The sequence below is a fragment of the Streptomyces sp. NPDC001858 genome, from assembly GCF_053594615.1.
This window is the reverse complement of sequence record NZ_JBSFEV010000008.1, coordinates 1-55623: the sequence shown is the minus strand read 5'-3', so window position 1 is coordinate 55623 and position 55623 is coordinate 1. Positions and strand designations below refer to the sequence as shown.

64 protein-coding genes and 1 pseudogene (1 of these 65 only partly in view) are annotated in these 55623 nt (G+C 71.3%); 43 read left to right on the top strand and 22 right to left on the bottom strand.

Translation table 11 applies throughout. The annotated features are described in order from the left end of the window. From ACWCPF_RS13900 to ACWCPF_RS13860, 9 genes are all read left to right on the top strand, one after another. Nucleotides 1-83 carry the 3' portion of a WhiB family transcriptional regulator gene (locus ACWCPF_RS13900; RefSeq protein WP_451045229.1) on the top strand. It extends 574 nt beyond the left edge of the window, so the window shows 83 of its 657 coding nt (coding positions 575-657); its start codon lies off the left edge, out of view; its stop codon occupies nucleotides 81-83. Beyond that, complete coding sequence (locus tag ACWCPF_RS13895) at nucleotides 80-1696, top strand: hypothetical protein (RefSeq protein ID WP_451045228.1); 1617 nt, start codon at nucleotides 80-82, stop codon at nucleotides 1694-1696. The genes ACWCPF_RS13900 and ACWCPF_RS13895 overlap by 4 nt, the downstream gene beginning before the upstream one ends. Then, on the top strand, nucleotides 1693-1884 hold the full coding sequence (locus ACWCPF_RS13890) for a hypothetical protein (RefSeq protein WP_451045227.1): 192 nt from the start codon (nucleotides 1693-1695) through the stop codon (nucleotides 1882-1884). The genes ACWCPF_RS13895 and ACWCPF_RS13890 overlap by 4 nt, the downstream gene beginning before the upstream one ends. A gap of 82 nt (nucleotides 1885-1966) precedes the next feature. Continuing rightward, a complete protein-coding gene (locus ACWCPF_RS13885) occupies nucleotides 1967-2203 on the top strand; it encodes a hypothetical protein (protein WP_451045226.1) in 237 nt (78 codons plus the stop codon). After that, entirely contained in the window at nucleotides 2200-2826 is a 627-nt protein-coding gene (locus tag ACWCPF_RS13880) for a plasmid mobilization protein (RefSeq protein WP_451045225.1), read from the top strand. Before ACWCPF_RS13885 ends, ACWCPF_RS13880 begins: the two co-directional genes overlap by 4 nt. After that, nucleotides 2823-4565 carry a relaxase/mobilization nuclease domain-containing protein gene (locus ACWCPF_RS13875; RefSeq protein WP_451045224.1) on the top strand — a complete coding sequence of 581 codons (1743 nt, stop codon included), beginning with the start codon at nucleotides 2823-2825 and terminating at the stop codon, nucleotides 4563-4565. Before ACWCPF_RS13880 ends, ACWCPF_RS13875 begins: the two co-directional genes overlap by 4 nt. A gap of 402 nt (nucleotides 4566-4967) precedes the next feature. After that, nucleotides 4968-5360, top strand: coding sequence for a hypothetical protein (locus ACWCPF_RS13870; protein ID WP_451045223.1), 393 nt, complete (start codon nucleotides 4968-4970; stop codon nucleotides 5358-5360). A gap of 83 nt (nucleotides 5361-5443) precedes the next feature. Then, nucleotides 5444-6130 carry a hypothetical protein gene (locus ACWCPF_RS13865; protein ID WP_451045222.1) on the top strand — a complete coding sequence of 229 codons (687 nt, stop codon included), beginning with the start codon at nucleotides 5444-5446 and terminating at the stop codon, nucleotides 6128-6130. A gap of 289 nt (nucleotides 6131-6419) precedes the next feature. Beyond that, nucleotides 6420-6959 (top strand): GNAT family N-acetyltransferase, encoded by a 540-nt coding sequence (locus tag ACWCPF_RS13860; protein ID WP_451045221.1) that lies wholly within the window; start codon nucleotides 6420-6422, stop codon nucleotides 6957-6959. 22 nt (nucleotides 6960-6981) lie between these two features. Here the strand turns inward: ACWCPF_RS13860 and ACWCPF_RS13855 are convergent, their stop codons facing one another. Both ACWCPF_RS13855 and ACWCPF_RS13850 read right to left on the bottom strand, forming a co-directional pair. Then, on the bottom strand, nucleotides 6982-8103 hold the full coding sequence (locus ACWCPF_RS13855) for an IS630 family transposase (protein ID WP_451045220.1): 1122 nt from the start codon (nucleotides 8101-8103) through the stop codon (nucleotides 6982-6984). Between the two features lie 83 nt (nucleotides 8104-8186). Next, nucleotides 8187-9008, bottom strand: coding sequence for a DUF317 domain-containing protein (locus ACWCPF_RS13850; RefSeq protein ID WP_451045219.1), 822 nt, complete (start codon nucleotides 9006-9008; stop codon nucleotides 8187-8189). Between the two features lie 155 nt (nucleotides 9009-9163). On the opposite strand from ACWCPF_RS13850, the gene ACWCPF_RS13845 reads away from it, so the two are divergent. Together ACWCPF_RS13845 and ACWCPF_RS13840 are read left to right on the top strand one after the other, a co-directional pair. Then, entirely contained in the window at nucleotides 9164-9514 is a 351-nt protein-coding gene (locus ACWCPF_RS13845; protein ID WP_451045218.1) for a hypothetical protein, read from the top strand. Between the two features lie 53 nt (nucleotides 9515-9567). Next, nucleotides 9568-10499, top strand: a protein-coding gene (locus tag ACWCPF_RS13840; protein WP_451045446.1) for an IS5 family transposase whose coding sequence is annotated in 2 segments (ribosomal slippage) — nucleotides 9568-9960 and nucleotides 9963-10499 — 930 coding nt in all. Because the reading frame shifts where the segments join, the coding sequence is not laid out codon by codon here. Nucleotides 10500-10514: 15 nt separating this feature from the next. Here the strand turns inward: ACWCPF_RS13840 and ACWCPF_RS13835 are convergent. Then, the gene (locus ACWCPF_RS13835; RefSeq protein WP_451045217.1) at nucleotides 10515-10805 is read right to left on the bottom strand and encodes a hypothetical protein; all 291 of its coding nucleotides are present in this window, start codon (nucleotides 10803-10805) and stop codon (nucleotides 10515-10517) included. 107 nt (nucleotides 10806-10912) lie between these two features. After that, a complete protein-coding gene (locus tag ACWCPF_RS13830) occupies nucleotides 10913-11098 on the bottom strand; it encodes a DUF317 domain-containing protein (protein WP_451045216.1) in 186 nt (61 codons plus the stop codon). A 351-nt stretch (nucleotides 11099-11449) separates the two neighbouring features. Between ACWCPF_RS13830 and ACWCPF_RS13825 the strand changes: the two genes are divergently transcribed. Then, a complete protein-coding gene (locus ACWCPF_RS13825) occupies nucleotides 11450-12697 on the top strand; it encodes a hypothetical protein (RefSeq protein WP_451045215.1) in 1248 nt (415 codons plus the stop codon). A gap of 410 nt (nucleotides 12698-13107) precedes the next feature. Here the strand turns inward: ACWCPF_RS13825 and ACWCPF_RS13820 are convergent, their stop codons facing one another. Next, nucleotides 13108-13758, bottom strand: a complete 651-nt coding sequence (locus ACWCPF_RS13820; protein WP_451045214.1) for a Scr1 family TA system antitoxin-like transcriptional regulator — start codon at nucleotides 13756-13758, stop codon at nucleotides 13108-13110. A gap of 1053 nt (nucleotides 13759-14811) precedes the next feature. Between ACWCPF_RS13820 and ACWCPF_RS13815 the strand changes: the two genes are divergently transcribed. Further along, nucleotides 14812-15459: a hypothetical protein gene (locus tag ACWCPF_RS13815; RefSeq protein ID WP_451045213.1), complete on the top strand. Its 648-nt coding sequence runs from the start codon at nucleotides 14812-14814 to the stop codon at nucleotides 15457-15459. A gap of 52 nt (nucleotides 15460-15511) precedes the next feature. On the opposite strand, the gene ACWCPF_RS13810 is transcribed toward ACWCPF_RS13815, so the two are convergent. Then, nucleotides 15512-16030, bottom strand: a complete 519-nt coding sequence (locus ACWCPF_RS13810; RefSeq protein ID WP_451045212.1) for a hypothetical protein — start codon at nucleotides 16028-16030, stop codon at nucleotides 15512-15514. A 390-nt stretch (nucleotides 16031-16420) separates the two neighbouring features. Between ACWCPF_RS13810 and ACWCPF_RS13805 the strand changes: the two genes are divergently transcribed. Beyond that, on the top strand, nucleotides 16421-16924 hold the full coding sequence (locus tag ACWCPF_RS13805) for a DUF6233 domain-containing protein (protein WP_451045211.1): 504 nt from the start codon (nucleotides 16421-16423) through the stop codon (nucleotides 16922-16924). Between the two features lie 361 nt (nucleotides 16925-17285). Here ACWCPF_RS13805 and ACWCPF_RS13800 read toward each other — a convergent pair whose 3' ends face one another. From ACWCPF_RS13800 to ACWCPF_RS13725, 16 genes are all read right to left on the bottom strand, one after another. Further along, complete coding sequence (locus tag ACWCPF_RS13800) at nucleotides 17286-17789, bottom strand: hypothetical protein (protein ID WP_451045210.1); 504 nt, start codon at nucleotides 17787-17789, stop codon at nucleotides 17286-17288. A 334-nt stretch (nucleotides 17790-18123) separates the two neighbouring features. Beyond that, nucleotides 18124-19131, bottom strand: a complete 1008-nt coding sequence (locus ACWCPF_RS13795; RefSeq protein WP_451045209.1) for a SpaA isopeptide-forming pilin-related protein — start codon at nucleotides 19129-19131, stop codon at nucleotides 18124-18126. A 33-nt stretch (nucleotides 19132-19164) separates the two neighbouring features. Next, the gene (locus ACWCPF_RS13790) at nucleotides 19165-19803 is read right to left on the bottom strand and encodes a DUF317 domain-containing protein (RefSeq protein ID WP_451045445.1); all 639 of its coding nucleotides are present in this window, start codon (nucleotides 19801-19803) and stop codon (nucleotides 19165-19167) included. A gap of 228 nt (nucleotides 19804-20031) precedes the next feature. After that, the gene (locus ACWCPF_RS13785; RefSeq protein WP_451045208.1) at nucleotides 20032-20520 is read right to left on the bottom strand and encodes a hypothetical protein; all 489 of its coding nucleotides are present in this window, start codon (nucleotides 20518-20520) and stop codon (nucleotides 20032-20034) included. A gap of 30 nt (nucleotides 20521-20550) precedes the next feature. Then, complete coding sequence (locus tag ACWCPF_RS13780; RefSeq protein WP_451045207.1) at nucleotides 20551-21420, bottom strand: DUF317 domain-containing protein; 870 nt, start codon at nucleotides 21418-21420, stop codon at nucleotides 20551-20553. Then, entirely contained in the window at nucleotides 21417-22646 is a 1230-nt protein-coding gene (locus tag ACWCPF_RS13775) for an ATP-grasp domain-containing protein (RefSeq protein ID WP_451045206.1), read from the bottom strand. Before ACWCPF_RS13775 ends, ACWCPF_RS13780 begins: the two co-directional genes overlap by 4 nt. Nucleotides 22647-22755: 109 nt before the next feature. Then, a complete protein-coding gene (locus ACWCPF_RS13770; protein WP_451045205.1) occupies nucleotides 22756-23943 on the bottom strand; it encodes an MFS transporter in 1188 nt (395 codons plus the stop codon). Nucleotides 23944-23987: 44 nt separating this feature from the next. Beyond that, entirely contained in the window at nucleotides 23988-24506 is a 519-nt protein-coding gene (locus ACWCPF_RS13765; RefSeq protein ID WP_451045204.1) for a regulator, read from the bottom strand. After that, nucleotides 24503-25348 (bottom strand): winged helix-turn-helix transcriptional regulator, encoded by an 846-nt coding sequence (locus ACWCPF_RS13760; RefSeq protein ID WP_451045203.1) that lies wholly within the window; start codon nucleotides 25346-25348, stop codon nucleotides 24503-24505. Before ACWCPF_RS13760 ends, ACWCPF_RS13765 begins: the two co-directional genes overlap by 4 nt. A gap of 41 nt (nucleotides 25349-25389) precedes the next feature. Continuing rightward, nucleotides 25390-25803, bottom strand: coding sequence for a hypothetical protein (locus ACWCPF_RS13755; RefSeq protein WP_451045202.1), 414 nt, complete (start codon nucleotides 25801-25803; stop codon nucleotides 25390-25392). A gap of 10 nt (nucleotides 25804-25813) precedes the next feature. After that, the gene (locus ACWCPF_RS13750) at nucleotides 25814-26257 is read right to left on the bottom strand and encodes a hypothetical protein (RefSeq protein ID WP_451045201.1); all 444 of its coding nucleotides are present in this window, start codon (nucleotides 26255-26257) and stop codon (nucleotides 25814-25816) included. Beyond that, nucleotides 26254-26736 (bottom strand): hypothetical protein, encoded by a 483-nt coding sequence (locus ACWCPF_RS13745; RefSeq protein WP_451045200.1) that lies wholly within the window; start codon nucleotides 26734-26736, stop codon nucleotides 26254-26256. The genes ACWCPF_RS13750 and ACWCPF_RS13745 overlap by 4 nt, the downstream gene beginning before the upstream one ends. Before the next feature lie 360 nt (nucleotides 26737-27096). Next, complete coding sequence (locus ACWCPF_RS13740; protein WP_451045199.1) at nucleotides 27097-27846, bottom strand: hypothetical protein; 750 nt, start codon at nucleotides 27844-27846, stop codon at nucleotides 27097-27099. Between the two features lie 259 nt (nucleotides 27847-28105). Continuing rightward, on the bottom strand, nucleotides 28106-28591 hold the full coding sequence (locus tag ACWCPF_RS13735) for a hypothetical protein (RefSeq protein WP_451045198.1): 486 nt from the start codon (nucleotides 28589-28591) through the stop codon (nucleotides 28106-28108). After that, nucleotides 28588-29133 carry a DUF4913 domain-containing protein gene (locus ACWCPF_RS13730; protein ID WP_451045444.1) on the bottom strand — a complete coding sequence of 182 codons (546 nt, stop codon included), beginning with the start codon at nucleotides 29131-29133 and terminating at the stop codon, nucleotides 28588-28590. Before ACWCPF_RS13730 ends, ACWCPF_RS13735 begins: the two co-directional genes overlap by 4 nt. Nucleotides 29134-29367: 234 nt before the next feature. After that, nucleotides 29368-30123, bottom strand: a complete 756-nt coding sequence (locus ACWCPF_RS13725) for a DNA-methyltransferase (protein WP_451045197.1) — start codon at nucleotides 30121-30123, stop codon at nucleotides 29368-29370. Between the two features lie 516 nt (nucleotides 30124-30639). Between ACWCPF_RS13725 and ACWCPF_RS13720 the strand changes: the two genes are divergently transcribed. The 29 genes and pseudogenes from ACWCPF_RS13720 to ACWCPF_RS13580 all read left to right on the top strand — a co-directional run bounded on the left by ACWCPF_RS13720 (nucleotide 30640) and on the right by ACWCPF_RS13580 (nucleotide 55224). Next, entirely contained in the window at nucleotides 30640-31743 is a 1104-nt protein-coding gene (locus ACWCPF_RS13720) for a C40 family peptidase (protein ID WP_451045196.1), read from the top strand. Nucleotides 31744-31874: 131 nt separating this feature from the next. After that, entirely contained in the window at nucleotides 31875-32189 is a 315-nt protein-coding gene (locus ACWCPF_RS13715) for a DUF6112 family protein (RefSeq protein WP_451045195.1), read from the top strand. Next, complete coding sequence (locus ACWCPF_RS13710) at nucleotides 32189-32881, top strand: hypothetical protein (RefSeq protein WP_451045194.1); 693 nt, start codon at nucleotides 32189-32191, stop codon at nucleotides 32879-32881. The genes ACWCPF_RS13715 and ACWCPF_RS13710 overlap by 1 nt, the downstream gene beginning before the upstream one ends. A gap of 34 nt (nucleotides 32882-32915) precedes the next feature. Next, a complete protein-coding gene (locus ACWCPF_RS13705; RefSeq protein ID WP_451045193.1) occupies nucleotides 32916-34292 on the top strand; it encodes an SCO6881 family protein in 1377 nt (458 codons plus the stop codon). Between the two features lie 82 nt (nucleotides 34293-34374). Continuing rightward, the gene (locus ACWCPF_RS13700; protein WP_451045192.1) at nucleotides 34375-35847 is read left to right on the top strand and encodes an SCO6880 family protein; all 1473 of its coding nucleotides are present in this window, start codon (nucleotides 34375-34377) and stop codon (nucleotides 35845-35847) included. 23 nt (nucleotides 35848-35870) lie between these two features. Then, nucleotides 35871-36461 (top strand): hypothetical protein, encoded by a 591-nt coding sequence (locus ACWCPF_RS13695; RefSeq protein ID WP_451045191.1) that lies wholly within the window; start codon nucleotides 35871-35873, stop codon nucleotides 36459-36461. A 30-nt stretch (nucleotides 36462-36491) separates the two neighbouring features. Beyond that, nucleotides 36492-36938 (top strand): DUF6238 family protein, encoded by a 447-nt coding sequence (locus tag ACWCPF_RS13690; RefSeq protein WP_451045190.1) that lies wholly within the window; start codon nucleotides 36492-36494, stop codon nucleotides 36936-36938. Nucleotides 36939-36966: 28 nt separating this feature from the next. Then, nucleotides 36967-38481, top strand: a complete 1515-nt coding sequence (locus ACWCPF_RS13685) for an ATP-binding protein (protein WP_451045189.1) — start codon at nucleotides 36967-36969, stop codon at nucleotides 38479-38481. A gap of 15 nt (nucleotides 38482-38496) precedes the next feature. Beyond that, the gene (locus tag ACWCPF_RS13680; RefSeq protein ID WP_451045188.1) at nucleotides 38497-39066 is read left to right on the top strand and encodes a hypothetical protein; all 570 of its coding nucleotides are present in this window, start codon (nucleotides 38497-38499) and stop codon (nucleotides 39064-39066) included. A gap of 441 nt (nucleotides 39067-39507) precedes the next feature. Beyond that, nucleotides 39508-40299, top strand: coding sequence for a ParB/RepB/Spo0J family partition protein (locus ACWCPF_RS13675; protein WP_451045187.1), 792 nt, complete (start codon nucleotides 39508-39510; stop codon nucleotides 40297-40299). Beyond that, a complete protein-coding gene (locus ACWCPF_RS13670; protein WP_451045186.1) occupies nucleotides 40296-40538 on the top strand; it encodes a hypothetical protein in 243 nt (80 codons plus the stop codon). The genes ACWCPF_RS13675 and ACWCPF_RS13670 overlap by 4 nt, the downstream gene beginning before the upstream one ends. 7 nt (nucleotides 40539-40545) lie before the next feature. Next, the gene (locus tag ACWCPF_RS13665; protein WP_451045185.1) at nucleotides 40546-40800 is read left to right on the top strand and encodes a hypothetical protein; all 255 of its coding nucleotides are present in this window, start codon (nucleotides 40546-40548) and stop codon (nucleotides 40798-40800) included. A gap of 135 nt (nucleotides 40801-40935) precedes the next feature. Beyond that, nucleotides 40936-41156 (top strand): annotated as a pseudogene (locus tag ACWCPF_RS13660) (hypothetical protein); the annotation flags it as partial. A 212-nt stretch (nucleotides 41157-41368) separates the two neighbouring features. Continuing rightward, nucleotides 41369-42157, top strand: coding sequence for a hypothetical protein (locus tag ACWCPF_RS13655; protein WP_451045184.1), 789 nt, complete (start codon nucleotides 41369-41371; stop codon nucleotides 42155-42157). Nucleotides 42158-42187: 30 nt separating this feature from the next. Further along, nucleotides 42188-42715: a hypothetical protein gene (locus ACWCPF_RS13650; protein WP_451045183.1), complete on the top strand. Its 528-nt coding sequence runs from the start codon at nucleotides 42188-42190 to the stop codon at nucleotides 42713-42715. Nucleotides 42716-42918: 203 nt separating this feature from the next. Continuing rightward, on the top strand, nucleotides 42919-43446 hold the full coding sequence (locus ACWCPF_RS13645; RefSeq protein WP_451045182.1) for a hypothetical protein: 528 nt from the start codon (nucleotides 42919-42921) through the stop codon (nucleotides 43444-43446). A 20-nt stretch (nucleotides 43447-43466) separates the two neighbouring features. Beyond that, entirely contained in the window at nucleotides 43467-44642 is a 1176-nt protein-coding gene (locus tag ACWCPF_RS13640; RefSeq protein ID WP_451045181.1) for a hypothetical protein, read from the top strand. A 454-nt stretch (nucleotides 44643-45096) separates the two neighbouring features. Next, a complete protein-coding gene (locus tag ACWCPF_RS13635; protein ID WP_451045443.1) occupies nucleotides 45097-45435 on the top strand; it encodes a hypothetical protein in 339 nt (112 codons plus the stop codon). Nucleotides 45436-45445: 10 nt separating this feature from the next. Then, the gene (locus ACWCPF_RS13630) at nucleotides 45446-46387 is read left to right on the top strand and encodes a hypothetical protein (RefSeq protein ID WP_451045180.1); all 942 of its coding nucleotides are present in this window, start codon (nucleotides 45446-45448) and stop codon (nucleotides 46385-46387) included. Between the two features lie 514 nt (nucleotides 46388-46901). After that, entirely contained in the window at nucleotides 46902-47123 is a 222-nt protein-coding gene (locus ACWCPF_RS13625; protein WP_016572176.1) for a hypothetical protein, read from the top strand. A gap of 194 nt (nucleotides 47124-47317) precedes the next feature. Further along, nucleotides 47318-48460: an AAA family ATPase gene (locus ACWCPF_RS13620; protein WP_451045442.1), complete on the top strand. Its 1143-nt coding sequence runs from the start codon at nucleotides 47318-47320 to the stop codon at nucleotides 48458-48460. Next, the gene (locus tag ACWCPF_RS13615) at nucleotides 48457-50256 is read left to right on the top strand and encodes a hypothetical protein (RefSeq protein ID WP_451045179.1); all 1800 of its coding nucleotides are present in this window, start codon (nucleotides 48457-48459) and stop codon (nucleotides 50254-50256) included. The genes ACWCPF_RS13620 and ACWCPF_RS13615 overlap by 4 nt, the downstream gene beginning before the upstream one ends. Nucleotides 50257-50458: 202 nt before the next feature. After that, entirely contained in the window at nucleotides 50459-50956 is a 498-nt protein-coding gene (locus ACWCPF_RS13610) for a hypothetical protein (RefSeq protein WP_451045441.1), read from the top strand. A gap of 102 nt (nucleotides 50957-51058) precedes the next feature. Next, on the top strand, nucleotides 51059-51496 hold the full coding sequence (locus ACWCPF_RS13605; protein WP_451045178.1) for a hypothetical protein: 438 nt from the start codon (nucleotides 51059-51061) through the stop codon (nucleotides 51494-51496). Between the two features lie 180 nt (nucleotides 51497-51676). Further along, nucleotides 51677-52330: a hypothetical protein gene (locus tag ACWCPF_RS13600; protein WP_451045177.1), complete on the top strand. Its 654-nt coding sequence runs from the start codon at nucleotides 51677-51679 to the stop codon at nucleotides 52328-52330. 23 nt (nucleotides 52331-52353) lie between these two features. Beyond that, nucleotides 52354-53112, top strand: a complete 759-nt coding sequence (locus ACWCPF_RS13595; RefSeq protein ID WP_451045176.1) for a hypothetical protein — start codon at nucleotides 52354-52356, stop codon at nucleotides 53110-53112. Further along, a complete protein-coding gene (locus ACWCPF_RS13590; protein ID WP_451045175.1) occupies nucleotides 53109-53768 on the top strand; it encodes a hypothetical protein in 660 nt (219 codons plus the stop codon). Before ACWCPF_RS13595 ends, ACWCPF_RS13590 begins: the two co-directional genes overlap by 4 nt. 275 nt (nucleotides 53769-54043) lie before the next feature. Beyond that, on the top strand, nucleotides 54044-54424 hold the full coding sequence (locus ACWCPF_RS13585) for a hypothetical protein (RefSeq protein WP_451045174.1): 381 nt from the start codon (nucleotides 54044-54046) through the stop codon (nucleotides 54422-54424). Further along, nucleotides 54421-55224 carry a DUF317 domain-containing protein gene (locus ACWCPF_RS13580; protein WP_451045173.1) on the top strand — a complete coding sequence of 268 codons (804 nt, stop codon included), beginning with the start codon at nucleotides 54421-54423 and terminating at the stop codon, nucleotides 55222-55224. The genes ACWCPF_RS13585 and ACWCPF_RS13580 overlap by 4 nt, the downstream gene beginning before the upstream one ends. Nucleotides 55225-55623: the final 399 nt, after the last annotated feature.

Here is a 55623-nt window from a genome sequence, read left to right as displayed (position 1 = left end):
CCTCCACGCCCGAACCCCAGCAGCCGGTGTCGACGCTCGCGAAGCCCGACCCGGCCCGCACCCCTCTCGGAAAGGCAGCATGACCCGCCCCATCGCCGTGTCTCTCGGCAGCGTCCCCGACGTCGCCTTCCTCCTGGCCATCGGTGTCCCCGTCACGGCCGTGGCGATGGCGCTGACCGCCTGGGCACTCCGCCACCGGCGGACGCACCCGCAGAAACGTCTCGGCGGTGCGGCGGTCAAGGTCGCCGCGCTCGCCGCGCTCGGCTGCACCGCCTACAGCGCGGACACCAGCTGGCGGTTCGCCGCCGACTACCTCGACATGGCCGGCACCGCCGAGCGCATCGGCATGTTCGCCGCCGCCGAACTCGCCCTCTTCGCCACCGCCCTCATGGCACGGCAGAACCTGGCGACCCAGGGCGCGCCCGGCCTGCCGGGCATCCTGGTGTGGGCCATCACGACAGTGCAGGTCATCCCCGCCTACGCCGAGAGCGGCCCCGTCGGCGGCACCGTCCGCGCCTTCGTCGGGCCGGTCATGGCGGCGATGCTGTGGCACCTCGCCATGGGCATCGAACTGCGCCTGCGCACCCCCGGCGCCGCGTCCCACGGTCTGATCGCCACGCTCGGCCGTGAGGCGCGCGAGCGGCTGCTGTCCCGCCTGGGGATCGCCGTCCGGGATCGCGACGCCGCGCAGATCACCCGCGACCGGGCCACCGACCGCGTCGTCTCGCTCGCCGCCCGCCTCGCCGAACGCACCCCCGAACAGCAGCAGAACCGACGCGGACGCCGGCTCACACGTCGGCTGTCGAAGGCCATCGGCCGGGCCGCGGTCGGTACGGACTCCGCCCAGCGCGACAAGCTGCTCGGCCAGCTCGCCGCCCGCCGGCACGCGCTCACGCTCGTCACGGTCCCCCTGCCCTCCCCCTGGTCCCCGCACCCCGCCGGGACGACGACGGTGACGGTCCCCGCACCGACTGGCCGAAACACCGCGTCGCCCATGGACGGTCCCGACACGGTCCCGCAGTCTCTCGGGGACCGCGGAGCGGGGTTCGGGGACCGTGACACGGGGACCGACACCACCGGGGACCAGGCCGAGGGGACCGAGGCGGGGACCGACACCACCGGGGACCGGACCGACGGGACCGAGGCGGTCGGACCAGAGCCCTCGCAGCCGCTCGCAGGGTGCGCGGGGACCGGCCTCACCGAAGCCGAAGTGCCTGCTCAGAGGACCCGACTGGACCGGGGACCGGACGGCCACGAGTCGGGGACCGACACCACCGGGGACCGGGGACCGAACACCCCCAACACGGGGACCGACACCACCGGGGACCGGGGACCGAACACCCCCAACACGGGGACCGACACCACCGGGGACCGGGGACACAAGGTGCCGGCACGCCGGCAGTCCCCCACGAAGGCCAAGGGCAGGGCAAAGCGCGGCGGCCGGCCGCGCAGCCCGAGGAAGCAGCGCCCGCCGCGGGAACCGGGGCAGTCCGTGGACCAGCTCGTCCAGCAGGTACGCCCTCACGTACCGGCCCTGCTCTCACGGGACGGCAACGAGCGCGTCACCCGGGTCCAGCTGAGGGAGATCCTGCGCCGCGAAGACCTCAAGGGCGTCCGAAACGACCGCATCAGCCTCGTCCTTCAGCAACTGCGGACCGAGGCCGACAACGCACCGACCAGGAGTACCACCCGATGAAGACCTGCCAGCAGTTCGCCAGCCTCCGCCACGAGTACGAGCGGGAGATCGGCTACCTGCACGCCCACTCCGAACTGCATGCCGGCACTGCGGCGGCGAGGTCCAGCGCGACGCAGGCCAAGTCGACCAAAGCCCGGATGGCCCGGGCGCTCAGCGGCCACGTCGGACGTTGCCCCGAATGCGGCTAACCCGCAAAGCCGCAGGTCAAAGCACTACGGATTGCGGTGGCCCGGCTATGGGCCGAGCCACCGCCCAGACCGGGAGGCACCGGTGATTCCCCATCCCAACCGCCCGCCCACGTCCGCTGACGCCAGCGCCGGCGCCTGGGCGGAGGTCCTGGTCCGCCGAGGGCTTCTGCACGCCGCCGTGCTCGTCCCGACCGGCCAGTGGCTCGTCCAGCACACGGCCGGCGGACCTGTCCAAGTCCTCGCCGGCCCGTCCGAAATCGTCGGACTGGCCGCCGCCGTCCAGCACCGCATCCGCTCCACGAGGCCCGATACCCGGTGACGAACCCGAACACGAACCGCACCGCCCCGGAACCTGCTCCCGACTCCAACTCGGTCTCAAGGCGAGCAAGTTGGGGCGGAAGCGTAGCTTCCGCCAACCCCGCCCCCGAGGGGGCGGGGCAGGACCCGCACCGGGGGGCGCAGGTCCTTCCGGCTTCGACCGAGGGCGGGTCGGAGCCGGGGCAGGAGGAGCAGCAGACCGACCGCCGCGCACGCCGACAGCGTGCTCCTCGCGCCCGCCAGCGCCCGCGTCAGCCGCCCGAGAAGAAGCGCCTGCACCAGCCCAACACCCGTTTCAACGAAGAAGAGTTCGCCCTGATCAAGTCCGCCGCCGAGCGATGCAATCTGTCCGTCGCCGGGTTCCTCGCCCGCTCCGCGCTCGCCGCCGCCCGCGACCTCGGCCGCACCAGCGCCGAGATCGCCGACGAACGCGAAGTGATCACCGCCCTGTTCGACAGCCGGCGTCGGCTCGGCTGGGCCGGCAGCAACCTCAACCAGGCAGTCAAGGCACTCAACTCCGGTGCGGACGCCCCCCAGCTCGAAGCAGCCGTCGCCGCCGTACGGCGGGCCGCCGACACCGCCCACGAAGCCGCCGCACGGCTGATCGAGCGCCGCAGCTCATGATCCCCAGCGTCAACTCCTCCGGCTCCCGCACCATCGGACTCCTCGCCTACCTCTACGGCCCCGGCAAGCACGAGGAACACACCGACCCCCACCTCGTCGCCTCCTTCGACAGCATGTCCCCCGACCCCGGCCGCGACCCGAACGCCACCCTCAAAGACCTCCAGCAGCTCCTCGACCAGCCCGTGACGGCCCTCGCCGAGCACGCCCGCCCGGCCAAACACGTATGGCACACCTCCGTCCGCGCCGACCCCGGCGACCGGATCCTGTCCGACGAGGAGTGGGCCGACATCGCCCGCCGCATCGTCGCCGCCACCGGCATCGACCCCGGCAAAGGACAGCCCGGCTGCCGCTGGGCCGCCGTACGGCACGCCGACGACCACATCCACATCGTCGCCACCCTCGTCACCGAGGACGGCCACCGCCCCGACGACTACCGTTCCGGCACCCGCGCCCAGGCAGAAGCCCGCCTCATCGAAAAGGAACTCGGTCTGCACGAGGTCGCGCCCGGCGACGGAACGGCCGCGCAGCGGCCCACCAGCGCCGAACGCCACAAAGCCGAGCGCCAGGGACGCGAGCGCACCGCCCGCGAGGAACTGCGCGAGACGGTACGGCGCGCCATGGCCGGCGCGGGCAGCGAGGAGGAGTTCTTCGACCGGCTCGCCGGCGCCGGCCTCCTGATCCGTCAGCGCGCCGCGCCCTCCGGGGACCTCCTCGGATACAAGGTCGCCCTGCCCGACGACCGGAACAAGGACGGCGAGCCGGTGTTCTATCCCGGTGCGCGCCTCGCCCCCGACCTCTCGCTGCCCCGCATCCGGGAGCGTTGGTCCGCCGATGCCCAGGACAACCCGGCCCCCCGGCAGGAAGATGCAGTCCGCACGGGACCGGGCACACCGGCCGCTGCCCGCCGCAGGACCGCTTCGGCAGCGTGGCAGGCCGTGCTGGTCGTCGAGACCGGCAGCGACGCGGTCGCCGCCGCCCACATCGCTGCCGCCGGCGAGGTCCTGGACGCCCTCGCGAAGACGTCCGCAGCCCACACCCGCCGCGAACTGCGTGACGCGGCAACGGCCTTCGAGCGGGCCTCGCGCTCCCACGTCCGCGCCGTCCGCGGACACGACCGCGACCTGCGGCAGGCCGCCCGCGACCTCGTCCACGGCGGCCCCGCCCTCGGCCGCGGCGAGGACGGCGCGAGCACCGCGATGGCGATCGACATGCTGTTCTTCCTCATCACCGCGACCATGCACTGGCACGCGAAGAAGGGACACGCACAGCAGGCAGCCGCCGCCCGACAAGCCGCCGAGCATCTGCGCGCCGCCTACGAAGAAGCCGCCGCCCAGCCCCTCGGCGTGCTCTACCAGCGCGGCCGACGCCTGAACCAGCCGATGCTCCAACGGCAGACGAGGGTGCTGCGCGAGGCACTGCCGACGCTGGCCGAACAAATCCTCGCCGAACCCGGCTGGTACGCCCTGGCCGCGACCATCGTGGAAGCCGAGGCCGCCGGCCACGACCCGGCCGCGCTCCTGTCCGACGCGGTGGAGCGCCGCGAACTCGACACCGCGACCTCGGTGAGCGATGTACTGGTGTGGCGGATACGGCGGATGGCCGACCTGCCCGCGGACAGTTCGGGGCTGCCCGACATCGGTACGACGACGCACTCGTCGACAACGCACAGGGCAGCGTCCCGGCCTTCCGCACCTGGCCGGCGCCGGGGCGGGGCGGAGACATCCGGCAAGACCCGGTAGGTCCTGGGAAGGCAGGGCTGCGGTCTCAGCGCATGGACGAAAGCAGGGACACAAGACCGTCTCGCACGCGACCCACAGCACGGCCGGTCGCCACGCGGCCCTCCGGCGAGGTTCAGAACCGCCCTGCCGTTCGCGGGCGCCGCGCACACGACGGAAGGGAATGACGCAGGTGCGGCAAGTCACGCCGCTAGGGGCCGCGAAGTTCAGCCGTACCGGGGAAAACCTCCCCTTGCTCCCTGGAGACACACGTGCCGCAACCAACTCGTCATTCCTGGCTCGGGGATGGAAGGAAATGCTCTCTGGCCTGCACGAACGCCAGTGTTGACTTGGTGAATTGAAACCGCCGAAGGGCGTAGGGCACGCTCATGAAGCGAGCAGGACGAGGCAGGGGAGGACGTCAGGGTGTTTCACCGGATACGCCGCCGGGTCAAGGGGCCCAGCCAGGAGCAGGCCGAACGGGACCGTGAATGCAGCGAGCCGGCCTCCGTGGTGGATGACCTCCTTCCGCCGGAGCTGCGGGTGCCCAGCCACGACCAGGTCGAAGGCACGATGATGCCGTGGAAGCAGCCGCTCGTCCTCGACGGCGAGTTGGCCGCCTGCGCCGAATGCGGTGTGTACCGGGACTGGCTCATCCTCTCCACCCGCGGTCAGATCTGGATGCGCTGCCGGGCCGGCCACCAGCAGCAGCAGCAGCAGGAGACCCGCCTCGACACCGCCTGGTTCAACCGGAACTGCGGGCCGGTAAACACGACGCACGCCACGTTCGAGGACTGCCTGCGCCACCTCGGGCACTGATCCCCCACTCCTACGACCCCACCGGGCCCGCGGGCCCTCACTGACCACCCGTCGCCCAGCACCAAGGGGATGTCAGTTCCGTCATGCGCGTTCGCGTCGCCGCCACCGCCCTCGGCATCACCGCCGCCCTCCTCGCCGTGCCCGCCTGCTCCACCGGCACCGGGCCCAACGCCGCTCCCTCAATCCGTACCGGGAAGCCGGCCGACGACGCGCCGAAGGCCTCTCCGCTGTCGTCGACCGCACTGGAGACACGCCTGCTCGACGAGAGCGATCTCGGCAGCGACTACCTGCGCAAGCCCGAGCGCCCAGCCCAGCACGAGCACGTCACCGTCGTCGGCTGCCCGGAACTGAGCGAGCTGGGCGGCGACACCACAACCGGTGGCACGCTCACCTTCCCCCGCAAGGCGAAGACGGCCTTCACCTACGGCGGCAGTTCCTCGGAGATCTCCGAGGAGCTGTACAGCGACAGCGCGGACAAGCTGTCCGGCGCCGTCGGCCGGATCTTCGACGCGATGACCGGATGCCCGGCCTATCAGGTCGTCGCGGGCGGCACGCGTGTGGACATGGCCTCCCAGAAGCTGCCCGCGCCCCACGGGCTGGGCGACGAGCAGTGGAGCCAGCTCCTGACGTTCTCCGCCGGGGGGCGCAGCACCGTGGTGAAGCAGACCGCGATCCGTGACGGCGCTCTGCTGGTGATCGTTTCCGGCTCCCCGGCCCTCGTCGACCGCCACCTCGGCAAGGCCGTCGCCAAGGCAACCGCATCCAGCTGACGGCCCCCGACGCGCATCTGCCCCCGAGTGCTCGGGGGCAGCTGTGCGTCCGGCGCAGGTACGGTCCAGGCCCTAGTAGCAGAAAAGCCCGGCCCTCCTTGGAGGAGGAGCCGGGCTGAGCGCGTCGGGTGGCTGAACGGGATGCTAGTGCTTTGGCCGGGAAGGTTCGCCGGGGCGGTGGTCGCTTCGTCAGTCTTGGTGCCAGCCGTGCATTCTCCTTTTGAGCGGCGGTAGCAGTCCCGAAGAAAATGGATTGTCTTGGGGACAGTGTTCACGTTGGCTGGGCAGCATGGCTGAACTGCGTACCGATCGCCTCGTGCTCCGTCGATGGCAAGACTCCGACCTTGAACCGTGGGCGGCGATGAATACTGATCCCGAGGTTCGGGAGCACTTGGGCGACCTGCGCACCCGTGAACAGAGCGATGCCTCCGTGGCGCAGTTCCAGGCCGAGTTCGACCAGCGAGGCTACGGATGGTGGGCAGTTCAATTGCAGGCCACGGGCGAGTTCATCGGCTTCGCGGGCTTGGACCAGGTGGATGATGGCATGCCGTTCACGGGGGTTGAGATCGGTTGGAGGCTCGCGCGCTCGGCCTGGGGCCGTGGTTACGCCACCGAGGCCGCCCTGGCTGGCCTGGCCTTCGGCTTCGAAACGCTTGAACTCCCCGAGATCCTCGCAGTGACGACTGCTACCAACCTTCGTTCCCAAGCAGTGATGCGCCGGATCGGCATGACCTGCGACCCGGCTGACGATTTCGACGACCCCACCGCGCCCGAAGGGCCACTGCGTCCGAACGTGCTGTACCGAATCGCGCGTGGTGTGAGGGGCTGACGCTCTCAGGCGATCGGCTTGGTCAGGCCGCGGCGGGGAGCGGGCGTCCGCCCCAGCGGATGCCCTTCTCGCTGCGGATGCGGGCGCGTTCGCGACGCTGCGCCGCGAGGATGTCGGGGTGGCGGGCGTTGGTGTTGCGCCAGCGCAGGTAGGCGTGCAGGGTTCGGGTCTGCACGCTGTGGTTGCGGTGGTTGGAGTTGGCGATCGTGAACTGCCGCAGTGGCCCGAAATGGGCTTCGATCGGGTTGGCCCAGGAGGCGTAGGTCGGGGTGAAGCACAGCTCGACGCGGTTCTTCTTCGCCCAGCGACGGATCTTGTCGCCCTTGTGGGCGGACAGGTTGTCCAGGATGACGTAGATCGGGGCGCCGTCCGGGCGCGCGGCCCGGATCGACCTCAGTGCGGCCAGGGTGTTCAACGCACTTTTCTTGCGGCGGTTGACGCCCCACAGCCGGTCGTCGCCGACGGAATAGCAGCCGTGGAAGTACCGCACTCCGTGGGTGCGTTGGTAGGTCGCGGGATGCCGCTCGGGATGGCCGGCAGGAGCCCAGCCGGCTCCGGCGGCGGGGCGGATGCCGAGTGGCCCGAACTCGTCGAACGCGAACACGCGGTCCGGGAAGCGTCCCAGCACCTCCTCTATGCGGTTCAGCTTGGCGTCGCGCTCGGGGTCGGGCGACTCCTTCCAGGTCTTGGTGCGTTGGAAGGTGATGCCGCGGCGGGCAAGCAGGCACCGTAATGCCTCGCGGCCGATCCGGATCACACGGCCGTGCACTTTCCTCAGGTAGGCGGCGAGTTTGCGGATGGACCAGCGGGTGAAGGGCTGGCCGAGCTTGGTCGGGCGGGTGGTGGCCGTCCGGACGACGAAGTCCTCGTCGTCAGGGCTGAGCAGGCGGGGACGGCCTCCCGCCCACCGAGGGTCCAGGCAGGCCAGACCGATCTCGTTGAACCGGTGGATCACATCGCGGACGGTGTCCTCATCTGCCTGGACCAACTTCGCGATCACCGGGACCCGGTTTCCGCCGGCCGAGGCCAGCAGCATCATCGCGCGCCGGTATCGCACCGAGCTGGTGCTGCCCCGGCGCACGATCTGCTGCAGCTTCTGCCCCTCCTGGTCGGTCAACCTGCGCACACGGACAGGCTCAGCCACCACACCCCCAACGGTCGGATCGGACGTCTCCGGACATCCAACCGCTGGAACCGCCGACCCGGCGAACCTTCCCGGTCAGAGCACTAGATGGCGGGCGCACGCAGGAGCCGCTCCTGGGTGGCCTCGGGCAGCACCCGGCGCAGGACCGGTGCGGTCGAGCTGAGGGAGGCGGCGAAGGCGGCGACGAGGTCGTGCGGGACGCCGGCGGAGAAGGATGCGGCCCACAGGCACGGGGCGCCGAGCGCGGGCTCGGCCCATGCCTGCCATCCGACGGGTCCCGCCTCGTCGGCCCCGGTGGTCAGGGCGCGCGGGTCGGCGTCCTGGATGAGGGGCGGTACCTCGCCGAGGCGGATGTGCGACGCGAACGTCGGGTCGGCCGCGGCCGTCTGGGGCTGGTCGTTGTCGCGGAACCATCCGTGTGCGGCGACGGCGTCGAGGACCTGCTCGGGGCCGACGAGCGGCACGGCGGGCTGGTCGCGGGCGTCGAGCGCGACGAGGAAGTCGGACACGGCCTCGCCGGGGACGTCGGGGGTGAAGTAGGCCGACCACTGGGCGAGCGGGCTGCTCGTGGCGGCGCGGGCGGAGACCTGCCAGGCGATGGGCAGCCCTCCCAGGTGGAACGGCTCGTCGGCCAGGCTCCACTGGGCCCAGCGCACCGTGTCGGGACTGATGTGCAGGACGGTGCTGCGCAGGACCTGGCGGTCCTCCGGCGCCTCGTGCGGCTCATGCCGTCCGCGGACGATCGTCAGGCCCGTCCACCCCAGGCCGTCGAGCGTGTCGGCGACGGCGTCGTAGAGGCGCCCGTCATCACCGGCCAGATGCCGGGGACCGACCCAGAACGCGGGCTGACTGCCGCGCGGAGTGGGCGGGTCGGGCGGGAAGTCGGGGTACAGGGGCGCCTCCAAGGGCTCGGTGCGGGTCTAAGACTTGTCCGGCCGATCATGAACGAGGGGCTGGTGTACTGCTTGGGCAGGGTGCTGTCGCAATCGCGTGGCCAAGGGCCCGCTTTCCGGGCCGATCCGGAAGTGGATCTATCCTGACCGCCTGGGGAGGGGGTGGCGTGGAGCGAGATGTTCAGCTGGTGCGGGACTTGGTGGCGGCTGAGCCCGGCTTCGAGGGCCTGTTTGACGCGCATGTCTTCAACGAGGACGGTGTCCTGCCCTACGTGTTCTTCTGGGATGTCGTTCAGGAGACCGTCGCGTCGTTCCTGGGAGGAGACAAGACGGACTGGAGAGTCACGCTGCGGTTCTTGGAGGAGCAGCTTCGACTTGATGTCCCGGAAGTGGCCCAGGTGGTTACCACCTCGTTCCTCTTCAATCTGCCATGGCCGGATCAGCCCGGACACAGCCTTGTTGACCACCTTGGTCCCGCCATGAGTGCACGGTTCGCTGCGATCCGGCCGTCCGGTTAGGACTTGTCCGGTCGAATGTGTGACTACTGCCTGTCCAAGCCGTTGCCATGATTATGGGGCGGGGTGATCTGAGTGATGCCGAGTGGGAACGGCTGCGGCCGTTTCTGCCGGTCAGCAACAGGCGTTGTGGCCGGTGGCGGGATCACCGGCAGGTGATCGACGGGATTCTGCACCGGGTGCGGACCGGTGTGCAGTGGCGTGACCTGCCCGAACGGTTCGGGCCATGGAAGACGGTCTACGAACGGCACCGACTGTGGTCGGCCGACGGAACGTGGGAGCGTCTGCTCCAGCGGGTCCAGGCCGCGGCCGACGCCGCAGGCGAGATCGACTGGGACGTCTCGGTCGACTCAACCATCGTTCGTGCGCATCAGCATGCGGCAGGTGCCCGCACCGGCCCACCGCCGGCGCCCGCTTCAAAGGGGGCCGAAGCGTCAGAACATCAGGACGAAACGCCGTGGCAGAGTCTGCACGGCCGCCTGGTGGAGGTGGTGCGGGAGGTGAGGGCCTGGGCCGCTCACGCGGCGGGTTCACCACCAAGCTCCACCTGAGCGCGGACGGTCGCTGCCGCCCGATGTCTCTGATCGTCACACCAGGTCAGCGAGCGGACTGCACCCAGTTCAGACCGGTGCTGGAGAAGATCAGAGTCCCGAAGTCGGGGCCGGGCAGGCCCCGCAAGAAGCCCGACAGCGTCGCCGCCGACAAGGCCTACAGCAACCGACCATGCCGTGAGTACCTGAGGCGCCGAGGCATCCAGCACACGATCCCGGAGAAGGCCGACAGCCAGGCTGCCCGCCTACGCAAGGGCTCACGTGGCGGGCGACCGCCCGGCTTCGACGAAGAGCGGTACAAGAAACGCAATACCGTCGAGCGGGCCATCAACCGGCTCAAGCAGCACCGGGCGGTAGCCACCCGCTACGACAAGCGCCGTTACGTCTACCTGGGCACCGCCACCGCCGCAGCACTCACCATCTGGCTCCGCACATGATCGGCCGGACAAGTCCTAGTTGCCGCCGGCACGACGGCGGGGGCGGCGCGGCGGCGCCTGAACGGAGCCCTGCCACGTCAGGGCGACGGCGACTTCGGGCGGCAAGTGGCCGAGCTGCGCGCCCTCGTCACGCCCTTCAGCGAGATAGACAACGGTGCGGCCGGTCCCATCAACTGTCTGCACGACCTGCGCCAAGCGGTGCGCCATCGGAAAGAACGGGTTCATGGCCTGGCGGACCGGAGCGCTCCGGTCACAGCCGGACAGCAGGTCGATGAGATCGCCGACGGTCATCTCCGGGGACATCACGAACAGCCTCCTGGGATACGGGGAAACGGGGAGCAGCGCAAGAGGTCGGCGACCGGCAGACAGCCGGCCGCTCACAGGGCGATGGCTACCTGCCGGCGTCCGCGCCGTCATCGGACGCGTGAGGTCTCCAGCACGCGCGCCACGGCAGCGGCGACGATGTCGGCCGGCGTCTCGGTGTCGAACGACAGGTGGTAGCCGCGCACTGTGGGCTGGCCGGCACGCAGCTGCCGCTCACGCAGCCGCAGGGCTTCGACGGTGGTGGAGAAACCGGGACCACCCGGGGCTACGGTCACGGGTCAACACCTCTCCGACCTGCGGTTTCCTACAAGGTCGTCTACGTTGACATGCCCTCACACACGTTGGCCAGTCTTTCCGCGATCTTCCCGGTCTGCCCCCGGCGAACTTGTCCTTCGTCATCCAATCCAGGCGTTTGACATCGAACCTAGCCGCTCGGCTTCTCGCCCCACAGAATCGTCACTTCAGCGGGGAGGTTGCCGATCCAGGGTGGGCCCCTCCGCGCGGTCCGTGTGTCGGCAGCGTCTACCAACCGGGCAAGCACCTGGGCCCGTTGTCAGTGCGCCATGCGACCCTCGGCCCCGTCTAAACGCTCGCCCAGCCGATGCGCCTTTGAGATGGGGGACTACATGAGTGACGACACACGGACCGCCACGCCTACGCCAGAGGACGCTATGCGCTCCGCCCGGCTGCTTGCCCGCGCCGAGGCGGCCGTCATGGCGCTCTTCACCACGCGGGCATACGAACTGGGCTGGACGGTACGCAGCGAGCCGAGCGGCATCCTGGACCACGTCACGCTGTGCTGCGACGTGGGACATACGACTCAAGTAACACCCGTGACCGCACTGCATCCCAAGCTCGGCAGCACGATCCTCCAGGCACCCGAGGGACAGGTGTTCCATCTGGAAGTGGGGATGGAACACATGGCAGTGCAGGGAAACCCGCAGCTGGCAGCCTTCTCCATGGCGCTAGAGGAGTGCGAGCACTGCACGCGGAAGCAGTGGGAAGAAGCCGCCCGTGCATCGTTCGCTGCCTACGCCATCGAGGCTGATCTCCGAATCCTGGCCGACGCCGCATCCTCCAACGGGTATTCAGCGAAGAAGGTTTGCTGCCTCCAAGGGCATGAGTTCACCATCACCGCGATGGATCCACGTACCCCTAACCGCGAGCCAGACTACGGGCTTGCATACGGCCGCACCTGGCGTGACTTCACCCTCACCGATTCCGTAGTAAAAGAACTTTGGCCTGAGCGCGCGCCGATCATCGCAACGGCTTCACCGACCCCCCTACAGAAGGGCGGCTACGGATTCATACCGGGCGCCGGCGGTGCGGACGCCCCTTGCGTTACATGTGTGCGCATCTCTCAGACGCCCAAGCTCGTTGAGTTCAGACGTCGCGCCCGCGAAGAGAACGCGATGATCCTGGATTCCATGTCAGACCGGGTTCTCCAGACCGTGCGCCTCTGCTGCGTTGCCGGGCACCTGACCTCAGTGAGCATCAACAACGGATTGAAGCGCGCATTGCTGTGCGTTCGATGCGCGGGAGCGGGTATTCGCCCCGAACCAACCGTGTACTACGTGGCGGCCGGCGAGGCCATGGTGAAGCCTGGAATTTCCTCGGGTGACGGACGAGGGCGGCTAGACACCCACCGCAGCCAGCACAGTCTGGGTCAAGTCCGAAGGCTCATAACGGACCTGCCCGTCGGCGCAGCCCTCAACGTCGAGCGGCACGTCCTGAGCGGCCTGGCTGGCCAGGGCATCAGACCGGTGATGGGCTTCGAGTTTTTCGATGCCGTGCATATTGACCGGGTGCTGGAATTGGCTGACGGGTGGTTCGCAACGAACCTGCCGAACTCCCCCTGGTCGGTGACGACCTAAGCCAGCCAAGGGAGCTTCTTGCCAGACCGACAGCGGACTAACTACGCCGTCAACGGACAGAACTTCCCTGTCCGCCGACATCGAACCCAGTCCGTGGAGTTCCTTGACACCCAACGCAGTCTTCGCAGGTCACGGCGTTGGCGAGCGCGGACAGCCTCACCGACGCCCTTGGCAATCAAGTAAGCCGCCGCAGGTCAGCGCGGGGCGGACGACTGGATTTGCTGTCCAAGGAAGGGGTGCACCTCGGCGGCCTACGTCATGGCCTGCCGCAAGGCCGAGGTGCGACATTCCCGTCCTTCGCCATCCATTCGAGGCGTTCGTCTCTCTGCGGGCTCGGGGTAGTCCTGACACGCTGCGGCGGCTGTCTTCCCCTGGTTAGGGTCGGGGGAAGACAGCCGCCGATGCGTTGATCAGAACTCTCCAGTCAGGAAGGCATGCCGGAGGGCGGCCCATTCCGCGGCGTCGAAGCACAGGGGTTCGCGGTCAGGTTTCTTCGAGTCCCGGACAGCGATGCCACCGCCGGGGAGGTCGGTGATCTGGACGCAGTTGTTCTCGCTTCCGCTGGCCGAGGGCTTGCGCCAGGTCGCGGCGGAGAGGTTGTAGGAGTACAACTCCGCCTTGAGTCCGTTCACTTGCGGGCCCCTTCTTCCATTCTCGCAATTCGTGCGAGTGAATCCTCCACCGACAGGGCCGCCGCGCGGATGCGCTCGACCGCGCCGGCAAAGAGTGGACGCGTCGTCGCCCTCAACGTAGGCCGCACCGCTGCGGTTCTCCAACAACACGACATCCGGGGTGGAGCCGGGGAAGGTCACCAGGCTGAAGCCACCCTGCAGTCCGGGGTGGGCTGTGGAGTCCAGCGGCATGACCTGGATGGTGACGTTGGGCATCTCGGCCGCCTCCAGCAGCTTGCGCAACTGCTCGCGCATCGCCGTCGGCCGGACAGCGAATCGCCGGTGGAGGGCGGCTTCGTGGATGATCGCCCAGAACTCCAACGGGCTGCCGGGCCGGGTCAGCACCGCTTGACGGGCCATCCGCACCTCGGCGAGTGCCGCGATCTCCACCGGAGTGCGAGACAGGGGGCCCGACCCGGCCATGAGCAGAACAATGCGAGTGCGACTGAGCGGTCTAGTCGGTTGTGACCGCGCTTCCGTGATGAATACGGCTGAAGGCGGATGCCAACTCTGATGAGCTGTTACGAGGTGAGGTCACACTGCTCTCTTGCCCTCTTCCCAGGCCGCAGGCAGGTCCGCCAAGGTGATTTGCTGGTGGACTGCTCCAGCGGACAAGGAGGGGCACCATGTCAGACGGGGAACCACCCGAGGTCACGTGGTCAGGCCCTGCCACGCCAGGTTCGCCTGTCGCCGCCGAAGCGACCCAGTTCGTCGCGGCACCGCTGCTCGCCGGTGCCGCGGTCGCCACGATCGGAGTGGTAGGGGCCGATGGTGCGCAATTCCGATGGCCTGGGCCATCTATGCTCGCGCTGACTATTGCAGCCACTTGCCTGCTGAATGGAATACAGCTCGCGCTACGTGCACGTCACTACCTCTATAACAGGGGAGACCTAGAGGCGTGGCGTGGAGCTCTGGGCGATGATTCACGGGCCAGACGTTTGGCGATGCGGCACAACCGTGACTTTATGGTGTGGCGGCGCATCAACAACTGGTCCGCCATCAGCTACGAAGCAGGATTGGGCATGCTGCTGCTTGGTCTGGCTGGGCTGGTAGCTCCCCCCGACCATGCATCCCTGGAACACGCGGTCTGCCGCTGGTGTGCAGTCGGAGTCGTGGTGAGCGCTCTCCCCTCACACATCGCCTTTTCAGTACACCGGTTCCGGTCGGCAGTCCCAGCACGGCCAGATGCATGAACAGGCCGGCCCGTGCACCCAATTCTGATCTTCAGAGGCCCTGATCCATGAAACCTTGGCGGACCTCATACCTGGATGCGGCGAGTTGGCGTGGCTGGCCGATCCGGGGCGGCTGGAGCCACTAGGGTCCCGGGGCGTGACGGAGATGAGGGAAAGTCCCGGGTGTTTCTGCGGGTGCGGCGAGGCCGCAGAGATGGGCAGGTGGTTCGCTCAGGGCCACGATGTCACGGCGGCTGCTGCCCTGCGCGCTTTGGAGGAACTGCGCCTGCCGCGCCAGCTGGTATCGCTGGGGTTCGGCCCGGAGCGCTCGGTGGTGCAGACGGCCATCGAGGAGGCGGGCTGGGTGCGCTGCACCAGGTGCGCCTACGTCGGTCCGTCGGCCAGCCACGCTCGGGCCGACGCCTGCACCGCCGACACATCGGCCGACGAGCAGCAGTCCCTCGCAACCGAGTTGGCAGAGCAAAAGTCCGCGACGCGGGCTGGCCCAGCCCGTCCCGGGCGGGCAGTTCCCACGGCGGCCGATACTGTGGTGCCAGTGCTGGCCGAGTCCGGAGCCGCCAAGGGCCGGCTGTTGCCCGGGGCGGATAACCCGACGTGGGAGGCGGTGCCGCTGCATCTGCGCCAGCAGCTGCGGGGGCCCGCGCAGGAGCTGGTGTCGCCCGCACGAGGGCCGCTGGCTGCACGGGAGAACCGGCCGGTGCTGAGCGCGGTCCGGGCGGCCAGCCGGATGCGGGTGACCGGCGTGCACTGGACCCTGCTGCTCACCACCGGCCGTGAGTCGTTCGGTGACCCGCGCAGCCAGCGTGCTCAGGTGCTGTACGCAGCACTGGAGCAGGTGGCGGCCCAGCACGCGGCGTCCGGACCGGCTACTGGGTCGAGCATCAAGGCGGCCAGCTGAGGCGCTCAATGGCCAGGTACGCGCTCATTCGGAGGCGACGCGGCGCCGTCTCCTAGCGGCCGACCGTGCTCCAGTCGGCGGGGGCAGGCGGCACCGAGCGGCCGGCGACGTGATCGTGGAGGCGCCGGGTCAGTTCCGGCAGGTCGGAGGCCGGGAAGCTCACCTGGAGCAGTCGGAGGTCGAACCGCGACGGAAGATCGTCCTTGAACATCGCTGCGTCCATCGGCTTGATCTTCACGTCCCACGCGTCGGGGGCTGCCCAGTGGGTCATCCGCACGTAGAACGCGTTCCGCGGGCCGGCATTGGCAACGGCCGAGAGGAAGGCGAGCCCGCTGTCCACCGGGAAGTCGATGAGCATCCAGCCACGTCGAGACTCGACCCACTCGGCCATGTGCGGCAGCTTGTCCGGCCAGGCAGCGTTGCTCTCCGCGAGGTCCTGGCAGCAGGTGAAGGTGTCGAACCCGCACTCCCAGATTGCCTGGATCGTGGGTGCGAGCTGTTCGTCGATCTCAGCGTGGCGGCTCCCCAACCGGACGAGGACGGTGGGGTGCGTACCTTCGTATGACGTCATCGCAGGATCATAGGAGTGAGCTATGACATCGAGGCATCAGCTGCCCACTGGCCACATGGCGCGCTCACCGGGCCGACTAGAGCACCCAGTCAATGCAAGGAGAAGGCCTCTCACCTGCCAGGATGCACCCAAAATCGAACACGTGATGCAATAGGCGGTATGCGTCGCTCTGCTCTCCCCGAGGACTTGGTCACCGCGCAGCGTGCCTGGGAACGGACCTATCGAAGCCTGGCCGACCCGGCCAATCAGCAGCGGACGACAGCCCTGCGCCGGCGCCTTCTGGAGCTGTCGGTCCAGGTGTGGTGGCACCCTTACTGGCAGCAAGCCGGGACCGGGCAGCGGGCAGCGCTGCGTTCCTCGGCGCGAGAGCTGGGACCAGGGACCAGGTAGGTGACCAGCTCGCACAGCGACCGGCGGGCGGTTGGGCCCTCGCCGGCCGAAATAGCGCTGACGCTGCCGGACGGGCAGACCGTGCGGGTCCGGCTCCACGCACGCCGCGAGGTCGCCGGTCCCCACCCGTGGCGTTACCTCGTGGGCGTCCCCTCCTGGATCGCGCGTCCGGACGGGGTCGAGGCGGCCGAGTACACCGTCTGGGTGACCGATCGTCAGCTGACGCCCGTTGAAGGAGTGGATCTGTCCGGCGTGCCGACCCGGCGTCTGCCCGGTCCTCCACCACAGCCGGCCCCCGGCTGGGTGGTCCGCCCCGCGCCCGGGCGCCGGGGACGGACGATCGTGCACGACGCCACATGCCGCCACGCCGCAGGCGGCGGAACGGAGCTGGGCACGCAGGAAGCGGTGGACGCCCTGATGCGAGAGGGCGCTCGGGCCTGCACCGACTGTGACGCGGCGGCTGTATTGCTCCCGGCACTCGAACTCGGCCAAGGACACGGATAGCAGAGCGATTACCGCTGCCCTCTGCCCGCTATGGAGATCCCGGAGCCCGCCGACCCTCCATACCTCGATCCCGATCGAGCGGATCCGTCACGGCCGGTCTGCGGAATCTGCCCGGCCTCCCGAAACCGCAAGAGCAGTTCATCGTCTCCAGCAGGCCCTCTTGGGAGTGTCCCTTCAGCCCTGCGAACTGGCACCGCTGCATCCTCGACGAGGGCGTTCTGACCTGTGGACACCGGAAAACGTGGAGCCCGACAAGATCGCCCCGCCTGCGAAGGCACCGCCGGACCAAGAAGGGGCACCGACCCGCCTCCGGGGTTCGCAGCCCTTCTGGAGTGCTCGCTACACGCGCCGGCGAGGCCGGTCATGAAGCACCGGTCCGCCAGGACGCCCCCAGATGAGCAAGATGCCTGCGAAGTACGCCGCGCTGCTCCTCAAGGTCCGGCGAGGCGGGAGACAGGAGGTAGACGTTGTCTCGGTAGGGACGGAAGCCCAGACGCTCCCACCCCTGGGCGATCCTGGTGTTCACGCGGTCCCACTCGGACCTGTCCGTCAGCCGTCGGCTGCTGAGGTCGGTGATGCCGGGCGAGCAGGCGATGGCCCGGCAGCCGGCCATAAGCCGGGTGATCGCCTCACAAGCGAGCACGCCCGCCAGGCCGTGCCCGCGCCATGGGGGATCCAGCGTCACTCGATCCATCACGAGCAGCGCTGAGCCGACATACTCCAGTCGTTCGCTGACTTCGTCGGTGAAGGAGCCCGTCTCGGGATCAAGGAGGGCCTGGGCGGTCTCGTACAGTTCCTCGGACACCTCCTCCATGGCCCAGAAAGCGTTGCGGCCCCGGTCTAGATGCACCCGGTAGAACGTCATAGCCCCGACCGCAGCCTGCTCACCCGTGCACGACGGGGAGTCGGGGGGGCACGCGCCCGCTGGGTCGCACCGGCTCTTGCCCGGCGGCGTGGGTACGACGGCGGTGCAGGACGGCCACGTTCCAGCGCTCCAGCGTGTCAGTCTGTGGGGTGTCCCAGAGTTCGTCGTCGTAGGAGATGCGCAGGTGGAGCTCGGAGGGATCGCCGGGGAGCGGGGAGTGCTCGATAACTGCGGCAGCCTAGCGAGGCATCCACACGGTTGAGGACGACGGAGCCCCCGGATTCCAGGCTGTGGAATCCGGGGGCTCTGTGTCACGAAGAGGGCGGGGGGCGGGTCAGCTCTCGTCGGATTCGTCGGTGGGGCTGCCCGTCCGGCCGCGGCGTGCCGTGGCGAAGGCGCCTGCGCCTGCTGCGATCAGCACTGCCGCGCCGCCAATCAGCCACGGTGTGGCGTCAGCTCCGGTGTGAGCGAGGGCGCCCGTCCGCGCCTTCGGAGTGGAATCGCTGGCCGGGGTGGAGGGGTCGGGATCCGGTGTGTCGTTGCCCGCCGCGGAAGGCGTGGCGCCTTCGCTGCCGTTGCTCGGCTTGCCCGGTGTGGAGGGGGTGTCGGTGGGCTGGTGTGTCGGCTTGTCCGAGGGGTCGGGCTTCGGGTCTGTGGCGGTCTTGGTGTTGGTGACGGTGAGGGTCACAGGGGCGCCGGGGCCCGCGGTGAACGTCTTGGCAGGCTTGTGGAGGTCGTAGCCGGCGGGGGCCTTGATCTCCTTGGCCCAGAATTGCGTCGTCCGGCTCGTCACGGGCAGTTCTGCTGAGGTCGTGCCCTTGGTGCCGGTGGTCAGGGTGAGCAGCGTCAAGGGGCCTGTGCCGATGTTCACGGTTGCGCCGGGCAGGAGCTTTCCGGTCTTGTCGTCCTTGGCCTGCAGGAGGATCTTGGCGGCCTTGAACGGGTCGGTGATCGTCAGCCGTGTGGTCGCGCCCGGGGTGACGATGACGTCCTGGTCGGCGGCGACCTCGTGGAGCGGGCTGCCGGAGGCCGTTTCCTTCAGCCGGTAGAGGCCCGGAGCGAGGTCCGGGAAGGCCAGTTTTCCCTGTTCGTCGGTCTTCCCGTGTCCGGCTTCCTGGCCGGCGGCGTCGAGCAGCAGGAACGCGGCGCCAGGGAGCGCGTCCCCGGCCGTGTCCTTGGTGATGGTCTCGACGCTTCCCGTGTCCGGGGCTGGTGTCTCGGCGGGGGTGGCAGGGGCCGAAGGGGTCGGTTCGGAGAGCTGGGCGCTTGCGGCCGGGGCCCAGATGAGGGGGCCGGTCACCGCGACGGCGACGGCGGCGGAGCGGACGAGGCGTGGGTGCACGAGGAAGAGGGCTCCTTGATCGTTCGGCGGAGGTCAGCGGGGGCGGCGGACGGCATGAGTCGCGGGCGGCAGCGCGGGGATCGGATGGCTGGGCGGCTGCTTGGCCGCAGCTGGTGCGACGTAGAGGTGACGGCGGGTGTTGAAGGGGATCTCTTTCACGGTTCGGTGCAGCGGTTCGGTGGAGATCAGCGAGGTGGTGAAGGCCGCGGCGAGGGCGGCGGGGGCGTCAGCGGAGAAGCGGGCCTGCCAGTGCGGTTCGCTGGGGTGTCCGCCCCAGGCCCGCCAGATCGGGCCGTCGGCGTCGGTGGTGTCGTACCGGTGGCGAACGCCGCCGAGGCCCTCCGGTGCAACGAAGGTCTGCGTGCCGTCCGTCTTGACGCTGTGGCTCCAGCCGCGGGTGAGGAGCGGCGTGTACACCTCGTACGCGGCTGTCGCATCCTCGAACAGTCGGTCCTGGCCGCTGCCGCGGTCTTCGAGGTACAGGTGGAGCAGCGCGGTGTGGACGGCGCGCAGGAGCTCGGCGGGGGTGGTGGCGTCGAAGGTGATCTGCCAGGTCTGGTGACCGAAGGGGACACGGTTCGCGCTCATGGTCCACGTTCCCTTGCCCCGCGTCGCGGGTTTGGGGGCGAAGCAGGTCCAAAGCCGGCCGCAGGGGCTGCTGGCGAACGCCATTGCGTCATCGTCGTCCGCAGGTTGAAGGTCCCAGCCGTCGTCGACGGGGAAGGGCCAGATCGTCTGAAGGTCTGTCTGGCCGGGACCGGCGAGGTGGCGCGGGAGGACTTTCACGGTCTGGGCGGGATCGAGATCCTTGAAGGGGTCGGGGAGCAGATCGGGCTGCACGAGGAGAGGCTCCTGGTGGATGGGGGGCGCGGGATGCGGTAGCGCGGGGAGGATGGGGGTTCAGCGGGTGCGGGCCCCGGTGGGGGGAGCCGGCTGTGCTGGAGTGCTGCGCGGGGGACGGTCGGCCGTGCGTCTGGGCGCGGTGGCGGTCCAGGCGCCGGGGAACCAGACGGCGGTGTACTGCTCGATGGCGTCGCGCAGCCCGGTGGTGACGGCTCCCTCCCACGGTGGCCGTCCCGGGCGGTGGTGGTGGTCGAAGGTGCCGTACTGCTTGGTGTTCGGCCGGGTGTTGGCCGCTTCGTCGCGGCGGTGGAAGGTGCCGTGGTCGATGAAGGCGAGCGCCACCGCGTCGATCTCGCCGCGGTCCGGGTGGACGACGGCCAGGCGCAGGCCGCCGTAGGTGTCGGCGTGGATGGTGCGGGTGAAGTCGATCCGCAGCCGTAGCGGTGCGCCGGGGACCGGGACGGCGAAGTAGGTGTCGCCCACGACGGTGTGGTCGTGGAAGGGGAGGCACAGCTCGGCGAAGAACTCAGGAGCCTGCAGGGGCAAGAGGGGTCTCCGGTCGGGATCGCTCCGGTGCTACCGGCGGGGGCCGGGCAGGGCCGGTCGGCTGCAGGTGCTCCAGCGCGGGACGCTGGCCGCGGGGAGCACGGCCGGGCGGCGGGAGGAGACGGCGCGCTGCACGTCGAGCGGGGTGGGGGCCGTCGGGCGGGGCGGGAGGATCGGGGTGAGCTGGGCCATGCCCTTGATGTAGCTGAAGGTCGCTTTGCGCCATCGGGGCAGTGGAGCCGGATCGGCGACGCACCGGGTGAGGGCGGTGAGCAGGGCGACGGGGGTGTCGGTGCTGGCCGTGGCGTACCAGGCGGGCCGGTCGAGGGACTTGCCCGCCCACAGCTGCCAGCGGGCGTCCCGCGTGGTCAGCTCGGCCTCCGGATCGAGGTCGCCGGTGGTGAATTCCATGCCGGCGAGGCCGTCCGGGGCCTGGACGGCGAAGACGCCCCAGCGCGGGCGGTCGATCTCCCAGCCCTGTTTGAGGAGCGGGACGACGGCGAGGAAGGGGTCGTGCTCGTCGGTCCCGGAGACCGGCCGGGCGAGGTAGGCGTCCGGCCCCTGCTCGTACGCCGCGGCGAGGGCGGTGGTGAACGCGGTCACGAACTCGGTGGGGACACGGTCGTTGAGACAGACGCCCCACACCGGCGGGCCGAACGGGTCCTTGTAGGCGTTGATACGCCAGAGCCCGTCGTCGTCGCCTTCGGGGAGGTATCCGAGGCGCACACGCCGGTCGGGGGCGTGTATGTAGGCGTTGCCGAGGTCATCGTGCTGGAGGTCCCAGCCGAGGTCGAGCAGCGGGGCGAAAGCGGGGTCGCCGATTCCGGTGGTGGAGGCAAGATGGCGCGGAAAGACGTAGACGTCGCCGTCGATGTCGAAGAGCGGGTCGGGCGGGGTCATCGGTCCGCCCGTGTGGTGAGGGTGATCTCGTCGGCAGCGGTGTCGAGGCGTTCGGTGACCTCGGCGGTGGTGCGGCCGGTGACGATGTAGAACCCGGCCCGGGCGGTGAACAGGTCGCCCTCGGGCGGCAGGAGGAGCTGGTCGCCGATCTCGCGGAGCCAGTGCACTTGCCGAAGCCAGGGTGTGTGGGCGGCGAACGGCTGGTTGACGTTCCGCTGGGTGAGTGTGCCGGAGGTGTCCGGGTAGAGCATGCGGATGCCTGCTGCCGCGCTGCGGGTGGGGGTGAGGTCCGGAGTCCGGCTGCAGGCGAGGTCGGCGGCGGCCTTGGGCAGGTCGATGCCGGTGGCGAGGCGGACGAGGTGGCCGATCAGGTCGCCGCCGATGCGTGCGTTGACCTCGATCAGCCGGGGCCGGCCGCCGACGAGGCGCATCTCGACGTGCTGCACGCCGTCGGTGATCCCCAGAGCCTTGACCGCAGCCGCGGCGGCCGGGGCGGCCTGGGCCAGGAGCGGGTCGGCGGCATCGACGGTGTGGCCGGTCTCGTCGAAGTACGGGGCGGGGCCCAGGTGTTTGCGGGTCACGGCGACCGCTGTGGTCACGCCGCGGTGGGTGACGCACTCGACGGAGACTTCCGGCCCGTCGAGGTACTCCTCGACCAGGACGCCGGTGTCCTCACTGCTGCGGGCCGCTCCGGCCGAGGCAAACGCGAACGCGGCGGGCAGCTCTTCGGGCCGGTCGACGCGGATCACGCCGACGCTGCCGGCGGACGCGGCGGGCTTGATGACGGCGGGATAGCCCAGCGTCATCGTCGCCTGGCCTGCCTCCCGCAGGGTCCGCGCCTTGATCGAGGCGGCCGAGGGCACGCCGTGGCGGGCGAAGAGGGTGCGGGCGGTCGCCTTGTTGCGGCAGGCCCGCATCACTTCGACGGAAGGCGAGGACAAACTGAGCGCCCTCGCCAGGCGGGCGGTGGGGACGAGGTGCCACTCGTCCCAGGTAAGCACGCCGGCGAGGTCGTGGCGCTCGGCCAGGGCCCGCCCGCCGGCGAGCAGGGCTGCGGGGTCGCTCAGGTCGACGACGGCGTGGTCGACGATGAACGGCCTCTCCCACGACGGCTCCGCGCCGGCGAGCAGGACGACGTCGTACGCGGCGGCCACCTGATCCAGGCAGTAGCCGCGAAGGGTCTCATCGCCCGGGGAAACGACGAGCACAACGGGACGAACGGACAAGAAGGGGGCCTCCGTATCGGTGGACGGCAGAACGAGAAGAAAAGGGGGGGTGTCGCAGGCGGCTCGGCGGCGGGCGTGCGGTTCTCCACAGGCTGGGGACGCAGCTGGGTCAGGTGCGCAGGGCGGGGTCCGTGCGCAGACGGGCGAACGCGCAGAACAGGCCGAGGGCCTGCAGGACGGCGCAGCCGGTGATGACGTGGCCCATCGCGTCGGGCGGGGTGAGCGCGGTCAGTACGCCGGCGATGGGGAAGGGCAGCAGCACGATGAGAATGGTCGCCGACAGGGTGCTGCCGAACTTCTCCTCTGGGATCAGGCGGGAGCGCAGGGTGCGCAGGACCACCGCCATGCCGCCGTCTGCCGCCATGAGGACTGCGACCAGGACCAGGTAGGAGACGTAGTCGGGGGCCTGGGCGGCGGCGAGACAGGCGAGCGAGGCGAGGGCCGCGCAGGCGGCGCCGACCGGCCACAGGCCCAGGCCGTCCAGCGCGAACCGGCAGAGCGTGACGCTCAGGAGCGTGGCGCCGGCGGCTGCGGACCAGACCAGGCCGACGGCGATGGTGGACTGCCCGAAGTGCTGGACGACGATCACCGGGCCGGCCGCCTGGAGCAGTCCGGTGGCCAGGTTGGACAGGGTCAGCCCGGTCACGAGCCAGCCGAGCGCGGGCAGCGAGCGGATGGTGCGCCACCCCGTGAGGAATCCGGCACCGTCCCGCCCCTTCAGCGCGCCGGCCCCGGCGGCTGGCGAAGGGGGTGTGCGCGGAGCGAGCAGCGCGGCGAGTAGCGAGACCGCGGTGATGACGGCGAGCATCGGCGAAGGGCCGGCGAACAGGAGCAGTCCGGCGAGCGCCGGGCCGGCCAGCGTGGCGGTCTGGTCGATGCCGAGCAGGACGGCCTGGACGCGGTGGGCCCGTGCACCTGACCGGCGGCCGGCGGCGGCGCCCGCGGTCTCGGCCGCGATGTAGCTGAACTCTGTGAGCACTCCGGTGGCTGCCGCGAGGACCAGGACGGTCACGGTCGCCGCGGTGCCGGCGGGGTGGAGGTGGAGGAGGACCGCGCCGGCGGCGAGGGCCACCGCGCGCCCCAGGCAGGCGAGGCGGAACACCACGGAGGCCCCGCGCCGGTCGACAACCGATCCGGCCCACCCGAAAGCCGCCAGCCTCGGAATCCACTCCAGGGCGAACGCGGCGCCCGTCAGAGCGGCCGAGCGCGTCGTGGCCAGAACCAACAGCGGGATGCCGTAGGTGGACATCGCGAACGCCAACGCGTCCGCCGTGCGCGGCACGTAGATGCTGCGCATCAGCCCGGCACTGTCGCGTGCGTGCCGGCGTGTCACCGCTGCGCTCACGCAACCGGCTCGGGCACGCGGGTGACCTGCGGACTACCGGCCAACCACTGGATCACGAGGGCGCGGAGACGGGCCAGGCCCGCCTCGGCCTCGGCGCTCGGCAAGCGCGCGGCGGACACCGGTGCGAGGCTGTCGGCACTCTCGGAGCTCTCGACCGCAAGCGAGGGTGCCAGCAGGCTGAGAACGTGGCGGACGCGGTCGCTGAACCCGCAAACCTGCGACGGCAGGGCGTGGCTTCGGGACCAGCGCGCAGCCGTGTCGTAGAGGTCGGCCAACTCGCAGCCTGTGTCGGTGAGTTCCAGGCCGGCGCCGGGCACGGTGCGGACGAGGCCGTGGGTGCGGGCTGTCTCGGTCGCGCGGCGCAGTTGGTGCATGGAGAGGTCGGGGAGGGTGGCGGCCAGCCGTCGTGGCGGTATGGCCCCGTTGTCGTCGATCTCGGTGACCAGGCGGATCAAGGAGCGTGACGCCAGCAGCTCGACCGCGTCGCCGGCTTCCGCTGTGGAGGGGATGGTCATCGGCGCGGGCCTCCCGCCGGGACGGCCGCCTTCGGGCGGGCGGGCGTGGCATGGGAGAAGAGATCGCGGTGGCGCCAGGCCGCAGCGGACTCACCCGTGCGGGATACAGGGAGCGTCGCGGGGGCCGCCGTTCGGGGCGGGCTGCTGAGCCACGGCCTCGGCGCGGGCTTCGCCTGCGGGCGTCCCCAGACGGGGTGGTGGGCTGCCTGGTTGAGGGGCTGCCCGGCAGACCACGCGGACAGGGCGCCGAGCACGGGGCCGAGGTCGTCGCCCGCCGCGGACAGCCGGTAGGGCCGGCCGGTGCCGTCGGTGTCGACCAGGCCGTCGGCGACGAGCTGGCGCAGCGGCGGGTAGATGTTGCTCCAGTCGTTGCCGGGCATCACGATGCGGGTCAGGGCCCGCCCGCTGACCTCCTCGCGGGACTTCAGCACCCACAAGATGGCGGCGGCGTGCCGCCGGGTGAGCAGAGTGAGGCTGTCTTCGATCTGCTCGATCGCGGACAGCGGGCGGTCCGCGGTCTCCAGGTGTTCCTCGGCCCAGGTGACCATCACCGGCAGGATCGGCAGCAGTGCCGCGCCCCGCTCGGTGTGGCTGTATGTCACATGCCGTGGGGTGTGTTCGGTGCGCTCGACGAGCCCGGCGTCGCACAGCGACTTGACCTTGGGGTGGAGCTGGCTGTTGTGCAGCCAGGACACCTTGGCCGCCAGCTCGGTGTACCGCTGCGGCGGGCCGGACAGTGCCAGCAGGATCCTCACGTTCCAGCGCGGGGTGATCATGGCGAGGGCCTCGGTGACGCGGGCGACGTCGGCGTCGGTGTCGGGAGGCAGAGCGGTGATGGCCAAGGGAGGAACTCCTGGGTGAGGGAAGAGGGATCGCCTGCGGGTCAGCGGCTGTGCGCCGTGCTTTGGGCCGGGAGGGGCGGAGCCGGCAGCGGCGGCGAGGGAGCCGGCGGGGCAGGCGTCGGGGCCGGGATGCGGGCCAGGCTCTGCAGGACGGCGGCGACCGACTTGGCCTGGACGTCGCGGACGGCGACTGCTTCGGCGAGCCGCCGTGCCCCGTCGAGGAGGTGGGAGACCTCGTGCCGGCCGATCTGCCGCTCGGGACGGATGAGCCGGGCAAGGTGGTCGCGGTGGACGTCGATGCTGCGCTCGGCGAGGGCGAGGTCGTCGTGCATGCCGATCAGGGCGCAGAGCATCCCGGGCGGCTGGTCCCGGGCGAGGGCGGCGAGGTCAGCGAGCGGCGCGCCGTACAGGTCCTCGATCCGTCCGGCTATCTCGGTGGACGTCAGGTAGGGCAAGCCGGGGCTTTCAGGGTCGGCGGGCCCGGGCCGCCCCGGCACGCGGAGGTGCCGGGGCGGCAGACGAGGGCAGGGTGGCGGTGGCCTTGAGCTGCGTCATGCGGATGGGCCGGGCCTGCCGGTCTTGCGGGGGCATGGTGCGCAGCAGTTCTCCGAGGGCTGCGCGGTAGTTGTCGCGGGCATCCAGCGCGGCCTCCAGCCACTGCGCGTCGGAGCGGAGCTTGTCCGCCGACAGAGCGCCCATGTCGCGGTCCGAGTCCATGTCCGCGTGGACGCGGTCGCGAACGCGGGCGACCTGCTCCTCGGTCAGAGCCAGGAAAGAGCGCAGTTCCAGAGCGCGGGCGACGGCCGGAGAGGCATCGTGGCCGGCAGCCGCCTCGTGCAGCTCGGAGACCGGGCTGCCGAAGACCTTGTGCAGGTGGGCGTCCATGGTGCTGGCCTTGACCGGGCTCATCGGGCGGGCCTTCCCGCCCGAGGCTCCGACGCCTTCGCGGGCTTGCCTGCGGGTCGGTGGGGAGCGCTGGTCTGCACCGCTGGGCCCGTTCGGGGGCGAAGACGGGCGTGCCGTTCGGCGGCGAGGTCCTTCCTGCCTGGAGCGTCAGGGTTAAGGAGCCATCTCACGACCAGGGCCCGGCCGTCGCGGGCGGTCACGGCCGCGTTCACACGGTGGGCGAGGCCCATCGTCGGGTCGTCGACCTCGCTGGGCTGGGTTTCCAGCGCGGCGAGGAGGTCGTCCTGCGCGCGGTCGAGCACGGACTGGGCCTCGACGAGAAGGCCGTGCCACCTGACGACGCCGGTGGCGTCGGGATTCGCCGTCGGCGCGGCGGCGACCGCGGCCTTCAACTGGCCGATGTCCATGGCGAAGCGCGCTTCGATCCGTTCGGTGAGCACGCCCACGACATCCTCAGCGTCATCGGATATGCCGTCGGACAAAACGAAATCTCCTGTTCTGAAAAGGTGCCGATGCCCTGGGGAATGCGAGAGGGCCGGCCGAACCCGGCGGCTCATCCGCTTACGGGCGCCTGCTGAATTCCTGTCGGTCCAGGGGCCTCGGATGCCGCGCCGACGGTGACGGCGGCGGAGAGCATCGGCAGCGCGAGCGCGCCAGGCACCGCTGCGGAGATGGCAATTCGGGTGGAGCGCATACGGAAGAAACCTCAGTGAAGGCATAGGGACTGCGTGGAAGAACGCCGCGGGTGTTGTCCCGGCGGCTGTTCAAGAGTCCGGAGAATCGCCGGTTTGGCTAACCGGCGATCGTCGGCTATGTTCCGCCGCCCGCGGTCGGCGAGGGTGCTAGCGCGAACGCCCAGACGGGCGTGGAGCAAGGGCCTTTGGCACACCGGCCGGGCGGCCGACTGCGGCTGCGGCGGCCGGGCGGACCGGCGGGAGAGGACTGGCCTCGCCGGTGAGGCGGTCGTCGCACCACTGCAGGGCCTCGCCGACCGTGTCGAAGCCGCCCTCGCGCAGGGTGTGGGTCCAGGTGTCGGTGTCGACCTCCTCGACCACGACACGGAACGGGCTGGGCGCTCGCTCGTCCAGGGCGCGCAGCGCCACGACCACGACCATGTCGTCCGGGTCGTCGCAGGTGTAGGAGTAGCCGATGGCGTAGTGGTCGCCGTCGCCCGCGAGGCGGCGCTCCAGCGCCCGCGTCGCATCGTCCGCCGGCGGTGGGCCCGAGTCGGGGTTGAGGCTGATGGCGGCGGGCGGGCAGCCGCGGTGGATGAGCCAGGACTGCGCCATCGCGGGCAGCGGCATGGGGGCGTGCTCGAAGGTGAACGTCCGCTTCTCCCGGTCCCGTTGCAGATGCACGGCGAGCACCTGCGGCATCCCGGGGTGCCCCCACGTGGCGCTGCGGTCGAACAGGACGTAGTAACTGTGCGGACCGTGGTGGTGTTCGGCGAGGGGGACGAGCATGTCCTCGTGGACGGCGACCTTGCGTTGGAAGTCGAGATACATCTCCTCGTCGGCGTCGAAGTCGTCCAGCTCGAAGTCGACCTCGGGGATGAACTTCCGAGCCGGCGCCGGTTCGGTGGGAGACAACAAGGGCCTTTCTGTGGAGTTCAGCGCCGCTGCGCCGGGGCAGAGGGCAACGCGCCAGGGCGAGCCGGAGGCTGGGGCGCCCGCGCGCCGGATGCCGGGTGCCGAGGCCGCCCCAGCGGCCTCGATCGGCTCCAGGGCGGCGAGCGCCTTCCCGGCTGCGGCGTCCCGCGCGTCCGCCGGCGTCCTCCAGCTGGTCCGCGGTGAGATCGATGCGCGTGAACAGGACGTCATCGACAGGGAGCGCGGGCGGCTCTGCGGGCGTTCAGCGGGTGTGCTGGTGCGCGGGGTTGTGTGCGGGACGGGGCAGGCCCGGCAGTGCGGTGGGCGGCGGACCGGGCCGGGGCGCGGGAGTGCGGGTGGTCAGCTGCGGGGAACGGGAGCGGGCCGCGTGGGTGCGGGCGCTCAGCGGCCGGCGGGTCATCCCCAGGCGGCGGCCGACCTCGTCGTAGACGTCGTTGCCCGCGCGCGGCCGGACCGCGACTACATGGATCTCCTTGTCATGGGCGGACTCCGCGGGCGCGGGGCGGACGCCGTAGACGACGCGCCACTCCTTGCGCGAATCCACGAACAGCTTCCGGTAACCCTCCAGATCGCCGTCGAGGCGCAGTCCGAAGCGCTGCGCGTTCACGACTTCCTGCAGGCAGGCGAGGGTGAGGTCGCGGATATCGCCAGGCGACTGGAGGAGATCGGTCAGCGCGCGGGGGTCGAAGCTCAGGCCGAAGGCGGGCTGCTCCTGTCCCGCGGTCATGACGTCGGCTCGTCCGGCTCGGCAACTTCCGCGGTGGCCGCCGGCGTCTCGGTGCGCACGGACGGCGGCGGGCCGGGCAGGAGACGGTGCGCGGGCCGGTCGGGAGAGGTCATGCAGGCCGACAGCGGCCCGCCCGGCGCACGGACCGCCGCGACGGCGTGGGTGAGGAAGTCCCGGTGCCACACGAACATGTCGGAGAGCCCGGATTGGGGGTCCTTGTGCTGCTGGTAGGCGAGCCACAGCGCATGGAGCCAGGCCACGACCTCGTCGTGTTCCTGCCACTGCAGGCACCAGGGCGCCGCGGTGGTGACCTCGGCCCCGTAGACCGGGAGGAAGAAGTCGTCGACCCAGTCCGACAGGGCGTCGAGTTCGTCCTCGCGCTGCTCTCCGGCCAGTTCCAGGATCGGTCGGGGCTCTGGCGGAGCGGCGAAGGCCGGGCCTGCGAGCCCTGGCATGCCGAAGGCCGCGAACGGCGATCCGCCCGGCGCCGGGGCGGACGCGAGATGGTCGAGCTGTTGTGCCTGCTGAGCCGACTGCTCCATGAGCCGTCGGACGCTCGCCTCGATCCCCTCCAACTGCGGGTCCGGAACGCGAACCGGCTCCCATTCCGGTCCGTCTGCGGGTTCTGTGGATTCGGGCATGAAAGTACGGCCTCCTGGCAGACGCGAAATGACAAATGAGCGGAACCCACGGCACACGGAACGCTGAAGGGGCGCCTGAACATCCCGGCGGGCTCCGTCAAAGGGCCGGGAAGATGGGCGGGTCCCCGGAGCGGCCTATGCGGTGAGGACCACGTCGTCCTGGGTGAGCATTTCGCGGGTCGTCTGCAACAGCCGCTCATTCGCGATCGACGCGTAGTGCTCGGTCTTCTCCACCCCGATGAAGTCCCGGCCCTCCAGCAGAGCGGCCACGCCCGTGGAGCCGGAGCCGGCGCAGAAGTCGAGCACCGTACCGCCCTCGGGGCTGATCTTGACCAGCTCGCGCATCACCTCGACGGGCTTTTGCGTAATGTGCCGGCGCTTGGCACCCGAGGGCTGCGAGGCGCTGTAGAGGCCGGGCAGGTAGACGGGGTTGCGGGAGCCGTCGATCGCCCCCTTGGACGCCCAGACGATGAATTCACAGTTCTGGGTGAACCGGCCCTTCTGGGGCCTGGCCTGCGGCTTATGCCAGGCCAACACCCCGCGCCACAGCCAGCCGGCCGCCTGGATCGCGTCCGTCGTGGTCGGGAGCTGGCGCCAGTCGGTGAACAGCAGCGCGGTGCCCCCGGTCTTCGTGAGGCGGTGGGCTTCGGTCATGATCTGCGTCAGCCAGAACGAGTAGGACCTCTGGTCCATGTTCTCGCCGGTGAAGTCCGGCAGGGCGTGCTGGGCGTCGGCGGAGGTGTACTTCTGCTTCGCGGAGCGGGTCGTGCGCTCCTTGGCAGTCCTACCGCCCGAGTTGTACGGCGGGTCGGTGATGACGGAGTCGACGCAGCCGTCCGGAAGACCGGAGAGAACGGCGAGAGCGTCGCCCTGGTGAAGAGAAAAAGGCAAAAAGGAACCCCAATTCGGGTGCGGAAAAGCGAAGGGAACTACCTACCCGCCTCGCGCTGGAGTCCTCGCGGGCCGAAAGGCGGGCATGAAGAAGCCCAGGGCCGCAGACCGAGGAGGGCGAGGGGGAGTCCGAAAACTGTAGAGGCGAATCCGCCGACGACCAAGAAGTGCCCTGCCGGGGTACCGGATTCCGGCACCTCACACCGGCTTTTTGGTCAACAGCCGATCTGCACCTACTGTTTTTGAACCGCCCGGTGCACCCCGCCGCCGGCTACTCCCCGCCACACCTGGCGGAGGCGGCCACTGCCCCGGCACACCTAGCTCCCGGCCCGGCCGCGCGCAGCGAGCGGCAACTCGCCGGCGCGGCCTGTCCCGTTCGCCCGCCCCGGCTGCCGCGCCCTTCCCTCACGCCTCGCGCACGCGGCACGCCGGACACCGCTCCCCGAAGGACACGCTCATGACGTCTCGCCACCCGCCCTTGCCCGAAAACGCTGACCGGCAAGCGGTCGGATCCGGTTGAAGGCGCTCGCCGCCAGCATCGGCGTCGTCTTCCTCTCTCCGGTCCTGATCGCCGGCACCGGCATGATGCTCGCCTCCTCCGCCGACGCCGTGCAGAGCAACGGCTCCTTCAGCCGCTGTCTGACCGACCTCGACACCGACAAGATCGCCGAGCAGGTCGCCAAGATCCTCGACGGCGCGTCCGGCGAAGACATCCGCGTCGAGGGCCTGGACCTGCCCGCCGAGCAGGTCCCCAACGCCGCGACGGTCGTGGCCGTCGGCCTCTCGCTCGACGTGCCCGAGAAGGGGCAGATCATCGCGCTCGCCACGGCGATGCAGGAGAGCCGGCTGCGCAACCTCAACTACGGGGACCGCGACTCCCTCGGCCTGTTCCAACAGCGTCCCTCCCAGGGCTGGGGCACTGCCGAGCAGATCCGCGACCCGGTCTACGCCTCCCAGCAGTTCTACAAGCACCTGCTCAAGGTGGACGGCTGGCAGCAGATGACCGTCACCCAGGCCGCCCAGGCCGTGCAGAAGTCCGGCCTGCCGGACGCGTACGCGCAGTGGGAGAACCTGGCCACCGCACTGCAGAACGCCATCGCCAAGACCTTCCCCGGCGGCAGCAGCGACGCAGACGGCAAGGACGTGGGCGGCTGCACTCCGGGCCAGGACGGTTCCGGCTTCGGCCTCATCCCAGAGGGAAGCGTCCCGAAGGGCTACGCCATCCCCAGGAACGCAGATCCGAAGGCCCGCAAGGCCATCGAGTGGGCGATGCACCAGCTCGGCACGCTCTACCAGTGGGGCGGGTCCTGCACCGACGCGCACGGCCCCGACCCCATGGGCCGCTGCGACTGCTCCAGCCTCATGCAGCAGGCATACGCGCATGCCGGCGTCACGCTCACCCGGACCACGTATACGCAGGTCAACGAGGGCAAGGCGGTCTCGCCCGCCCAACTTCAGCCCGGTGACCTGATCTTCAGCCGCGGCAGCGCCGCCCGGCCCGAGCACGTCGGCATGTACATGGGCGAGGGCCTCGTGATCGAGGCGCCGCGCACCACCAAGCCCGTCCGGATCACCCCGATCAAGGACTGGACGATCCTCGCCGCCCGCCGCGTCCTCTGACCTTGCCCCCGCCCGGCACCGCCCCGGGCGGGCCGCCGCCGCGGCCACCTCCGCGCCCCGAGCGCACCTCCCCTCCACCTTTCCCTTCGGCCCTCGCCCGGCCCGTGTATGCAAGGAGTCCTGCCACACCCATGTCCGTCCCTCTCGCAGACCGCGTCGTCCAGCTCGCCTACGATCCGGGCATCACGCCCCAGCCCGGCGGCCTGCCCGGCCTGAGCGTGCTGAAGAACGTCGTCAACAGCATCAACATGTTCGGGATCATCGCCGTCGTCGGCGCCCTCGCCGTCTCCTTGGGCGTATGGGCCTGGGGGCACCACACCGGTGGCCACCAGGCCGAAGCCAACGGCAAGAAGGGCGCGGTCGTGGCCGCCGGCGCCGCTCTCGGGCTGGGCGCCGCGAACGGAATCGTGGCCTTCTTCTCCGACCTGGGGTCGCAGGTCCATTGATGCAGAGACGATTCCCTTCCTTTGCGCTGTCCTCGTACGGTGCGGGCTGGTCGGCCAACCGGCGCATCGCGATCGTCACCGCCGCCGTCGCCGTCCTGCTCGCCGTCGCCGGGATCGTCGCCCTACTGACCGGCAGCGAAAGCGGTCACCAGGCCCCGGGCATCGCCGCGCCCACCCCGGCTGCCAGCGCATCCTCCACCGAGGCCGCCCCGAAGCCTTCCTCCGGATCCGGGTCGGTGCCCAAGCCCCCGCAGATCGCCGAGCCGGTCGCCTACGCCGAGGCTGCGGCGCAGATGCTGTGGTCCTACGACACCCGTGACACCAGCCGCGACCAGCAGCTGGCCGGCATGCGCGCCTGGATGGGCACGGAGGCCGAGTACGCCGACTGGGCCTCGGTCTCGGGCCAGGTTCCCGATCCGGTGCTGTGGTCGCGGATGGCCGACCAGGACCAGCACGCCACCGCCCGTGTCACCGAGGGCCACTACCCCTCCGCGTTCCAGCAGGCGCTGGCCGACGACCCGTCCGCGATCACCGAGGCGTACATCTACGTCGTCACCGTCAACGGCACGCAGCAGATCGCCTGGAAGAACGGCGGCGGCGGGGCGGAGGAGCGGGCCGTGACCCTCGCCGTCCAGTGCCGCCCGGACCACGACTGCGCCCTGGCCGCCATCGCCCCGAGCGTCACTCAGTGACCCGCGCCTGAGACGAAAGAAGGAGTGACTCTCCGTGGGTTTTTGTGACTACCCCCTGGCGGACAAGCTGTGCGCCGTCGGCGACGCGGTGGACTTCGCGTCGGACCCCGGCCAGGCCATCGGTGACTGGATGGCGAAGTCCGCCGGTGAACTGGCGGCCGCCTCAGCCGATCTGGCCGCCGAGGCGGTCGACACCACCACGAAGGTGGACCTGAACGCGGCGTGGTTCGTCGGCAACTACGAGATGCTGCTGCCGCTGGGGCTGACTCTGCTGGTCGCCAGTTTCTGCGCCCAGTTGGTGCGGGCCGCGGTGCGGCGCGACGGACAAGCACTGACGCAGGCGTTCACCGGCACCGCGTCCGGCGTCCTGTTCGCCTTCTGCGCCATCTCTTTGACCACGGTCGCGGTCGAGGTGGTCGACGCCGTCAGCGACGGCCTGTTCAAGGCCGCCCATCTGAACATCGAGTCGGCCGTGCGGCGCATGGTGAAGGTCGACCAGATCGGGGCGCTGACCGGCCTGGGCTGGCTCGTCGCGGTCGTCGCCGGCCTCGGCGCGGCCGTCGGGGCGTTCCTTTACTGGTGCGTGATGATGGTGCGCAAGGTCGGCATTCTCGTCATGGTCACGCTGGCCGTGTTCGCGTCCGCCGGCGGCGGCTGGGAGGTCGCGCGGCGCTGGCGCCGGGGCTGGATCGAGGCCACCGCGACTCTCGTGGTCTCCAAGCTCCTGATGACCGTGATCTTCGTCCTCGGCGTCGCCGCCCTGGGCGAGACCGAGGCCGAGGACGGTATCGCGGCCCTCGCCGACGTCATGTCCGGCATCGTCATCATGGCCCTGGTGCTGCTGTGCCCGTACGCGGTGTTCAAGTTCGTGCACTGGGCGGCCGACGGCACCGACGGCGAGTCCATCCACCGTGCCGGCGGCGCCGGAGCGCAGATCGCCAGGGCCCACGCCGAGAAGGCCACCCGCAAGGCCGCCGCAGCCGCGGCCACCGCCGGAACCGGTGGCGCTGCCGCCGGAGCGGGTGCCGCACCGCAAGGCCCCGACGCTGCGGGCGGAGGTGGGTTCCCCGGCGACGTCGCCGCCGGCCCGACCGGCGCAGGCGCAGAGCGCGGGCAAGGTTCGCAGGGCGACGCCACCGGCGTTTCGACCGGTGGCGACTCCGTCACGTCCGGTCTGGAGAAGGCCGTCCAGCCCGCGCCGACGAGCACGTCCGACGACACCAGCGGCCAATTGGGCGGCAGCCCGGCACCGGGCGGATCCGGAACAGACCCCGCGCCCAGCCCCGGCAGCGGATGGCACTCCGCGGCGCCGACCACCACCCCGCCGCCGCAGGGCGCACCACCGTCCCCCGGCTCACGCAACGCCTCGTCCAGCGGGGCGAGCGCACCGCCGCCTGCGACCGGCCTCTGACCCCTGCCCGACTCCCGGGGGCGGGACGTGCACACCGTCTCCCGCCCCCGGGTTCCACCCGCGCCTCCAGGACCCGCCCCCCTTGACTGATCTCTCCGCCGCCCCGGTCACGGTGAAGTTCCCCTACCGGTCCCGCCGCGGCATCCTCCTCGGCCTCTCCCTCCCTCAACTCCTGCTCGTCTCCGGCGCATTGACGCTGCTGCTCATCACGGTGGTGACCACCGGGCTGCTCGGCGCACTCGTCCTGGCCCCGCTGTGGACCGTCGTCGCCGCCCTGGTCGCCATCCGCCGCAACGGCCGCTCCCTGATCGACTGGGCACCGATCGTCGCCCGCTACGCACACCGCCGCCGCACTGGCCAGACGCTCTGGCTCGCCCGGCCCGTCACGCGGCCCCGGCAGGACGGCGTCCTGCACCTGCCCGGCACCGCCGCCTCCCTCAAGGTCGTCACCCCCGCCGACTCCGCCGGCGAGGCTGCCGCCGTCCACGACCCGCACCGCCAACGGCTCACCGCGATCGCCCGGGTCAGCGGCCGTGCGTACGCCCTGCTCGATCCGGCCGCGCAGAACGCGAACGTGGCCGGCTGGGGCCGCGCTCTGGCCGGCATCGCCCGCACCGGACACGTCGCCACCGTGCAGGTCCTGGAACGCACCGTCCCCGACTCCGGCGACGCCCTCGCCCGCCACTGGACCCAGCACGGCCGCCCCGACACCCCCGTCGCCGGGCAGGTCTACTCCGAACTGGTCGCCTCCGCAGGCCCCGCCGCCGCCCCGCACGAGGCGTACCTGGCCGTCAGCCTGGACCTCAAGGCCGCCAAGCGCCTCATCAGCCAGGCCGGCGGCGGACTCCCCGGCGCCTTCACCGTGCTGGAACAGACCACCTCGGCCATCGCACTCGCGGCGCGCAGCGCGGGGCTGACCGTCACCGGCTGGCTGAGCGCGCGGGAGATCGCCGCGGTCATCCGCACCGCCTACGACCCGCACGCGCTGTCCGCCCTCCAGCAGTGGTCGCCCAACGGGCGGGCCGAGGCCGACCCCGCTGCCGCCGGGCCGGTGGTGCAGGTCGAGGAGTACGACCGCCTGGGCACCGACACCGCCCGCCACGCCACCTACTGGATCGAGAACTGGCCCCGCACCGAGACCACCCCGGCCTTCCTGCACGGGCTGATGTTCACCGCCGGGATCCGCCGCAGCCTGTCCCTCATCTACGTGCCGCAGGGGCTCGAGTCCGCGCTGCGCGACGTCCAGCGCACGAAGGCGGCGATCATCGCCGACGCCAACGAGCGCGCCCGCCGCGGACAGGTCGACTCCGAGGCCGACGCGGTCGAGTACGCGGACGTCAAGATCCGTGAGCGGCAGCTGATCGCCGGGCACGCCGATGTGGCGTTGACCGGGCTGCTCACCGTGTCCGCGGAGACGGACGCCGCTCTCGATGCCGCGTGCGCGCAGATCGAGACCGCCGCCGTCACCGCCCAGGTCGACCTGCGCAGGCTCAACTTCCAGCAGCCTGACGCGTTCACGCTCGCCGCTCTGCCGCTCGCCCGCACGGCACTGTGACCGTCCCTCCCGCCCCGCGACCGATGACGACCGTGGCATACGCCCGCCTCATCCGCGAACTGCACGGTCTTCTAGCCACCTGCCAGGACCTGGCCGCCCGTCACAAGGCAGCCCTCGACCAGTACCGCGACCCCGACGGCACCGTGCGTGAAAACGCATACGCCGCCTACGAAGACGCCCGGACCGTCACCGCCATAGAGGCCGGCGACCAGCTCGACACGCTCGTCACCCAGCTCACCGAGCTCGTCGGTCCTCCCCCGCCGCGCACCTTCACCCTCGCTTTCGCGGGGCGCGAGCGCCACGACGGCGAGCAGCCCACGAGCTTCGCCGTCCACGCAGCCAGCCTCCATCAGGCCCGCCGGGTCATCGAACAGCTCCCTGGCTTCCGGCAGTGGTCCCGGGATGACGCGCCCGACGCGAACGAGGGCGTGACCCCGGACATCGTGTTCCTCCCCCGGCAGAGCCACCCCGGACTGCGCGCCGGCGGTGAGTACGTCGACCTGCGGCCCGAACAGACCCTCTCCGCCCCGGCTTCCACCGGTCACCCGGTGCCCGCCGTGATCCCGCCGCCGGCCACTGCATCGCTTCGCGGGCCTCGCTCCCGTCCCCGCTGACCCCGCCGTTCCGCGGCGCCAAGGACTGACTTGAACGCATCCCCCGCCACCGACGCGCACCCCTACCTGCGCGCCGCCACTGCCGGCATCCGCCACCACGCCCGCACCACCGCCGGGCCGGCTGACCGGCTGCACCTGGACACCCTGCACGCCCACCTCACCGCAGCCCACCACCTGCTCGACCGCATCACCGACTCCACCCGGCCCGAGCGTCCCGCCGCCGGACGCCATCTCGCCACCGCGCACCTGCGGCTGTGGCAGGCCGCCACGGCCGTACACGACGCCTTCCACACCGTGCCCACCGACGACGGATACAGCACCGCCGAGCAGTGCCGGCCCGAACGTCTCCCGGACGGCCCCCTGGTGCTCACCATCTGCCAGCGCCACCTGGCCGCCTCCCACGCGATCCGCCGCAAGACCACCCCCACCGACCTCGCCACACCACCGCACGGCCACACCACCAGCTGCACCCTCTAGACCCCGCGCCGAATCGAGCACACCCACCATGAACCACCGGCCCGCCCGACGCGCCCGCCGCGCCTCGGCCTCCCCGCTGTTCACCCCCCACAGCACCGACCGGGCCAGCCGCAAAGCCGCTCGCCGCCAGCTCGCCGAAGCCGCCGCCAAAGCCCGCGCCACAGCCAGCTCCCACCCCGACGGCAGTCAGCCCGCCGAGCCCGAGACGCCGCCTGCGCTGTACCCGCCGCGCGGCCGTCCCGGCCCCGGCTCCGCCCGCGGCAGCCGGCTGAAGCTGCCGCAGCACCGCATGACCACCGCCACCGCCAGCGGCGCCTACCCCTTCCTCGCCGAAGGAGGACTCGGCGCCGAGGGCATCTACATCGGCCGCGACGTCCACGCAGAAGCCAGCTTCACCTACGACCCGTTCTCTCTGTATGCGCGCCTCGAGGGTTTCACCAACCCCAACGTGCTGCTGGCCGGAGTGATCGGCCAGGGCAAGAGCGCGCTGGCCAAGTCGTTCGCCCTGCGCTCGGTGGCGTTCGGATACCGCGTCTACGTGCCGTGCGATCCGAAGGGCGAGTGGACGCCGGTGGCGCAAGCCCTCGGCGGCCGGTCCGTCGCGCTCGGCCCCGGCCTGCCCGGCAGACTGAACCCCCTGGACGCGGCCCCGCGCCCGGAGAGCGTGCCGGAGGCCGACTGGGCCGGCGAGATCCGCAAACGCCGCCTGCTCCTGCTCGCCTCCCTGGCCCGGACGGTCCTGGGCCGGGACCTGATGCCCATGGAGCACACCGCCCTGGACGTCGCCCTGGACGCCGTCGTCACCCGCGCCGCCGCCACCGGCCGCACCCCGCTCCTCGGCGACGTCGCCGCCACCCTCAACAACCCCCATGCGCTCGACGAAGCCGCCGCGATGATGTCGGGCCGACTCGGCGACGCCGCCCGCGACCTGGCCCACGCGATGCGCCGCCTGGTCCACGGTGACCTGGCCGGCATGTTCGACGCCCCCTCCACCGTCGCCTTCGACCCGAACGCGCCGATGCTCACCATCGACCTGTCCCGGCTCGGCGGATCCGGCGACGACACCGCCCTCGTCCTCGCGATGACCTGCGCGAGCGCCTGGATGGAATCCGCCCTCTCCGATCCCTCGGGCGGCCGGCGCTGGATCGTGTACGACGAGGCGTGGAGGCTGATGCGGCACGTCGGGCTGCTCCAGCGCATGCAGGCCCAGTGGAAGCTCAGCCGCGGCCTGGGCATCGCCAACCTCATGGTGATCCACCGGCTGTCCGACCTGCTCACCGCCGGCGACGCCGGATCACAGGGACGCGCCCTGGCCGAGGGCCTCCTCGCGGACTGCTCCACCCGCATCGTCTACCGCCAGGAGACCGACCAACTCCACGCGGCGGCCTCGCTGCTCGGCCTGACCTCCGTCGAAACGGACGCCGTCGCCCACCTCAACCGAGGGCGTGGCCTGTGGAAAGTCGCCGGACGATCTTTCATCGTGCAGCACCGCCTGCACAGCCACGAGCTGCAGCTCTTCGACACCGACGCCCGCATGCACTGAAACCGCAAGAGGCTCATGAAACCCGGCATCGAGCGCGAACTGATACCGCGCGACTACACCCTCCACCTTATCGGCGCACTCGACGCGATGAAGGACAAACTGCTCGACGCCGTCGAGCAGTGGCAACTGCTCGACGAGAACGGTCATGTACCGGCGGCGCCCTCGTACACCGAGCTGCTCCAGCATGCCGTCGACGCACAGGGCCTCTCCCGCGACGTCGTACGCATGGCCGCGGACTTCGCTCGCAACCCCCACAGCGCGAACCGTGCCGGCCGGGACGTGCTCGCGCACCTCGCGGCAGCGGCCACCACGTCGAGCCACGCAGCACAGCACTTCACCGAGACCGCGCAGACCGCCCTGCGTCCGTCGCGCTCCTCCAGGCCTACCGACCCGTACTACCTCGCGAACCGCATGGTCATCGACCACGCCTCAGCGCGCGCCTGCCTGCGGCGCACATCGGAATCGCTCCGCAGCGCGGCCGGGGAACTCACCGACCACCTCGACTTCCACCAGTTCCTCCCCGCGCCCTCCCCCTGCGAGACGGCCGTGCCGTCACCGCCCGGACCGTGTGGTCGCCACCGCTGACCCGGACCGACCCCGCCCGTTCAAGGAGTCCCCTGAACCGCCCCACCCACTTCAGCGACGCCGACGGAGCTGACTACCGGCAGTGCCAAGCCGAGCACGACGCCTTGACGGCCCAACTCGCCGACCGGGAAGCGCAGACAGAGCTCGGCTTCATCGACTCCTACGAGGAATACGAAATCGCCTGGGATGCTCCGGCCCCCAGGGCAAGTTCAGCGACCCCGCAGCCCTGCCCGACGGCACCGCCCTGCACGTCGCCTTCCCCCGCCCCACGACGCTCCCGCTGACCACGCGTCCCGTCCGGCGTGGCGGCCCACCCACTCGCCGATGCGAAGAACCTTCGGCACAGCAAACCGTTCCCTGGCCATTCCGCCAGGGCTCACCAGCCGCATCGCCCCTTCCACTTGCCTCCAGGAGACCTTCATCGAATCCCACCCGACCGCTTTGCTCCTCCCCCTGCTCGACGAGGAAGACCTGGCCGTCCTCGCCCAGGACATCGAGGAGAACGGGCTGCTGCAGCCCATCGTCATCGACCGTCAAGGACGCATCCTCGACGGACGTGGCCGGCTCGCCGCGTGCAAGCGCGCCGGCGCCGAGCCGGCCTTCATCACCTACGAGGGCGACGACCCGGATGGCTATGTCCTGTCCGTCAACCTCCGGCGCCGCAGCCTGACCAAGGGGCAGGCCGCGATGATCACCGTCAAGGCCCGTTCCCTCAAGGAAAAAGAAGGCCGTTCCTCCGAGAAACAAACAGCGCGTTCCCTCGGGGAAAAGCTCGGAGTCGCCGTGGCCGTCATGGGGCGCGCGAGCACCGTCCTGCAGCACGCGCCCGACCTCGTGGACCCGGTCATCAGCGGCGCCATGGGACTCAACGAGGCGTACGCGGTCGCCCAGGAGAACAAGGCCAAGGCCAACTCCGCCGAGGCCCAGCTCGCCCGCCTGCGAGAGGAGGACCCCGCCCTGGCAGAACGGGTCGTCGAGGGCGACCTGACACTGGCCGGCGCGTGGGCGGAGCGCACCCAGCGCGTCGAGGAGGACAAGCGACAGCGGCGGGTGGCCACCCGGCTGCTGGACGAACTCGTCCCGCCGCTCGCCCAGGCCCGCGGTACCCGGACGTTCAGCCGGTACGACCCCGCGTACGCCAGCGGCACGCCCATAACCCGCGAGACGATCGGGCACGCCATGACGGCGCTGGCCGAGATGAACCAGGTCTGGCAGGAGCGTGACCTGCCGTGACGACCACCGCCGACGTGCGTCTGCGGTACATCGTCGAGAAGAGCGCTGTCGCGGTGACCGACGCCGACGGCCGTTTCCACAAGCGCCGCCTCACCGATGCGGTGCGCGAACAGCTCTCCCACGATGACCTCGACCCGCACGTCAGAGCCGCCGCGCTGGACAAACTCGCACAGAGCCTCGTCACGGGGTTCGGTGAACACCGCAACCCCCGCCGCAGACGGTCCCCTCTTCCACCCTGAGGACATCGTGAAGCCGGGCACCGGCGTCTGGGTATGGATGGAGCGCGCCACCGACTCCGACCTGCTGGAGTGGAGCCGGCTGTCGAGACGCAACCGGGCCCGCGTCGACATGGCGGACTTTGAGGTGCAGGACTACGTCGACCAGCGCATCGACGCCTTCCGTGCCCACGGCGACGTCGTCTACCTCGGCGACCTGGAGCGCATGGTCTTCGGCTGGGCCGAAGACGACACCGATCAGTGCGGCCTCCTCCCCGGATCGTGACCAGCCCGGCCGTAGGCCGCGGCATCCGACCCGGCCGGCAACGAGCACACGACCCCGCAAAGGCCCGCCTCACCGTGCGGAAGGTGCGCCGTGCTGTACCTCGGCACTCCCTCGGGGCCTGAGGTGCGGGCGGCGATGAGCGCCGGGCTGATGGGCTGCATGACGACGCCGGCCCAGGGCAGCCGCATCCCGGACGGCGCCCTGTACGCCTGTGACAACTCGAAGTTCGGCAGCGACGGCAAGGGCCGCTACTGGCCGGGGCCGATGCGTGGTTCACGTGGCTGAGCCGGACCGTTGCGCGGTACGGGCCGGACCGCTGCCTGTGGGCACTCGCCCCGGACGAGCCCTTCGACAGCCCCTCACACACCTCCACACGGCCGCGCTCACGCTGCGCCCGTCCGGAGAAGACCTGCACGTCGCCGCAGTACGCCTGCACGCCCTCGCCGTCCCGCAGCGCCGGAGCCAGCGGGAAGCGTGGCCGACTGCTACGCCACCGCCCGCAGCACGCCCAGCCATGCGGCATCGGCTCCCCCTCCGGCCGCACCCGCTGACATCACATCAGGAATCCATGCCCGCATCCCGCACTGACCTGCCCGCCTTCGCTAACGCCCTCGCCCAGCACCTGCCTGGGCAGTGGCACCGCAGGCACGAAGGCTTCCCTCCCCCCGAAATCCACCAGTTGATCGCCGACCGTGTGTGGGACTGCGGTCCCGCCAATTCGGCCGTCCTGGACTTCCCCCACGCCACCGTCCTGCTCCTCGAAGGACCCGATGAAGCACAGTTGTGCATTATCGAACGGCCCCGCCATCCCCGGCAGTACTTGGTCGCGCCGCTGGAGCCCGAGGGCTTCAAGCCACACCACTTCCGCATGGTGGACGAGCCGAACGGCATCGCCGTCGCGGACGATCCGGTCCGGGCCGCCGCCGCGGTCACCCGCCGGGTGCTGCCCCGCTACCGCCACGCCCTGGACGAGGTCCGCCACCACGCCCGCATCCAGCCCGAGCCCCCGCACCGGCGTCCCGCACCGGAGGTCGCCCAGGCCCTCACGCTGATCTGGTACCCCGACGGGGTCGTGGGCGCACCGTACAAGTCGGTGCCCGAAGACGCCCGCACGGTGCTGTACAGCTGCCGTTTCCAGTACAGCCCGCACGAGTCGGCGTTCGTGCTGCCCGCCTCCTACAGCACCACCGTCCGCGCCCTGCTCATCCAGAGCGCCGTCCGGCTGCTCACCGCCCAGGGCATCGGCGTCAACTTCCGCCACGCCACCCCCGCCTCCGCGGGCCCACCGACCCGCCCACCGGCTGCAGCGCCCGGCGCGCAGCCGACTACGGGCACGCCGTCCTCAGCACGACGCTAGGCACCCCCGCACCTTCTGGAGTTGCCTGTGGTGTCAGATCTCGACCAGCGGATGCTGCTGCACGACGTGGCCGACCGGCTCAACGCCGTTGCCGACCACCTCCCGCTCCCCGACCAGATCCACCCCGGTCCAGCGCTGAGCGAGATCCTGGACGACGAAATCCGCCACCTGGCCCGCCTGCTGGGCTACCTGGCCGGGGAGAGCGCCTTCCGCCACCGGGCCGCCCGCTACCCCCACCGGCACACAGCCACCGACCGCCGTACCACCCTCGCGCTGGCGAGCGCCGCTGAGCCCGCCGGCGCCGCTCTCGCCGCCCTGGGCGCCGCCGTCCACCAGCTCGGCCTGCACGCCCACCTGACCGACGAGCCCTCCACTCCCGCCCGCGCCCGGTCGACCGCCGCCGCACACCAGCAGCTCGTGGACCGCCTCGGCGACGCCCGTGCACACCTCGCCCACACCGCGAAGCAACTGCGCGCATCCGCGGACACCCAGGCGCGAGCCGCCGTGACCGTGCCGCGACCGCCCGCAGCCTCCTCCGCCGCATCCCGTCACCGCTGAACCGCCCGCATACCCCGGAGCACCGTCATCCCCCCGCACACCCCAGCCCGCCGTACCCCCCTCCTGCCCGCCGCCGCTGTGCCCGTCACACTGACCGCCACGGCCCGCATCTCTTCCCGGAGCGCCGACAACCATCCCACCGCTCGGACCACGCGCAACGCCTTCTGCGCCCGGAAGTCGAGCGATGCCGTCGGAGCGGTCTGATGTCCTCCTCCGTCACCAGGGCCACGCTCGATGACCTGGCCCAGCGTCTGGACGAGCTGGCAGCCCAGTTCCCCACCAGCCCGGACGCTGTCGACCTGCTCACGCTGACCGACGACATCGGCACGCTGGGCCACCATCTGCAGCAGACCATCGAACGCGCGCAGGAACGGTTCACCGCGCCGGAGACGGTCTATCCGCCCGAACGCGTCACCCTGGTCCGGCTCACCAGAGCCGCCGCCGGTATCGCACGAGCTCTGGACACACTCGCCGAGGCCCTCACATGTGCCACGACCGGCTTCCAGCGCAAGGCACTGCCGGACCTCGCCCACTCGCCTCTGCGCAACGACCCCGAAGTCCTGCGGATCATGACGGCCGAGAAGTACGTCGCGGCCCGCGCCCGCCTGCGCCACACCGCCGCCGGCCTGCGTACGCCCTCCACACCGGCCGGGTCGCCTACGCCACGGACGACCGTGCTGCAGACCCAGCCGGCTGCCGCCCCGCAGCCACGGCAGCCGACCCGCCACTGAGCCTGCCGAAGGACCCCCGAGTGCCCCCGAACCCTCGTGCCGAGATCCGGCTCGCCTACAGCCGTGCCGCCGCTCTGGTCGCCATCGCCCACGGCGAGCAGTACCGGTGGGCCCAAACCGCCCTGGAACAGGCCGGATTCACCAGGCGGGACGACGGAAGCTACAGCGTGCCCGGCCCCGACGTGCGCGCTGCCGCCGCGAAGCTGCTGCCCCTCGCCGTCCGCCATCACGCCACCGTGGACGTCAGCCCGCGTCCGTTCCTCGGCGACACCGCCGACCGGATCGCCGCGCGGCTGCCCGGGACGTGGAGCGCGCAGGTCGCGATCTACGCCCATCCCCTCTGGCAGGGCGATCTGCTGCCCTGGCTGTGGGATCGCGGTGAACTCGTCCGGGCGGTGGAGGACCAGCGGGTGCCCTACGCGGCGACGCTCACCAGCGACGCCGGCGTCGAACTGCTGCTCGCTGAACGGGACGAGAATCCGCAGCGCGGCTATCTGGTCGGGGCGCTCACCTCCCCCCAGGAGTTCGACGACAGCTACAACAACCCCTACGCGCCGCCCAGCATGGTGCTCCCCTCCCGGCCGGACCCGGCGGCCGAGGCCATCACGGGCACGTTCCTGCCCGCTTACCACCGGGCCCTGCACGCACGGCGTCTGGACGCCGTGATCACCGCACTGGACGAACTGCGCGCCGACTACAACGCCGTGACAGCGATCCGGGCATCCGGCCGCTCCAGCGACGGCACCCTCCTCCACGGCCACGGACTGAGGGAGGCGGACAGGGTCTTCGCCGAGCGCGCCTGGCGCGCCTTCCGGCCCGTCCTCACCCACGCGCCCGGCCTGCTGCACCAGTGCGGTGCCGCGGGCACCGGCCGTGGTGCGGACGCCGACGTCATGGTCCAGTTGAGCGAGGCTCTCGCCTCCACTCAGGCGGCACTCGACGCCTGGCGCCACAGCCGGAACCCCGCGTCCGCCCAGCCGTCCGCCCGTCTGCTGCCGCCGGCCGAGGTACGCATCCGGCTCGGGCTTGAGGCCGTGCCGGCCATCGAGAAGTGGCTCGCCCAGCGCGACGCGTTCGTGCGCATCGCCCGCTCGGCCGAGCCCAGCGGCCCCGCCCGGCCGCCCGTCGGCAGGCCCATTACCCCCGCCCAGTCCGCCGCAGCACGCCCCTCCCACCCACCGGCTCCTCGTCGCTGACCTGCAGAAAGGATCCTCTTCTGTCCGAACACTTCCGCTTCCGAGCCCATCCCGAGTACGGCTTCGTCGCCACCGCCGTCGCGAGCTTCACCCCTCACCTGGCCGAATGGCTCCTCGTCCGCGAGCAGTTCGAGCCCGTCCCCTTCTCGCCGGGCCTGTTCCGGCTCACCGAGCCGGACCGCGACGGGCTGCGCCGCACCCAGCAGGCCGTCCACGATCTGCGCAGCCTCGGCTACCAGGTGCAGACCGACAACGCGCTCGATCCGGCCCGCGCAGCTGCACCCTTCCGGGCGATGACCAGAAGCAGCCAGGCCGAACGGCGCTCGCGCATCGCGCAAGCCGCCTCCGTACGCCCCTTCCGCATCAGCGCCCTGGCGACTGCCCCTTCCGCCCCGGTGCCGCCCGCCGTCGGGGTCACGGCCGCGGTCGCCATGCAGGGGCGCGGCCGGTGACCATGACCGAGCCGATCCGCATCAGCCGCGGGGAGGGTGGCGAGGTCGAAGTCGAAGGGCCGTACGACGCCTTTGCCGCAGAGGTCCTGCGGCGGGCGGGCTTCCTGTTCGAGCCGTCGCTGCGCGGTCACTGGATCCGCCTTCCGTTGGACCTCGGGCGGGCCTGGGAGAACGAGCACGCGAGCTGGGCCGCCGAGATGCTGACGGCCGCCCGCTACCCGGTGCGCCTCGACCCCGGCCTCCGTGTCGTCCATCCCGGTCAGGCCGCCCCGGCCGGGGCAAAGCGTCGGCCGGCGATGACCGCGCAGGCCCCGCCGGCCGGACGCCGGACGCGTCACTGAAGGCAATCCCTTGGAGCTACCGATCCCCGACACGCCCACCCCCGCCGTGCGCGAACTCGCCTGGAAGGCCCGCGACTTCAGGATGCGCATGATCGACGTCGGCCGTGAGGCCGAGACCGCACTCGACAGTGCTCGTGACCGCTACGGGCGGACCGTCCACCACGCCGCAGCCGCCGCCCGCGCACGCCGCGACCAGGCAGCTCTTAAGACATACGCCACCTGCCTCGTCCCGCACGCAGGCGAACTGCTCGCCGCTGCCTGCCGCGCCCTCGGCGATCTCCCTCCCGCCCGGCACACCGCCGCATGGCGGACCATGCTCGACGACCTCGCCGCCTCCCACACGCAGATCGCAAACGTCCTCGACCGGCCCGCGACACCCGGCTCCGCCGCCGAACGCGCACAGCACACGGCCGTGTGGCCGTACCTGGCTTTCTGGGTGGAGCACAGCTACCTCGCCACCGAACTCGCCGACCAGGTCCAGCGGCCCGAGATCCCGCTGACCGACGAGGAGCAGCGGCTGTGGACCGACATGGCCCATGCTGCGCAGCGGCGGGGCGAGCTGGATCTGATCGAGTCGTGGTACGCCGTCGACGGCCGGCTCATCACGCTCGCGCACCTGATCGAGGACGACTCCTCGACCGTGATCGCCCTGTCCGGCGATCCGGACGCGCCGGGCTGGCAGGTGATCGGGCACTACGCCGGCGAACACGTCGCCGGGCGGGAATTGCCGTGCGCGGTCCCGCCCGGCGTGCTGCGGCCGGACGTCTCCCGGTTCAACCGCCCGGAGCCCGCGCCCGAGGTGTCGCTGCAGGAACTGATCCGGGACGTCAGCGAGGCCCAAGCGGCAGGCGAAGTCGCCGAAGTCCTGCTCACCGCCGCCCAGCACGGCTTCAACGCGGGCCCGCTGGTGCGCCTGCAGGAACTGCTGGAGGCCGCGGGCCAGTTCGCGTAGGCCCCGGACACCGTGCGTGGCCGGCAGGTGGCCGCACGCCTCGCCGTCCTCGGCCGCCAGGCCGGCTTCCTCACCTGCGAGGTTCACGAGGCGGCCGAGGACCTCGGCGCGAGCGTCGCCGTCCTGCCGCCCCATCGCACCCCCAGGTCACGAATCCTCCCGCGCCCGGCCCTGGACACCAGGCCTCCAGCGTCTCCCGCCCGCGGCCGGACACCTGCGCGCCGCCGCTAGCGCCGCCACCCCGCCCCTTCATCTACCTGAGGAAACCCGTTACATGGCAGTTGTTGGTACACCCGGCTATCAGAACGTGCGGAAAGGCGAGTCAGGTAGCTGCGGGGCGGTGAGGCCCGCCCTGGAGCATGTCGGCAGTCATTGCCCATCGTTCGTGGTCCAGCCACGCACCGTTGATGTGCTGGAAGTTCCGGGCCCGCCTCGCCTTCGCCCAACACCCCACCGCTTTCCCGCCACCACCGATAGGAGATCCGCCTTGCCCGAAGCACCAGCAGAGCCGTTCATGACGATCCGGCACACCATCACCGGCGAGATCACCACCACCGGCTACAACGCCGCCGCCCGGCGGATCCTGCTCCAGGCCGGCTTCGAAGAGACGCCAGGCTGCGCCTGCCGAGCGACGGAACCCGGTACGGAGCGGACGCACGGGCCTGCTCGGCAGCCAGCGAGCTGCTCGTCGCCGGCCATCCCCTGCACCTGGACCGAGCCCTCGGTCGGCCGGTGAGCGCCGACGGTACGCCCCGGTTGGCCCGGTCGCCGATGTCGGCACAGTCCGTGATCCGCTCCGAGAGCGGCCGGCCTCTCCAGCGCATCGCCAACTCCGCCCGTACCCGCACCTGTTGAAGGGGCCTCGTTTTGACCACACCCGGAACGCCTACCAGTCCTGCGCGCACCAAGGGCGGCGAACTACGGGCCAAGGTGGCCCGACTGCTGGCCGACCGGCCGGCGGACACGCTCACCATCGGGGACATGGCCAGGCAGCTGGGCCACTCCCACGGCGCCGTCCGCAACGCCGCCCTCACCCTGGTGCGACGCGGCGAGGCCGACCAAGGCGGAACCGGACAACCGGAGTTCCGCGCGAACGCGAAAACCGCCGTAGCCGCGCAGACCGCTGTGATCAGCCCACCGGGCACCCACTCTCCCCGCGCCCAGGCGGCCACGGCCCGCACGACCATTCCCGCCGCAGCCACGCCGAAGCAGACCGGCCCGATCCGCCGCGCGGGGGGCCAGGTCTACCACCCCCGGGAGCTGGCCGATCTGCCCGACGTCGAGGCGTTGAACCGGCTGCGCGACGCCGACGTGCCGGTGCTGCTCTACGGCCCTCCGGGCACCGGCAAGACGAGTCTGGTCGAGGCGGCGTTCCCGGACCTGCTCACCGTCGCCGGTGACGGCGACACCACGGTCGGCGACTTGATCGGCGAGTACACGCAGGGCGACGCGGGAGCCTACGTCTTCCAGTACGGTCCGCTGGTCACCGCGATGACCGAGGGCCGCGCCCTGCTGATCGACGATGCCACCTTGATCTCACCGAAGGTCCTGGCGGCGCTGTATCCCGCGATGGACGGGCGCAGGCAGATCCAGGTCAAGGCCCACAAGGGCGAGACCATCAAGGCGGAGCCGGGCTTCTACGTGGTGGCGGGCCACAATCCCGGCGTTCACGGCGCGGTGTTGACGGAGGCGCTCGCGAGCCGGTTCAGCGTGCAGATCCAGATCGGCACGGACTATGACCTCGCCCTGGCCTTGAGGATCGATGCCCGGGTGGTCCGGGTCGCCCGACACCTCTCCCGCCAGGTCGAACTCGGCGAGCTGGGCTGGGCCCCCCAACTGCGGGAACTGCTCAGCTACCAGAAGACCGAGGCCGTCCTCGGCACCAAAGCCGCGCTCGCGAACCTCGTCGGCATCGCTCCTCTGGAGGATCGCGACGCCGTCGCCGCCGCCGTCATCAAGGCTGCCGGCGTCAAGGAGGTCGCTCCCCTCACCCTCGGCAAGCAGCTCCCCGCCCCGGCCGTCCGCCAGCCCCCGGGCAGCACCGGGGCCGCGCACCGGGGCCGCTCGCGATGAGCGCCCACCACCACGTCCAGTCCCCCGCCACCACGCCGGACGACGACGCCGACCTCGCGCGCTGGGACGACGACGGCGCCCCGCCCGCGCAACCCCGTTCCTCCCCGCACGCGTGGCTGCGCGTGGGAGCCGAACTCGGCGACCGGCTGGTCGACCTCTCCGGCCGCCAGGACCTCCTCGTCACCTGCCGCCCCGGCACGCGCAGCGGCGCACCGGCCGCGTTCTTCCCCACTCTGGGCGAGGTCGAGTTCGACGCCCGCCTGTTCGCCCCCCTCCAGCCCCACGAGATCAATCCGCGGATCGTGGGAGATGAGGACCGGTATCCCGCCGCCTGGGGAGTGTTCGTCCACGAGGCCGCGCACGCGGCCCACTCCGTCTGGACACAGCCTGCCGGAGCGGACCCCCGTGTCGTCGAGGCCGCGCTCCTGCTGGAGGAGAGCCGTGTCGAAGGCGCACACCTGATCACGCGGCCCACGGACCGCACGTACCTGCGCACCAGTGCCCGAACCCTGGTCATGCCCGACATCGCCCACCCCACCCTCCAGGGCATCGACCACGCCGCCGGCGTGGCGGCCCTGATCCTCGGCCGCCGTGACGTCGGCATCCTGGATGCCGGCGAGACCCGGGCCGTCGCCGATCTGTGCGAAAAGGTGCTGGGCGCAGACCTGCTGGCCACCCTCACCCGCATCTGGACCGCAGCCCATCAGTGCGCCGACCACGACGCCACGACCATGCTCGCGCACGCTCAAAAGTGGTGCGACGCTCTGGACGCCGCTGCCCCCGCTCTGCCCGTGCCTAAGAACCTCACCGATCTGCTGTCCGGCGCCGTGGGGGTCGTCATGGACAGCACGGCAGCCACCGACGCCGCCGACCTCGCGGCACAGGCCGCAGCGGCCACCGCCGTGGCCGCGCAGTCCAAGGCGCAGGCACAGGACCGCGCCCAGCGGGCCGGCCGGCGACGCAAAGCCGCCGCCACCGCCAAGTCGGTCTTCAACGCCCGTGGCACCACCGTCGCTCCCGACGGCACACCTGCGCCCTACGGCAACCCGGTCACCGGCACCCGCAGGCCCACCGCCGCCGAGCAGAGTGCCGCCGCGCGCCTGAGCCGCGCCCTGCGCGCCGCCGCCTACCGCGAGCGGACCGAGGAGCGGACCACCAGCCCCACCCCGCCCGGCCGCCTCAACATGCGCGCGGCCCTCGCCCGCGACGCTCAGCGCGCGGCCGGGTCGGTCCCCACCGCGCAACCGTTCACCCACACCCGCCGCCGGAACTCTCCCACCCCACCGCTGCGTGTGGGTATCGCCGTCGATGTCTCCGGCTCCATGCGTGCCGCCTGCGCGCCCGTCGCGTCCGCTGCCTGGATCGTGGCACGCGCAGCAGCCCTGACCGACCCCGACTCCCTTACCGCCACCATCGCCTATGACAGGCACCTGACCGCGCTGATCCGGCCCACCCACCGAGCACCAGAGCGCGTGACGACGTTCGATGCCAACGGCGGCCACCACAACCTCGGCGACGCCATCGACGCGCTCGACCACGGCCTCGAACTCAGCCGCCCCGGCGCCGGCCGCCTCCTCGTGATCGTCACCGACGCCCACTACGGCAGCGACGAAACCGCTCAAGCCGTCACCCGCGTCAAGCAGCTCACGACCGCCGGCTGCGCCGTACTCCAGCTCACCCTCACCGCGAAGTCCCAGCACTTGCCGGGAACCACCGTGCTGCACCTGCCCCGGCCCTCCAGCGCTCCCGTCGCCATCGCCAAGGCGGCCACAGACGCCATCCGCAGGACACGCTGAGACGACGCAGAAGGCGCAAGCGTCCCCGAGACCACCGCCAAGCACTCCAGACCACCTCCGTCCGCCGCATGAATCGTGCATCTGACGCACGACCCTCCGCAACGACGCAGGCCACCACCCCAACCGCCAACGAAAGGCATTCGATTTGAAGCCCCAGACCAGCAGCCCAACCTCGAACGTAACGCCCATCAAACGGAATTCCCTGAGGGTCCGCACCACATGGAATGTCGAGCACGCGTGCGGTCATGAGTTCGTTCATGACCTGTCCGACCGCGCGGCCGACCGGCGGGCGGGGTTCGCCCGCTGGCTCGCCGGCCGGGACTGCACCGACTGCTGGAAGGTGTCCCGCAGCGCGGACACCGAGTCCAAGGAGCGGTGGCTGGCGGCCCGGCGCGCCGAGGAGCAGCAGGCCGCGGCCGAGTGGGCCGAGAGGTTCGACATGCCGGTGCTGGAAGGACCCGAGAGGGCGCTGGACTGGGGTGGGCGCTGCCGCCACCAGCTGATGACGGCCGCGCACGCCGCCCTCGTCGTCGAAGGCGCCTGGGATGAGGCGGGATGGGCGGAGCTGGAGGAGAGGGCCCGTACGGTCACCAGGGCGGGGTGGTGGATCGATCAGAGGGACGCTGAGGGCTCTGACCTGGTCGAACTCCTGGACGCCGCCGGTGAGTCCGACCGTGGGACGGAGAACCCGTACCGCTGACGAAGGCGGCAACATAGCCGACGATCGCCGGTTAGCCAAACCGGCGATCCTGCGGACCATTGTTCCTCCCACCGCCGCCCCGCACCGCGTGGAAGGACTGGCATGCTCCCGCCCTCTTGGACCCCTCCGCCGACTCCGGCCTTCGCGCCGACGCCCGATCCGCTCACTCCCGCCCGGGACATCACCCACCGGCACTTCCGCGCCGACGACCAGGTCGTCGTCCTCAAGGGCGTGGCCGGCGGGGAACTGTGGGGAGACGCCATGCGCGTGGTCGCCTCCTCGTGGCACACCCCGACCGACGAGGACGGATGGCGGCTGCGCGATGCGACCGGCGGCCCGCAGTCCTACCTCACCGCCCACCCCCGCTACATGGTCCACCTCAAGCGCCGGTGCCCGGACTGCCTGATCTACCTGCGCGCCATGGAGGACTACCTCCTGCCGAAGTACGCCTCCCGCAACGAGCAGATCGACTGCGGCTGGTACACGATCACGGCCCTCGGCCAGCTCGTGCACGTGAACGACGCCCGGGACGGCCGGTGAGTCTTCCCGTCCGCCGTCCCGGCCGAACCCCAGCCCTCGCGCACGCCCGCCCGGCAGCCGATCGGCAGGAACTCCAGGCCGACGGGCGGGGATCGGCCAAGGGTCTGCGCGGACGCCACCTGGGCGGCTCGCGCAGGTCCGGCACCCCGCCCACCCGATCGCCGTTGGAGAAACGTCTCCTTGCCCCGCACTGACCGCTTCGTGGACATCCGCCGCGACCCGCACTCCGGCGAACTGCTCGCCCGCGGCGGCGACTCCGTAGCGCGCAGCATTCTGCAGCGCGCGGGTCTCGTCGCCGTCGTCCGCCTCCACGAGACCTACCACCGCGCCCCCGCCGGCCTGGCCGAGGATGACGAGTCCCGCCTCGCCACCGACGCCGTCGCCCGCCTGCGGACCGTCGGATACCACGTCGACTGCGACGAGGGCTTCGACACCGAAGCGCGTCCGGCCAGTCACCCGCCGCTCGGCGCTTCTGTCGCCCGCCTCGCCGAGCGGGTCCGCGAGGCCACCACCACGGACGAGGCGGCCGACGCGCTGACCGAGCTGACCGCCGCCCACGACGGCATCCTCGCCGCGCTGAAGGAAGTCCTCACCGCCACCGCCGACTTCCACGACGGGCTCGGCCAGCCGGCAGACCCCTACACCGCCCGGCGGCTGCGCTACCTCGCCGACGAGCACCTCCACATCATCCGCACCAGCCTCGCCCACACCCGCAACACGCTCGCCGACCGGCACGCCCCGCACCCCGGCCGCAGGACCCGCACCGGAGAGGTACCCGCCCCCGCCACGCTCCCTGCCCCGCCGCCCCCGAGGGCCGCCGGCCTGCGCCGCTGACTCCCACCTCGCCCAAGGACACCATGCACGACCACGACACCTCCGAGCGCCTCGCCTCGTACGCCGACGTCCTCGCCGGCGAACTCCCCGACACCTGGACCAGTTCCCACCTGCCGGCCGACGCCAAGGACGACCTCGCCGAACTCGCCGACCGCATCTGGGACCTGGACCTGGTCGCTGCCTCCCTCGCCGAGCACCCGCTCAAGCAGGCAGCCGTCCTGAGCCGCCCGGACGGCGCCCAGCTCGTCGTCCTGGACCGGCACGACGAGCGCGACGGCTTCCTCATCGCCGCCGTCGCCCCCCGCGGCCTGCCCGACGAGGCGTACCGCGCCGTTCCCGAGCCCAACGGCATCGCCCTGGCGGACGACCCGTTCCTGAGCGCCGAACAGATAGCCGGCGACCTGCTCGCCCGATACGACAGCGCTCTCGCCCAGGTCCGCCACAACGCCCTGGACGCCGTCCAGCCCTCCCGCCCGGACCGGGTCGTCCTGACCTGGCAGCCGGACGGCAGCGTCGCCACCACTTCCGTCGACGAACGTGCCGGTGCGATCCTCATCGCCCACGGCTTCGTCCAGGACCCGCACAGCGGCGTCTACCGCCTCGACGGCGACGACACCCAGGCACAGGCCCGCGCCCTGCGCGAGATCGGCCCGCAACTGGACAGGCTCGGCATCAGCACCGCCCTCCAGCACCCCACAGGCCGGACCGCACCCACCTCCACCCCGGCCTCGATGCCGCCGGTCCCGGCCGGCCCCCGCACGCCGACCGCCCGAACCCGGTGACGGTCAAGGAGCCCGACTTCTGGGCGCTGGAGTACATCACCATCACCAAGGACCCCCGCACCGGCCTCGTCGTCGCCATCGGCGGCACCGAGAAGGCTGCCGGCATCCTCCAGCGCACCGGCGGCTTCCTCTCCGCTCCCGGACCGCACAGGGACTACCACCGGCTCCCCCACGGCCTGCCCGTCGAGCAGCAGCGCCTCAAGGCGACCACCGCCTCGCACGCCCTGCTCGCCGCCGGTCACAGCGTCCACCTCGACCCCGCCCTGAACACGCTGGCCACGCCGGACGGCGACCACGACGCGGCGCTGCGCTACCTCAACCGTCTCGCCAGGCGGGTCGCCGCCGCGCAGAGCAGCGGTGAGATCGCCGAGGTCCTGACCGAGATCGCCGCCCCGGCTACCGGGCTGCTGCCCCTCACCAGGGAAGTCGTCGTCCGGGCCTGGATCGCCGCCGGTCGCCTCCAAGACGCTGCCCCAGGCGGGCAACCCGAGCCCCTCGCCCGGCTCGGGGACACCGCCGGCACCATGAGCCGGGCCGCGCACGAGATCCTCCACGCCCGGGACCACGCCGCCCGCGCTCCCCAGCCCGCCGCCCCCGCTCCTCCGACAGCCCCCGCTCCGCCGCCGAGCGCCGCGCGAGCCCGTCGCAGTCCGTAGGCCTCCCCGGTGGCCCCGGCACCCCGCCGGGGCCACCCACCTCACCGCTCGATTCCCGGAGGAACCAGTAGCACCCCGTACACCCCCACCGATCAGCCACCGGCTCAAGCCCCGACTCGCCACGGCCCTGTTCCGCCGTTACCTGCGCGCCTGCATCCCGACCGGCCCCGACCGCGCCTCCCCACTGGCCGGCGCCCGCCCGGAGGCCGTCCTCGCCGAGACGCAGCGCGTCGGCCCCCGTCACCACCACTGACCGCCCACCGACCCGGAGGAGCATGACCCACCCCGCCCCCGACCCGGTGAGACTGGCCGGCGACATCACCCGCCGGCTCGGCCAGCTCACCGACGATCTCTCTCGGCTGCCCCCGCCGCAGGCCGCGCAGGTCATCGCCCGCGTCCTCGACCCGGGCACCGGGGTCCTCGGCGGCATCACCCACCTCGTCGCCACCGGCAGCCTGTTCGCCAAGGACCAGGCCGAACGAGGAGCCCTCCCCGCGCAGGTGTGGCTCGCACTGGGCCGCGCCTCCAACGAACTGCGCGACATCACCCTCGACCTGGCCGAACACAAAGACGCCCTCCTCCAGGTCGGTGCGCCCTCCACCGCCGCGGCGAGGCCGCCGGCACCCGCACCGCTCGTGGTCCGACGGCACCGGTGAACAAGCACCAGCGGCAGGGCCGGGGGCCGGACGAGCAGGCCGAGCAGCACTACCTCGTCCAGCCTCGCGCCCTCGCCGGCGGCGGCGACGTCCGCCACGTCTCGCAGTTCATGCGCGCCTCGGGATGGCGGGACAAATCCAAGACGGGCGGCCCTGTGCTCATGGAGAGCCCGGACCGCACCGTCCGTGTCGCCTACGACCCCTACCTGCTTCCCGGCGGGTGGACCATCCACAGCCACGCGGACGGCTTGAACGGCGAGTGGTCGGCGCACCTGGGCCGGCAGACGCCGGTGGAGATCGTCGCCGGTCTGACCGACGCCCTCACCCGTCCCCGCTCCGCCCACGCCCCCGACGTCTGGGCCCCGTTGGAGGAGCAGAACTGGAGCACGCGTTTCGAGGGCCGGGACTACCGGGCGAGCAGTCCCGACGGGACCGCGTGGATGCACTGCCGGCAGAGCCCCGACGGCGAGGTGATGTGGTGGAGCGGCGCGAAGGACGAGCAGGGCAACGGCTGGACGGCCCACTTCACCCCGAACACGCCGATGCACCTGGTGCAGGCATTCTCGGCCGAACTGGCCAGCCCCGAACCGGTGATGCGTCCACGCGGACGCGTGCCGCTGAGTGCGCAGATCCGTACCTGGTCGGTGTCCGTCAAGCCCTCCGAGCTCAGTGCGTGGCAGCAGGCCCGGATCACGGCCGCCCGAGCCGCCACCTGGGCCCGCAACAGCAGCCGAAGCACCCAGCCCTCCACCACCGCCCGTCCCCACACCCGCTCCGGCGGCGCCCGGACCCGCCGCTGACCTGTCGCCCCGTTCCAAGGAGCCCGATGCCCGCAGCCACCCCGGTGTGCCGACGCAGGGTAGGTGTCATCAGCGGCAGCTGTCGACCTGCGTTTTCGCGTCAGAGAGGCGCAGTGGTTGTCACCGGATCGGCGCGCTGCCTGTCATGCCATGGGATCGGCAGAGTGACTGCCACCGGGCATGCCACGGAAGGCACCAGAGGACACCTGCAATGGCTTGATCGAACGCCGGGGCGAATCTGCTGTAGTCCTGAAGGGTGACACAGGGCTTTACCGGCCCTTGTCGCGTGTTGGCGGGGAAGGGCTTTGTCGGCCCAAGAAAAAGATCGGCGGCACCCCGCGCGGGCACCGCACGTCAGAAGTGGAGTCGGCCTTGGCACCTGTACCGAACGGCGTCTAC

Bases quoted from the DNA above. Each gene is read 5' to 3' on its own strand.
- ACWCPF_RS13895 (WP_451045228.1), top strand. From the start codon at position 80: ATGACCCGCCCCATCGCCGTGTCTCTCGGCAGCGTCCCCGACGTCGCC.
- ACWCPF_RS13890 (WP_451045227.1), top strand. From the start codon at position 1,693: ATGAAGACCTGCCAGCAGTTCGCCAGCCTCCGCCACGAGTACGAGCGG.
- ACWCPF_RS13875 (WP_451045224.1), top strand. From the start codon at position 2,823: ATGATCCCCAGCGTCAACTCCTCCGGCTCCCGCACCATCGGACTCCTC.
- ACWCPF_RS13865 (WP_451045222.1), top strand. From the start codon at position 5,444: ATGCGCGTTCGCGTCGCCGCCACCGCCCTCGGCATCACCGCCGCCCTC.
- ACWCPF_RS13860 (WP_451045221.1), top strand. From the start codon at position 6,420: ATGGCTGAACTGCGTACCGATCGCCTCGTGCTCCGTCGATGGCAAGAC.
- ACWCPF_RS13825 (WP_451045215.1), top strand. From the start codon at position 11,450: ATGAGTGACGACACACGGACCGCCACGCCTACGCCAGAGGACGCTATG.
- ACWCPF_RS13810 (WP_451045212.1), bottom strand. From the start codon at position 16,030: ATGACGTCATACGAAGGTACGCACCCCACCGTCCTCGTCCGGTTGGGG.
- ACWCPF_RS13800 (WP_451045210.1), bottom strand. From the start codon at position 17,789: ATGACGTTCTACCGGGTGCATCTAGACCGGGGCCGCAACGCTTTCTGG.
- ACWCPF_RS13790 (WP_451045445.1), bottom strand. From the start codon at position 19,803: ATGGCGTTCGCCAGCAGCCCCTGCGGCCGGCTTTGGACCTGCTTCGCC.
- ACWCPF_RS13780 (WP_451045207.1), bottom strand. From the start codon at position 21,420: ATGACCCCGCCCGACCCGCTCTTCGACATCGACGGCGACGTCTACGTC.
- ACWCPF_RS13770 (WP_451045205.1), bottom strand. From the start codon at position 23,943: ATGCGCAGCATCTACGTGCCGCGCACGGCGGACGCGTTGGCGTTCGCG.
- ACWCPF_RS13765 (WP_451045204.1), bottom strand. From the start codon at position 24,506: ATGACCATCCCCTCCACAGCGGAAGCCGGCGACGCGGTCGAGCTGCTG.
- ACWCPF_RS13750 (WP_451045201.1), bottom strand. From the start codon at position 26,257: ATGAGCCCGGTCAAGGCCAGCACCATGGACGCCCACCTGCACAAGGTC.
- ACWCPF_RS13735 (WP_451045198.1), bottom strand. From the start codon at position 28,591: ATGACCGCGGGACAGGAGCAGCCCGCCTTCGGCCTGAGCTTCGACCCC.
- ACWCPF_RS13730 (WP_451045444.1), bottom strand. From the start codon at position 29,133: ATGGAGCAGTCGGCTCAGCAGGCACAACAGCTCGACCATCTCGCGTCC.
- ACWCPF_RS13715 (WP_451045195.1), top strand. From the start codon at position 31,875: ATGTCCGTCCCTCTCGCAGACCGCGTCGTCCAGCTCGCCTACGATCCG.
- ACWCPF_RS13710 (WP_451045194.1), top strand. From the start codon at position 32,189: ATGCAGAGACGATTCCCTTCCTTTGCGCTGTCCTCGTACGGTGCGGGC.
- ACWCPF_RS13695 (WP_451045191.1), top strand. From the start codon at position 35,871: ATGACGACCGTGGCATACGCCCGCCTCATCCGCGAACTGCACGGTCTT.
- ACWCPF_RS13685 (WP_451045189.1), top strand. From the start codon at position 36,967: ATGAACCACCGGCCCGCCCGACGCGCCCGCCGCGCCTCGGCCTCCCCG.
- ACWCPF_RS13680 (WP_451045188.1), top strand. From the start codon at position 38,497: ATGAAACCCGGCATCGAGCGCGAACTGATACCGCGCGACTACACCCTC.
- ACWCPF_RS13655 (WP_451045184.1), top strand. From the start codon at position 41,369: ATGCCCGCATCCCGCACTGACCTGCCCGCCTTCGCTAACGCCCTCGCC.
- ACWCPF_RS13645 (WP_451045182.1), top strand. From the start codon at position 42,919: ATGTCCTCCTCCGTCACCAGGGCCACGCTCGATGACCTGGCCCAGCGT.
- ACWCPF_RS13635 (WP_451045443.1), top strand. From the start codon at position 45,097: ATGACCGAGCCGATCCGCATCAGCCGCGGGGAGGGTGGCGAGGTCGAA.
- ACWCPF_RS13625 (WP_016572176.1), top strand. From the start codon at position 46,902: ATGACGATCCGGCACACCATCACCGGCGAGATCACCACCACCGGCTAC.
- ACWCPF_RS13615 (WP_451045179.1), top strand. From the start codon at position 48,457: ATGAGCGCCCACCACCACGTCCAGTCCCCCGCCACCACGCCGGACGAC.
- ACWCPF_RS13605 (WP_451045178.1), top strand. From the start codon at position 51,059: ATGCTCCCGCCCTCTTGGACCCCTCCGCCGACTCCGGCCTTCGCGCCG.
- ACWCPF_RS13595 (WP_451045176.1), top strand. From the start codon at position 52,354: ATGCACGACCACGACACCTCCGAGCGCCTCGCCTCGTACGCCGACGTC.
- ACWCPF_RS13585 (WP_451045174.1), top strand. From the start codon at position 54,044: ATGACCCACCCCGCCCCCGACCCGGTGAGACTGGCCGGCGACATCACC.